Source organism: Paenibacillus rhizolycopersici (assembly GCF_014947195.2).
In the GTDB taxonomy this organism is placed as follows: domain Bacteria; phylum Bacillota; class Bacilli; order Paenibacillales; family Paenibacillaceae; genus Fontibacillus; species Fontibacillus rhizolycopersici.
The window spans coordinates 1-56176 of record NZ_JADCNN020000008.1; the positions used below are offsets into that span (position 1 = coordinate 1).

Sequence of the window (56176 nt, forward strand, 5' to 3'; positions counted from 1 at the left end):
ATGGGGGGCGGGCTTTTTTTACACAAAGTGTTGCATAACCTGCAGTATTTTGGTGCGCCAATGGGTTGATAGGGTGAAATGCTGCAATTTCTACAACATTCTAGCTCATTTGTGGTAGGTCGGAGATCAAAATGATGCATTTTCTGCAACAAATCAGTATAACGTCGGCCGACATCGCGTCAAATGTTGCACTTTCTGCAACAAATCGGCCAGTGAATGGAGAATTGGGGCGGAAATGTTGCAACTCATACAACATTTGTTCCGCCATCCGCGCCCAGAATGGTTAATTTTGCCCCTCTCGGTTCACCCTAACGGGGTAGCTAGCAGTACCCATCTACCCCCAATAACCAACATGGAGTGAACTAGATATGACAAACGACCAAACGGCGCATCAGGAAGCCGTGGAGACCGTCCGGAAATTGATCAAAGGCATCGAGATCGCCATGCTGACGACCGTCACGCAGGAAGGGCTGGTGTCGCGACCGATGAAAACCCAGGAGGTCGAATTCGACGGCGACCTCTGGTTCCTGACGAAAGAGGAGACGGATAAATACACCCAACTCAAGCAGCACCCCAAGGTCAACGTATCGTATGTCGGGGACTCCTACGTTTCGGTACGCGGAACTGCCGAGGTGCTTAACGACCGGGCGAAGATCGACCAGTTCTGGAATGCGGCCTACGCCAAATTCCTGCACACCACCAGCGATGACCCCAGTCTAGTCCTGATCAAAGTGAAGGCCGAGGCAGCGGAATACTGGGAAACGGGCAATCTCGTCAAAATGGTCAAGCGTATGTTCTCCCAGCTGACCGGTAAAGAAACGGAAGCCGAATTGAACAAGACGGTGAAGTTGTAGTACCTCGCAAAAAGGAGCAGCAGGATCTTTTATCCCGCTGCTCTTTTTTTCATCCTATTCGTTGCGAAGTGGCAGCTTCCGGAAGGCTGTTCGCTTCATCAGCCATTTCTCCAGGTAATACACGGCGATGACCATTTCCGCGATGATTCCCAAGCATTAGGCGATTACTCCAAATACTACCTGACCCGATCCGACCGATCCGATGCCGTGCCCTTCGCCTCGTACTCCGCCACGGGGTTTCCCGGAACGGTCCAAGCCTCGCGGGATCCTCCTTCGTCGCCGTCAGGCCATTGAGGTCTTTCGCCGCTCTCCCGATCCAAATCGCCGTCCGCATCCATTCGGCCCCTCTCCCGGTCACCGAAGTCACCCGCGTGTGCCGTCATGGATTCCAAACCCAATACGTTACTGATGCTCTGCACATGCCCGAAGAAGTTTGTGGCGTACATTTGATAAACCCCAAATACCAGAAGGAGTGCGACAGTCACCTTGGCGAAGTTCTTTATCTGGACCAAGGATACGCTGCGAACCTTTAATGAACCTTAAAAACAGGAAGGGTGTTCAAATAAAACAGGGCCCATCTCAGATGAGACGGGTCCTGTTCCTATGGTTCGTTATTTCACCGGAATCACGATCTTCTGTCCGATCCGGATCAGATGCGGGTTGGACAGTTTGTTGTATTTAGCCAGAGCCTGCCACGTTGTGCCGTGCTCCAGCGCGATGTCGTACAGGGTGTCGCCTTTCTTGACGATGTAGACCGTTTCCGTCCCGGCCGAAGGAGCTGGTGCGGGAACGGGCGTCGGCTTCGTCGGAGCAGGAGCAGGAGCAGGAGCCGGAGCCGGCGACGGTTCAGGTGTTGGAGCTGGCGCAGGCGTCGGTGTCGGTGCCGGGTTGGCCGACTCGGTAGTCGAGCTCAGTTGGAAGGTGGCATAACCGTCCTTCGTGTCGGCCAGGTACTTCAGGTTGCCTGACTTGGAAGCCGTCTCTTTGGCGGCCGGCGAAGTGGCGAACGTGACGTTGGCCTTGCCGAACGGAGCGAGCGACCAGTTGCCGTCCGCGGTCGGGTTGATCGTGCCGTTCTCGCGGATGTAGTCGATGATCACCTGGCGGTTCTCATCCGGCGAGGCTAGAATGATCCGTTTGCCGTCCGGGTTCGCGAATTTGCTGGACGACGCGCGGTAGTTGTTGCTGGCGACAACGAATTTTTGCGCCGGATCGATCGGTTTACCATTATAAGACAGGTTCACGATGCGGCTCGATTTCTCGTTCAACACGCCGCCCTTGGCGTCGTATTTAGCCGGCTTCGTCACGTCGATTTGATACGTCACGCCGTCGATCACGTCGAAGTTGTACGTTGGGAAGTCATAGTTAACCAGTTCTTGAGCTTCCGTCTTGGCCGGATCGATTTGGTTGAACTGCCCGGAAGACCATTCGAGCCATTCCTTCAGCTCAGCGCCGGTCACCAGCACGGCATTCACCGTGTTGGAATACAGGTACAGGTCGGCCACGTTCTTGATGGCGATGTCGCCTGCCGGAATGTCGGTGTAGTAGTTCGCGCCTTGGCGTCCGCCGGCTTTAAACGGGGCTCCAGCCGACAACACGGGCACGCCTTCATATTCTGTGCCCTGCAGATGCTTCTCTACATACCATTTTTGCGCATTGGTCACGATTTGGATCGAGGGATCGTCTTGGATCAAAGCGAACCAGCTATTGATCGGCGCGCTGGTTTTGCCGACCGGTCCACGGACATACTCCAGCGTGTGCTCGTGATCCTCTTGGATTGCATCCCAAATCGTTGGGTCCGCGTCCACCAACGACTTCTTATTCACGGTGTCGAAGATGGGCTTTACGGCCACTTTGGAGTTCTTCACCGACCAGGCATCGCCGGATTTCTCCAGCGTCAGGTCGATGATTCCGAGGTTGTTGCCCCAATACCCCGGTTCGACGGCCGGTACGTCGTTGATCGTGCCTTTGGCCAAGTCGACGCCCGTCTTATCTTCAAAAGAGGCATCCGGGAATACCTTATGCGCGTGGCCGAACAAGATCGCGTCGATGCCTTCTACCTTGCTCAGGTACAGGACCGAGTTCTCCATCAGCGGCGTTTGCGGGATGTCCTCGAAGCCGGAGTGCGGCACCGCGATGATGAGGTCGGCGCCTTCTTTTTTCATCTGAGGCACGAATTTCTTCGCCGTCTCCACGATATCCTTCGTGATCAGCTTCCCTTCGAGATGCGCTTTGTCCCAGGATAGGATTTGCGGCGGTACGAAGCCGATGATTCCGACCTTCAGCTTGTGCTTCGCGCCCGTGCTGTCGGTTACCTCTTTATCGAGGATGAGATAAGGGGTGAAGGCGTTCTTGTCGTTCGATGGATCTTGATCCTTATCGTCCAGATAGATGTTGGCATTGACGTAAGGAAAATTCGAGCCTTTGACGGCGGTCTTGAGGAAGTCGAGGCCATAGTTGAACTCGTGGTTGCCGAAGTTGCCGGCATCATAACCGAGCAAATTCATCGCTTTGTAGACTGGATGGGTCTCGCCCTCCTGCAGCTTGTCCACGGTTGCAACGTAATCGCCCAGCGGGTTGCCCTGAATCAGGTCGCCGTTATCGATGAGCAAGCTGTTCTTCGCTTCCGAGCGAGCTTGTTTGATCAGCGTAGCCGTCTTAGCCAAGCCGTACTCGTCGGTTGGCTTGTCCGCAAAGTAATCATAGTTAACAATGTTCACGTGCAGATCGGTGGTCTCCAGGATGCGAAGCTCGACGGTCGCCGCTCCGGTACTGTCCGCTGCAGATGCCGAGAACGGCAGGGCTGCCAAACTAGCTGCCAACAGGGATGAGATCAGGATGAATTTCAGACTGCGAGGTTTGTTCAATTTCATTCCTCCTTCGAATTTGGGTACTCCCTGACATGGGTCATACGAAGCTTTGTGCCGAAAAATTATTTTAAATTGACTTTAATATTTTATATGAATTGGTAGGGATTGTCATGGGGGAAATTTCTATTTCACGAGAAGGAGAAAGATAACAGATTGTGCAGGAGGTACAAGGTGGGGGATCACATCCTTTGCGGCAAGGTGCGGTGCAAGTGTGGAAGGTCATCATGGGCCAGACTGCAAGGGCGAGGCGTCGTTCGCTAGTGCATTTGATATGAAAAATCATACACAATTTCGTTTTGGATGAATGGAATCGGAAATCTATATGAAAAACCGAATAGAATGAGGCGTTTCCGCAGACTTCCGATGAATTCTATATGAAAAGTCGCGTACAATCGGCCATTTCCGGTATTTCTATCCAATTGGATATGAAAAATCGAATAGATTACCGTTGAAAGCCCGGAAATAGGAAAGGCGACCGGAGGCTAATGTCCGATCGCCTTCATTTTAGGATTCTTCAGCGGTTTGTGCTGCCGTCTCTTCCGTTTTTTTCGATCCGGCCGCTCCTTTTCGGTTGGGCATGAAGATCGTGACCGCCAGTATCAAGACGCTTAGTACAGCCATGCACAGGTAGGCGTCGTTCGTGCCAAGGATCGATGACATCTCCTTCAGTTGGGCCTTGGAAAGTGCCCGGCCCGATTCCATCAAATCGGCGGCGTGGAATTTGGTTCTCGCCGTATAGATCGTGACGACCAGCGCCGTTCCGATCGCCCCCGCCACTTGCCGGACCGTGTTCGTCACGGCGGAACCGTGCGTGTTCATGTGCTTCGGTAGGGCGTTTAATCCAGCGGTGTTGAGCGGCATCGTGAGGAAGCTCAACCCGATGCGCAAGACGATTGTTCGCACGACCAAATAAGAATAGGTCGTCGTTTCGGTTAAATGCGTCACTCCCCAGATGGCGGGAATCGTGAAGAGCAAACCGATGATGGCGATAGGCTTGACCCCGAACTTATCCAATAAGCGTCCGGAAACCGGAGACAATAACGCGTTGATCAAGGCCCCTGGCAGGAGAAGCAAACCGGTTTCCAGCACCGAAAATCCCCGGCTGGCCTGCAAGTAAATCGGCAGCAAGATCATATCTGCATACATGACCATCATAATCATTACGCTGATGATCGTCGTGACCGTATACATCTTGTCCTGGAACACTCTCAAGTTCATAAGCGGGGTGGAATCCTTCAACTGTCGCTGGCAGAACAGGAACAGAAAAATACCACCGACGAGGAGACAAGCCAGCACTTCGGCACTCCCCCAGCCTTTATTGCCCGCGTTGCTGAAGCCAAACAGAATACCGCCAAAGCCTATGGTCGAATAGACAATGCTGACAAGATCGAGCTTCGGTTTCGAGGTCTCCGAGACATTCACCAAATATTTCAGGGCCAACGGAATGACGAGGGCGACCAGCGGCACCATCCCGATGAAAATCCAGCGCCATGATAGATGCTCGATGACGAAGCCGGCTAAGGTTGGCCCGATCGCTGGAGCGACGATCATGGCGAGGCCGATGAGCCCCATGGCCGCTCCGCGTCCTTCTTTGGGGAACACCACCAATACAACCATCATCAAGAGGGGCATGATAATGCCGGCACCTGCGGCTTGGATCAGCCGTCCTGTTAAGAGAAACGGAAAGCTTGGCGCGATGGCGTTGATGAATGTTCCGACCAGTAGTAGGAGCATGGAGCAGATAAACAACTGGCGGGTCGTAAACCGTTGCATGAGGAATGCCGTGACCGGCACCAAAATCCCGTTTACAAGCATGAAGCCAGTAATCAGCCACTGAACGGTCGTCGCGGTAATCGCGAATTCCTTCATTAGATCGGGCAACGCGACGTTGAGGATCGTTTGGTTCAGGATCGATAAGAATGAGCCCAATAGCAGGACGGGCATCAGGATTTTTTTATTCACCTGTGGGGTTGAGGGATTCAAGGTCGGGCTCCTTTCAAAAGGTCATTTATTGACGTAACGTCGACTAATTGATACTCTGTCGATAAAACATAGTATCATGCGAGCCGGCAAAAGGCCATTTACACTTTACGGAGAAGTGTAGACTATGCGACAGGGGGACGGAACGATGTCGAATAAGTTGCAGATGATCATCAAAGGAGAGATGAGATGTCGACCAATCCAGAAGAGAAGGTAGATCCTCGGGTCACGCGAACGAAACGCCTGTTTAGGGAGGCGCTGATTGCGTTGCTGCAGGAGAGCGCCGATCCGCATAAAGTCACTGTCCAGAGTTTGGCGAGTCGTGCGGGATTGAACCGGGCTACGTTTTATTTGCATTACCGTGACGTGGAGGATTTGTTGGAGCAGTTAACGAGGGAAGTGCTGGACGAGCTAGCCCGAAGAATGCGTCCGCTCACCGAGAGCGGCCCGTCTAGGGAGCAATCGCCTCTGGTTTCGTTTTTGGAGCAAATTTACGAGAACGCGGCATTATTTCAGGTCCTCATGGAAAATAAGGAGTTCCGCCACCGGTTGTTCGCGATGCTCACCGACATCGTTTCGATTCGAAGGGAGCGGCGGAAGCTGGCAGATCCCGCGAAGCAGGTTCCCATCCAAATCGTTGCCGCCTCATCGCTTGGCATCGTTTCGTGGTGGATCGAAGAAGGCACCCCGTATAGTCCAAGCTACTTGGCCGACCAAATCAACCAGATGTATCGAAGAAAGTGATCGGCTGTAGAAAGCTTGCAAAGAAGACCTTGCCTGATCGCTGCGAAGCGCGGATGAGGTCTTTTTGCTAGAGGAGTTACTTCACATCATTGACACAGGAGTTTACCGAGAGAAGTCGAATGTATCCTTTAGCGGAAGAGTACGTATGGATTGAAGCCCAAAGGAGGAGAGATGGATGTCGGTAGGCATTCTAGCGCATTTGCTCGGGAAGCAGCCCTTTCGGGAACTGGCGGCGAAGGTAGCCGCATATGAGTTTCCGTATGTGCAGTTGGCTTTGTCCAAGGCCATTTCGGATGTGGATTGCTCGTTGGGAAAAATAAGCCCGGGATTGGCCTCCGAGATCGGTGGCGCTTTTGCGGATCGGGGCGTCCGGATTGCCGTACTCGGCTGCTACGCCAGCCTGATCGATTTGGATGACGAGAGTTACCGGCACAACGTGGACCGGTTTAAAGAGCATTTGCTGCATGCGCGGCATTTCGGCGCGCCGATCGTGGCGACGGAGGTGGGCAAGCCGGCGGATCGAAGCCGCCTGTCGGAGTATGAGGAGCGCCTCAACCGCGCGTTGGAGGAGCTTGTAGAAGAAGCGGAGCGCTGGGGCGTGACCATTGGTCTCGAAGCCGCCCAAGGTCATCTCATCGATTCGCCGGAGACGATGGCGCAAACCCTGGAACGCTTCCCGTCCTCCTGCGTTGGCGTCGTCATCGATCCTTGCAACTTGATGAATGCCGATACCTTTACCCGCCAGGATGAAGTCATTCAAACGGCCTTCGACCTGCTGGGCCCCCGCATCGTGAGCGCCCACGCCAAGGATTTGCAGCGCAGCCCGAACGGCTTGCTGATCGAAACCGCCGCCGGGCTTGGGGAGTTGAATTACCCGCTGTTTTGGAAGCTGCTGGAGCAACACAAACCGCGTGGATTCGTAACATTGGAAGGCGTGACAGAAGAGCAGTGCGCCGAGGCAGCAAGATTCGTACACGAAGGGAGAGCGCAAGGATGAGGCATACGAAAGAGAGTTTATTCAAGCAACTGGAGGCGTTAGGCCTGGACGGTACGGGAACGGTGCTGGTCCATTCCTCCATGAAAAGCTTAGGCGAAGTGGAGGGCGGAGCGGATACCGTGTTGGATGCTTTTTCGGCGTATATGGAGCAAGGGTTGCTCGTGTTGCCTACCCATACCTGGTCGTACATCAATCACGATCAGCCTCGGTTCGAGGTCGAAAATTCACCGGTGTGTGTGGGCATTCTACCGGAACTCTTCCGTAAAAGGCCAGGGGTCATTCGCTCGTGGCATCCTACTCATTCGGTCGCCGCGTTGGGGCGGGAGGCCGAGGCGTTTACGGCGGAGGATCATCTGTTCGATACGCCTTGTGCCCGAGGTTCTTCGTGGGGGAAGCTGTTGGACCGCAAAGCGACGATTCTGCTGGTGGGGGTTGATTTGAAACGGAATACCTTCATTCATGGCGTCGAGGAATGGGCGGATATCCCGGGTAGAATGACGGACGACCACGAGATGTTATACACGATTACGCCGGATGGCACGGAGATTCCGGTCCCTTCCCGTAGGCATTGCGGGTTGCCTTGGTCGGAACATTTTTGGAAAGTCGAAGAAGTCCTTGAGGTTCGCGGCGCGATGCGTAAGGGCAAACTGGGGGATGCGGTTGTTCGAGTTTGCGATGCGGCCGCCGTGGCGGAAGTGATCACGGAAATGTTAAGGGAGGAGCCGGATTTGTTCTCCGATAACGAGCCGCTGAAGAACCCGGAGCGCTGGATGGGAACGACATCGCATATTGAATAGCAGGAGGAGAATCAGATGAAGACGATCACCGTACAGAAGCTGGTGGACACGTTCCGTTTGGAAGTGCTGGCAGGGGAGGAGCACCTGGGTCGCGAGATCGATCGTCCCCGGGCGCATCGGCCGGGGCTGGAGTTCGTGGGATATTTCGATTTTTTTCCGATGAACCGGGTGCAGGTGCTGGGACGTAAGGAGATCAATTATTTGCTGACGTTAAGCGTGGAGGAACGCAAGCTGCATATCGGGAATATCGTCAAATATCACCCTCCGTGCTTCATTGTGACGTCCGGACAACAAGAGATTCCTTATTTGGAGCTGTACTGCGAGGAGGAGGGCATTCCGCTGCTGCGTACGGAGGAGACCGCGACGGAGTTTATCGCCAAGCTGGACGGTTACCTGGTCAAGGCATTGGCTCCGGAGATTTCGATTCACGGGGTGTGCGTGAACGTATCGGGCATCGGCATCCTGCTTCGCGGCAAGTCCGGGATCGGCAAAAGCGAAACGGCGCATACGCTGATCCGCAGGGGGCACCGTTTTGTCGCGGACGATATCGTGGTGTTGAAGAAATTGAGCCCCACCACGCTGCTCGGAACCCATAACGAGACAACCCGCGAATTCCTGGCATTACGCAGCATCGGGCTGATTAACGTGGTCCGCCAATACGGACGCCGGGCTTTTCAAGATGAGACGCGAATCGTCTTGGATATCGAGCTGGTGCCGTGGCAGGAGAATGCCCTCAACAACGAACTGGAGACGGTGCCGCAGTTCACGGAATACTTAGGCGTCCAAATCCCGCATATCGAAATCCAGCTCCAACCCGGCCGGGACGTCGCCGGCCTGATCGAGGCCGCGGCGAACAACTGGTACTTGAAGCAATTAGGTTACAGCGCGGTAGATGAGTTTATGAAACGGATCGAGGGGGAGATGGGGGTGTAGGGGCCAGGGGCTCCTATGTCTCCATCAATGAGCCCACTTTCTTCCACTTGCGGATTTTGCTGCGGAAGGATTTGAAAGGTGCTACGGTATTGATGTGGACCCATTTCCAAATCGGCCAGTTGGACGGGGTGGAAGCGGCCCACCTTCTGCCCCCCGGCGCAAATAATTCTTCATCGCTGAAGCTCTCAAGCCAGGTCGTCAGCTCATCGACAGCCGCTATAAACAACGCCTTGAGTTGGGATAAGGTTTGGTCCCGATACTGGTCATAGAAACTTTGATATAAACCACCTAATTGGTTCCACTTATATCCGGACGCGGGAGTAACGACTTCTTTGCCTTCCAGTTCGTTGCGATCCCACCCGCGAATGAGGTTGATCCAGCCCAGCTGATAGGCAATCATCTCCTGTGGCGTATGGTCCACTTCCTCCAACCGCAAGGCTTTATCCGTTTCGGGGATTCCCTCGAATTCCGCGATAAAAAGCTGAGCGGTTTTTTGGATTTCAGAGATTAGAGCTTGTTTACTGGCGTATGCTGGCATGGGTAGGTTCCTCCATGTGCGATTTTTATACCTATTATAACTCTCAGCGATATGTTAAGGCTCCCTATTTACAAACCAACGGTCGGTATTTATAATGAAAATACATAAAATTTAAAGAATTGCCTGGAGGGTTGGTTTTGAAACAGGAGGAGCGCAGACAACGGACTTTAAGACGGCTGATCGATGCAACGAAAGAATTGATTCAGGAGAAGGGATGTCACTCAATTACGATGCAGGACATCATGGGCAGATCCGGCCTGTCTAAAGGCGCGATTTTTCATTATGTCAACAGCAAGGATGAACTCTTTGTGTTCCTTCTGCAAGAAGGGCTTGAAGAAACCAACCGACGCTTCATGAATGAGATCGAGGAAGGCCGACGGAATTTTGATGATCCGATGCAGAAAATCAAGGACAGCATTGTCGAATACGAAAATCCGCAGAACGTGACCAACAAAGTGCTCGTGTACTTGTTCGGCAAAGAGGAGGATCCGGCGGTTGCGGAGGCCTTGAAGCAGTATTACGACCGGTCCGTTTTCTTATCTCAACTCTGGATTGAAACAGGTCAGCAGCACGGCGTCATTCCCAAAACGGTTGAGGCGGACAAAACGGCGGAATTGTTCACCTTAATGACACTCGGCTTCCGAATTCGCGCAAGAATTCCGAATGTGCAGGCGATAGTTAAAGCGCAGGACTTAACTTCGCTGATGACGGACATTTTGAACCCCGGCAAAAAACGGGGCGAGAAAGGATGAGTGGACGTGAGATTATGGTTAACTTTACATTTAATCGGTGTCTTACTGATGGTTGGAAATATCGTAACGGCGGCGTTTTGGAAAATACGGGCCGACATGACCCGAAATCCAATAATTATGCACGATGCAGCTAAGAATGTGATGATCGCGGACTATGTTTTTACGATCCCCGGGCTCGCCCTGATCGTCCTTTCCGGCGGTAGGATGACGGGGAGTTTGGGCTACTCTTTGGCGGGTCTGAATTGGCTGACCTTCTCCTTGGGCTTGTTTGCCGTGACCGGACTAATCTGGTTGTTCATCCTCATTCCCATGCAGCGCAAAATGATCGGTCTGAGCGCCGATGGCATCGAGAGTGGCACCGTCACAGCGGAATATCATAAGGCTTCTCGGAACTGGGCGGTATACGGTACGATTGCCACTTTGCTGCCGCTCGGGATTCTTTACCTGATGATCACCAAAGGTTTCTAATGCCACGGTAGACACAAATTTGAAAATAACGGAGGTCTGCTCATGGAACCCCTGATTACCCTTATCGTTGTTACGCTGGTGATCCTTGCCCTGGGAGCTGCGGGAGTCAAACGACTGCGCACTTGGCCCGTTGCCCTTCGGGGCGGGGTTGCAGCAATGTTTGTGTTGACCGGTACGGTGCATTTCGTTTGGATGCGGGAGGAGCTTATAAGCATGGTGCCGCCGATCTTGCCATACCCTGCTTTCATTGTTTCGCTTACAGGTGTGTTGGAATTGGCCGGAGCAATTGGCTTGCTGTGGCGTCCGACGGTCATCTGGGCGGCGGGAGGACTTTCGCTTCTCCTCCTCTGTATGTTCCCGGCAAATGTGTATTACGCCCTTTCCGGTCTTGCGACGGACGCTCACCAAGCTTTGCTTCCCCGCACGTTAATGCAAATTGTCTTTTTGTCGGCGACTCTGGCGATTATGGTTTATTACTTGTGGCGTCGAAACGTAAGACGAATTCAGGCGGGATTTGACGAATCTTCCATTTCGTAATAACTTGGGAGTAGGAAGAATGTACCAAGGGCCAAAGCATGGCCACACCAAGAGACGACAAGAGGCGGGCCCCGATCAAGGGGGTGGACCGCCTCTTTTTTGCGCCGTTTGCGCGGGGCTCAAACGCTATTACACCAAGGATAGGAGTATAGACATGAATGAAGAGCTGATCCAAATGCTGCTCGCTTTTCGGGAGGAGCGGAACTGGGGGCAATTCCATAACCCGAAGGATTTGGCGATTTCGCTAAGCCTGGAGGCGTCCGAACTGCTGGAGAATTTTCAATGGAAATCATCCGAAGACGCGGTATCGCAGAAGAGACAAGACATCGCCGACGAACTGGCGGATGTGCTGATCTATTCGGTGTATTTGGCCGATGCGCTGGACTTCAACATCGAAGACATCATTCGGGACAAAATGCAGCGGAACGGCGCCAAGTATCCGGTGGACAAGTCTTTTGGCAAGATGACGAAATATAACGAGTTATAGGAGTGCGGCAGCATGATTAACATTGAGAAAGTTGAAAGCCATCTTTTGGTCGAGCCAGGTACAGGAAGCTCCTTTTACATCGAATTTTGAATTCAACCGGGTCTTCCGATGCTCATGTAGGCTCTACCTAAGCTTTATCCAAACACGAAAATCTGACTTTTTGAATAACACAAGATTGGTATAGATAATTTATTGGATACTGTGATTTGCAGATTTCGTTTGACCTGCAACATTGTCAATCCGCATTATTAAAGTAGAGCGAATGAAATATCATAGCTGAGTACGAACGCGTGTTTTTTGACGCTCTTTAATTCTAACTTTTTGTTGTAGTTTGTTGTATAACTGAATATCTTGATCACCCTCAAATGAGAAGGTAATGACAAGAGCGTACGTTTGAGGGAGTTCTTGTTGAGCGTATTTGAATCTTTCCTTTCCTGTAACTAGGATGTAGATGTAAGAATCGCCGTTTTCATCGAGCAAGTCTTTGCCTCCAGATTTACCTTTACTCCAAATACGTTGCTGCAGAGTTGAACTGTCGACCTCTGGTACTCCGGGTGAAAAATCTGCCTTATATGCATCAGGTAAGGGCTCATCTTCGCTGTTATCGCCAGATTCCTTTTTGGCTTTATATGCAGCAAGCTTTTCTTCGTCTATTTTTCGGTAAACTTCAAACCAAACATTATTTGCTAGATAGTCTTTACGACTTAAACGAGTTACGGGATTAAAGGCTAGACTTATAGAAATTTTTTTACTGCTTTTTACACTAAGAAACTCTGAAGGAACTGGGATCTTATAAAGATGAAATGACCGTAAGTCCAGAGCATCTTCTGAAAATAAAGTAACATGATCTACAGATGAATATAGCCAAGAATCATGAGGTTTCCCATATCCCAACAATCTATGTTTTCTCTCCTGTTTTGGATTGGTTTTTCCAGTATAATGCATATCCGTAGATTTCTCTGCCCATTCGACCATTTCTGTAGACAATGAAGCGGAGTTAACAAGTACTGCCCTAATTAAATTGGCAGATGGCTTCTCTCCTGTTTGCTCTTCTAGGGATCTTTCTATCCTTGCCGCCAGATTTGTCACACGAGGAGCAGCGAAGCTTGTACCAGAATAACCTCTAAATAACTTATCTAGATTATGGTTTAGGGTAGGTTCCAAAAGAACCCTATCATTAATTACCCATCTGTTGTTTCCACGGAATATCTGATGTACTGCAAAATTCCCACCATAGTCAACCAACTCGGGCTTAATTGCTTTGTTCAAACCTTTACCAATACGAGTAAAAACAGAAGGAGAGTGCTTTGGGCCTGCAGATAGTCTTAAACCTTTATTTTTAACTAACTCCGGCTCATCAAAGCGGCTTATAGAACCAACTGTAACACACAAAGAAGCAGTAGCTGGATCAATTAATTTATGTTCATAATCAAACAACTGGTCTCTAGATTTACCATGAAGCTCCTCCCTTGTTTCAAAATCATGAAGAAGAGGATTGTTAACGTTTCCAGCACTGATAATTATTACAATATCAAGTTCTCTGGTAAGCTGATCTAGAGCTTCAGCCCAAGGCATTTGACGTCCGGAATTATAAACCATATCTATGTTACCAGCAGACAGGTTAAACACCCTACAACCATATTCTCTATGGAAATATTGGATTGCTTCGATTACAATTTTTTCTGGTCGCTTTTCAGGATTAAATGAGGGCCATCCTTGGTTATCATGCATTATTTTGGCATTACAAATTCGTACTGACGGAGAAAATTGCTTAGTGCTTATCGAAGTAAAGAAGTCCCCATAGGCAACGATACCCGCGACCCCAGAGCCGTGTCCATTATAGTCAGAGGTAGATCCTTCGGTAAGATCAAAATCTTCCTCAGCCACAATTACATTGTGTAGAAGAGGATGCCCAGAAAAAACGCCCGAATCCAATATAGTTGCTAAGGGAGCACTATCATCAAGAGTATTGTCAACATTATATTCAAATTCGGTAGCAAATATTTCAGATGGTTCTTCAAATACAGTGCCTAAAGGAAAATCTACTAAAGCAACTAGATCGTAGTTTAAGAGTGCTTCAAAGCTAAACTGGTTGACTTTAATTCGACCAAGAAGTAAGCTAGGAGTCTCAAATAAATCACCTAATAGAGAACTCCCGGTCGTGCCTAAGATATTACTAATATTTTTTTCAATAATAGAAATTTGGCTACGGTCTCCGTTAAACCAGATATCAATATCGACAATAAAAAATCCTTCAGGTAACGGTTCACCTGCAGCAAGCTTTTTCTTTAATCTTGGTCCAATTCGATCTTCACGTTGAACTGGTCTTATTTGTTCGATGCAGGAAAAAATATCACGACGTCTTGCATATGTCAGGACCCCAGTCATCTTTGAATCAAGTTCCCATAGTACTCTTTCATTATTAAATCTAATGATAGACTCCTCATCTGGAAACTGAACAAGGATTCTCGAAAAGTTCTCCCTTGTCTCGGAAACTTCTTCTATAAGTGATAAATCAAAGGCCATAATCATTTGATTTAAAAGATCTTGGGACATTGTGTTATTTGTAATACTAAGGACTATTAATTTATTTGGCTCAATCCCTATATTTAATCTTTGTTCGTGAATATATTTACTAGAATCTTGAATCTCACGAGCCAATTTGTTTCCGTGGGCTTGTCTATCACGTATAGGAGGCTTTGGAGCATTTGGGTTAGCTCTAAACTTATAAGGTCTTACTCTTTCTTCCCTTGAAATTTCAATATGATCTAATTTTTGAATTCCAAACATACCTAAGCCTCCTAGGATTAATAACTGGTTCTTCTCATTGCTACAAGCATAGCTTGTTTATTAACGGCTTGTTCAATGTCACTTTTAGTGAACATTTTTCGACCATCAAGTATACATTCTTTCATAACGGTTTGGCACATTTTGTTTATGTCGGAGTGAGAAAAATTATCCATTTGCGAAAGATATTGTTCGAAGATATGAGTAGGCCCTTTATAATGCCTCATTAATAGCTCGCAAAGTCGCAACTTCTCTTCGGAAGAGGGCATTTCAAAATTCAGTGTTTCATCAAATCTACGCCATAGGGCATAGTCTAAAGATTTTTCAAAATTTGTGGCTGTAATAATCAAAGACCTTCCTTTGAAACTGTCTAGTTGTTGCAAGAAAGTATTAACAACTCGTTTTATTTCACCATGTTCAGAGTAGTCATTGCGACTACGACCAATAGCATCAAACTCATCGAAAAAAATAACCCAATTATCATTTTTAGCGTAGTCGAATACTTTACGGATATTGCTGGCAGTTTCACCTAGAAAAGATGAAACGACTGCATCAAAACGTACATACAGCATTGGTATTCCAAGTTCTGAGGCTATAGCATGAGCAGATAGAGTTTTTCCACAACCGGGAGGGCCATAAAATAATATTTTTCGACTTGGGTAAACACCATTACTTATGAGTACATCCCAATTCCGGAAGTCACGCAAAATTGATTCCAAAACTTTTAATTTTTCTTTTGGTAAGATCAGATCATTAAAGTATTTATCTGGATATATTACCTCTACTAATGATACATCTTTATCTGGGTCTTTGGGAATAGATGGCTTAGAAATAGTATCTAAGTTTTTTCTGTAAATGGTATTTCCGTCAAACAAAATCATCCTTAATTCTTCAGCTAAAATCCCATGATTTTTTTTTCTTTCATCCTCAATTAGTTCGTTGGCTATGTTAATAAAACCGTTTCTGTCATCATGCTTAAAACTGCTAAACAGTTTTTTTAGTAAGTCCCCTCTCGCCATAAAAACCATTCCTTTCTTTTATGCTTAATAATCTATGGAAAAACGAAATATTATTTTCAAAATATAAATAAATAAGGACGACTCCGGTATAGTTGCCAGGTTGTCGCCCATCATTCACCATCTTTGTAATCGTACCCAAGTGGGTAAAGAATGTAAAGGGATATTCTACGATATAATGAAAGGTTAAATCAAGAGTTTTTTACATTGAGATAATAAAATCCCTGAAGGGATGTTCCTTGAGATAATCCTATAATTTGGAGGTTTAAGAACAAAACTTATTGGGCAATTGGTCGGTTGCTTCTTTCATAACTGGAGCAGAGTCAAAGAAACAGTCCCCTCCTAACCCTAATTCTTAACAAATTCTCAGTTATTCATCCCCATCCCCCAAATCACATCCCGCGTAATCTTCGTAATCAACGCAATCTCCTCTGCACTTCTGCCGCTTACCATTTTCATATGTTCATCAAGTAACTGTTGTTTATCGAGTACCACTTCCGGACGAAATAATTCCCCAGCAGGAATATCCAAAGCAGTAGCAATTTTCTCTAACGTTTCTAATGAGATATTCCGATCTCCTCGTTCTACGCCGCCTATGTAACTGTAGTGAAGCGATGCAGATTCGGCCAGTTGCTCTTGGGTCCAGTTCTTTTGTTTTCTGTAATCACGGATTCGTTTTCCAACGATTTCTGGTAAATTCATGGATTACCACCTCTTCTTTTAGGTTAGGTAAGGTGGTTGGGCAAATACAGATAAGTATACTAGAAATTAATATCATTAAATAGTACTTATACGTACTAATTTTATTGACTACGACTTAAAAAGACTATACAATCAGGATGAAATGGATAAATAAGGATGGATAATTTTGATAGGTTACGATTTGGACGCGGGGGAGGTATTCCCATGAAACCTGCAACCACGGTCAGACAAGAGTTGGAGAGCTATTTAAGGCGAGCGGAGCTTACGCTTCAGCAATTTTCCGAGATTTCCGGCATTAATCCGGGGACGATTAGTGCAATGTTGAGCGGGTATCGGCAAATTTCCATACATAACTTGGATCTCATCACGGAGGGGATGGGGCTGAAGCAGGGTTCCCTTTACGAGATTTACTTAGAAGAATGTTTGCGTGGTGTGCCGATGCATTGGAGGCGGTTAGGGCCGTTTATCCGGCGGTGCGCGGAGTTGGACAAGCTGGAATGCCTGGAGCGGCTGGTGCAGGCGGTAGCGGATCGGTTATCGTATATGCCGCTGTTGTATGAGACGGCGGAGCAGTTTTTTCGAGAAGGGAAAAGGGCGGCAGCCGTCCTGCTATACCAATGCGTTGCCGAATGTGAGAAGTACCAGCATTCTGAGCGATTGGCATTGAGCCGGTATCGCTTATTTACGATTCATCTCGGGGAGGATCAAGAGGAGAATTTACGCGCTGCCGTCTTGTTCGAAGACTATGTGGACCGATTGGATGAGGGGATTCAATTGGATGCGGTGAAGGACTTGGCGGATGTGTACGCTTCTTTGCATCAGTGGGATCGGGTTCAGTCCCTGGCGAAGAAGCTGGAGCAGAAAGCAGCGATTCAATACCACCATCGGGTAAATCGAAAATGGAAGAGGGCGATGGATGAAGGGGCGTCTCGGCCGGAGCTTTTTTATCTTCTGTACTCGTATTTGTTGAAGGCGAATGTGTGCGATGCCAGGCAAGAGTACGCACGAGCTTTGGAGTATGTTGCTTTGTATCGCGGTGGTGCTCTACACGGAACTGGGGTAGAAAGCGAAGATGAGCGGCGGGTCGTTGAGCAGTTTCAGGAATGGGGTCAGGCCAATGCGTATTTATACCGCTTGATGTCTGGCGAGGTTCAGGTACTGGGGGATTATGCTGAGTATGTCGCGGCGAATACACAGGAGATTGTTCCGGCGATGTACCGGATTTTGCTGGCGGCCAACCGATTTGAGTTGAATGTGGATCATTTGTTGGATCGGTTCCGGGCACATCTGACGTATAAAGAACGGTCATGCCGTTTCGGCCAATACAACGCACAAATTGTGGCGGATCAGTATGTACGGTACTTGTCGGAACTGGCGCATTACTATTTCGCACTTGGCGGTATGAGATGGGGTTCCGGCGGCTTTTTGAAGGAATGGAGCTGGCCTTGAGGTTCAACCATGAATCGATGTTGATTCGTTGTGCACGGTTGTTTGAGAAGTACCGGCATGAGGCTTCCGGGGAGGTTCAAGAGCAATACAAATATCTATTCTGTGAGGTGGAAAAGAGTTATGAGAAGAAGAGTATTGTCGTGGATCGTATTTAGTGGTTGTATGGCTGTAGTGGTGTTTGGGAACAGTCCTGTCGTGCAGACCTTGATTCATGGGTTGGGGGGCTGAGCGAAGGCGGGAACCGGCATCTTTTATTCTCTGGGAAGGGCCTAGGACAGAAATAAGGAGCCGGACGGCCATCCGACTCCCCGCACAACATTTTGGGTGGGAAACCTCCAAAGTGCTTGGATCAATAACCCGCACCCTTGGCGCTAACCTGGGCGGGTTATTTTCTTTTATGTGGAGCATCAGCTACTCCAACGTAAAATCAAGCTTCATCTGAATTTCCAATCCGCGTTTGAAATACAGCGTGTACTCCCCAGGCTCCCACTTCAAATTTTTGAGTCGCATTTCAAAGGCAGCCAAGTCAGCCGTTTCTCTTTCTTTTTGAACTTGAAGAACTTCTCTGTCCCCGCGTTTGGTTACATATAACTGAGCCTGACGAAGGCTCTCCTTCTTATCCGGGTAGATGGCCATGGCGATAAGCCCGGCGTTATTTACAAAATGATCCGAATGATCGTTGATCCTAGCGAACTCCGGATTAGGGGTGTGTCCGAGCTGAAGATCGTATTTTGTGTTTCTGACGAGCTGAGGGTACAGGTATAGGAATAGAAAAATGGCACTGACGCCTAGCACCATCGTTACCCAAATCAATCTCCGCTTCAAATGTCGTCCTCCTTTCCCTAATTCGCTACGGCTTCCTGGCTAAATACAAATCGAGGGTATCGTGTAATTCAACCTTTCCGTCGTAATGGTTGATGGCCTCAATCATCTCTTGCTCTATACGCACGCGGAGCTCCTTCGGGAAAGCCCGATGGTCCGAATACGTATTTAGGAGGTCCACATAGCTTGGCGCATCAAAAGTTCGGGTCTGATGATATAATTTGAATTTCACGTCGGCGAAACCATATTGTTCGAGGGTATGAACCATTTCTAAGCTTTTCTGTTCGGTATGCGGCGCAGGTTCTTTCGAGGAGGGCGCGTATTTCGCGTAGATGTGCTGCATGGCTTCATACAGGTCGTCTTTCCGGGCCGGGAACGGACGATTCCAGAATAACGAGAGTACCCCTCCGCTTCTCAAGAGTTGATGCACCTTGGGATATCCGATTTCTTGCGGGATCCAGTGGAACGCCGTGGCGGAGTAGATTAAATCGTATTGCTCAGGCTCCAGCCTGACGCTTTCGAAATCACTCTGAATCACGCGGAAATGGGGAAACCCCGAAAACTTCTCCGCAGAAAACTTAGCCAAATCTTCCCCAAGTTCGATGGCGGTAATCTCGCAGCCGGTGTTCAAGAAAGGAAGGGTGGCTTGGCCCGTTCCGATGCCGACTTCAAGGGCTCTCTTACCCTGGTTGAGGTCTGAATACCGAATCACATCCTGAAAAAGCTCCTCCACATACGTGGGGCGCATCTTCTCATAGTTTACGACGTCCTCATTAAACTTCAGACGCAAATCCATGAATAACTTCCCCCTTCACACCTCGTGATTCAATCCAATTTGGAAGAATGATACTCAACCCATTTCTCAATTTCGCTCTTTAAAAAAATATAACTCCGGTTGGGGAGCTCCATGCGAGGCAAAAACGAGTAGGTATCATAAACGTTCCCATTGAAATTTCCCCGCTTCTTCCGGTCCAATTCCAGAATGTCTTGCAACTCACTCCTGGTGATTCCTAGGTAATCGGCTAATTCGCTTTCCGTCAATATCGACTTATCTTCGCTGACTTTCTGTTCCTGTATAGCCGGATCGGGCTTATCTTCTCCTCGCTCGGCCAGCAGATAACATCCACCTAAAATTGCAGCAGATAGGATCAAGCTGCAAATGATATTGCTGTATTTGTGCATCCAATCGCCCCCCCTTTTTTTGTATGTTCGACTATAGAATTCTGCTTATTATAATAATTGCAGCAATGACCCCAGCTAAAATCAGCAGATTTGTGGTTTGTCGCCAAAACCCAGGAACCCCCGTGGAGTGTAGTTTATGTTCATTCGTATCATAGTTAGCTTTAGCGCCGTGCGGATCAGCCGGATGGGAAAAGGGTTTTCCATGATCGTCATTCATGAATAGATCCTCCCTTCGTCATTGAAGTGATTATACCAATGATTTACTTTCTCGACATCGTTATAAGCTATACTATATTCAAACGATATAGGAAACGAGGTGCCGGATGAACGAGGAACGGAAAGACGAGGTCGGGCGGAGGTTTCTGTTAACGCCGGAGATTTCGCGGGAAGAGCTCGGCGGGCTGGAGATTCAGGAGCTGATATTTCTGGTGCATGCCGCCAAGCGATTCAAGGCGGAAGAGGCTTTCCCGGATGTGTATTTGGACGAACGGATCAAGGCCTTTACGGGCGTACTCTACGAAAAAGTGAAGCAGGCCGAAACGCTGGTTCTCGCTTGTGATCAGGCAACCGGATATCCTTACTTGGACGGGGAAGACCGGGTGTGGATGTTCTCGCAGGAGGCGTATGCCGCGAACGCGGAGGATTATTTCCGTCAGCAGCACTTGATGCTGGAGATGAAACCGATCAGCGGGGAGGATGTGCTGAGGACGTTCGGGCAGCTTCATCTTCTGGGATTGCCGAAAATCCTTGTGGACAACGGTCAGTATCACATCGAATTGAACCGGGATGAGATCGTGCCGCCGCCGGATTGGACGGGGACACCGGAGATCAGCATTCCCGTGACCAATCCGGGGCTGCAGCGGGCGATGATCCGTTTCTTCCAGACGTTGCATGCGCCGACGGGTGACCCGGAGGCACGCGGGCGGGAGCTGAACGCGCTGGAGGCGGAAATGCTTGATGAGCTTTTGCTGGCGAAGTATTTGCTGCCCATGCAATTGAAGGAGTCCGATCCTTCGCCCGCGGATGAGCAAGGCATGAAGACGTTGAAGCAAGGGGCCATCCTTCAATTCGGCGTGTTAAGCGCGGAGGACGGTTCGGCTTGGCTGCCGGCGTTTACCGATTGGCCGGAATTCGAGAAAGTTTACGACAAAACGGTCTGGAGCAGCAACATCGCGGCTTACGACGACCTGCTGGCGGTGTCCGAAAACATGGATGGCATCGTCCTCAATAGCCGGGGCATTTCGCTGCGAATCGACGCGAACAACCGGGAGCGGATCGAGGCTTTCCGTCAGGAGCGAGGCATACAGTAGCAGAAGTCCGCGCAGCCAGCAGTTGCCTGTCTTTTTGCATAAATCGCCGGTCTTTGGCACAACCTTCCTGGATGAAGTGATTCGTTCAGAGGAGGCGATCCACCCGATGATGTGGTTATTTGTTCTGATTTGTCTCGTCGTGCTCCTAGCCGTTGGATTGAATTTGTTCCAGAAGCTGTACCCGCCGTTTGGCGGCAAGCCGTCACCCGCAGACCTGAAGCGCTATCGGCAATCTCCAAACTATAAAGGAACGAAATTCGAATATCCCCTGGAGACGAAAATGTTCAAGCCTTCGCCGGGCAGCATGATTACGGCGCTGCGCGAGTATGTGCAGCGGAGACCCCAACTGAAACCGGATCGGCCGTTGCCTCAGGTCAAGTTGGATCGGAAGACGTTCGAAGAGCTCCAGGGGGATACGGTTGTTTGGTTCGGCCATTCCGCCCTTTTCCTACAATTTGGGGGAGTACGGTTCCTGCTGGATCCGATGCTTGGAGCCTCCACCTCGCCGATGGGGGGCGGCAAAAGATTCAACCGCGAGCTGCCCTTCGGCTCTCTGGACGAGCTTCCGCCGATTGATGCCGTGATTCTGTCGCACGATCATTATGATCACTTGGATTACGGCACGATCCGGCAGTTGAAGGACCGGGTAGGTCGCTTCATCGGGCCGCTCGGCATCCGTTGCCATCTGGAACGGTGGGGCGTGGCCCCCGCACAAATCGAGGAATACGACTGGTGGGAAGAGTTGGAGCTCCAGGGCGTCCGGTTGGCGTGCACGCCGGCCCGGCATTTTTCGGGGCGGAGGCTGTTCAAACAAGGCGGCGGCGGCCTATGGTGCTCCTGGGTGATTGCCACGCCGAAGAAGAGGGTCTATTTTAGCGGGGATAGCGGATATGGACCCCATTTCAAGGAAATCGGCGGAAAATACGGCCCGTTCGACCTCACCCTCATGGAATGCGGCCAGTACGATGACCGGTGGTGGGATATCCACATGCGGCCGGAGCAAACGGCGCGAGCTCATCTCGATGTGAGAGGGAATGTGTTGCTTCCGATTCATTGGGGGGCTTTTTCGCTGGCGATGCACAGCTGGTACGATCCGGTCCGTCAGCTGTCCATGGAGGCCAAGCAGCGGGGCATTCCGCTAACCACGCCAAAGCTCGGGGAACCCGTTCGGATCTGGGTATCGGAAGAATATCCGACGGAAGCTTGGTGGAAAACACTAGAATCAGCGCGTAAAGTGGGTGGGTTTCGCGGAGCGCGTCCATCCAGTACAATGAAGTAATTACGTCCTGCAGGGAGATCCGGCCGGGACGACAACCCTAAGGAGGGAGAAGCCGATGAGCCAATCACACGAGAATCCGAATACCGGTTGGAATTTCGATAATACGTATGCCCGCTTGCCGGAGTTCTTCTTCACGAAGCAAGAGACCAAGCCGGTCCGGTCGCCGATGCTAATCGTGCTGAACGACTCGCTCGCGGCGGAGCTCGGCTTGAACCCTGAAGCGCTGCGAAGCGAAGCCAACGTTGCCGTCTTCGCCGGCAACGGGCTGCCGCCCGGGGCGGAGCCGCTGGCCCAGGCTTATGCGGGCCACCAGTTCGGGTATTTCACGATGTTGGGGGACGGCCGGGCCCTGCTGCTCGGCGAGCAGATCGCGCCTCGCGGCGATCGCTTCGACATCCAGCTCAAGGGCTCCGGCCGGACGCCGTATTCGCGCGGCGGCGACGGGCGCGCCGCGCTGGGTCCCATGCTGCGGGAGTACATCATCAGCGAGGCGATGCACGCGCTGGGCATTCCGACGACCCGCAGCTTGGCGGTGGTGACCACCGGGGAGACGGTGGTCCGGGAACAGGGCTTACGCGGGGCGATTCTCACCCGCGTTGCGGCCAGCCACGTGCGCGTCGGCACGTTCCAGTACGCCGCGCAATTCGGCGAGCCGGCGGACGTCCGCACGCTCGCCGACTACGTGATCCAGCGCCATTACCCGCAGCTGGCCGAGCTCGCCGACATCGGCGAGTCCGGGCGCTATTTGGCGCTGTTAAGGGAGGCGACTCAGCGCCAAGCCGCGCTGATCGCTAAGTGGCAGCTTGTCGGTTTCATCCACGGCGTAATGAACACCGACAACATGGCCCTGAGCGGCGAGACGATCGACTACGGGCCCTGTGCCTTTATGGACGCGTACGACCCCGCGACCGTATTCAGTTCCATCGACCGTCACGGCCGATATGCCTACGGCAATCAGCCAAACATCGCGGTATGGAACCTGTCCCGGTTCGCCGAGAGCCTGCTGCCGCTGCTGCATGAGGAGGAAGATCAGGCCGTCAAGCTCGCCGAAGAGGCGCTTCATGGCTTTAGCTGGCAATTTGAAGCGGCCTGGCTGCAAGGCATGCGGTCGAAGCTGGGCTTGTTCTCCGAACAGGAGGAGGATGCCGCCCTCGTCAAAGACCTGCTCGACCTGATGCACCAGCATCGCGCCGATTTCACCAATACGTTCCTCGCCTTGACCTTTGATCGGCTAGAGGAACCGCCGATGGCCGGTACCCCCGAGTGGTCGGGGTGGCTTACGCGCTGGCAGGCGCGGCTCGCCGAACAGGCTGAATCGCAAGAAGCGGCCCGGGAACTCATGCGCCGCAGCAATCCGGCGGTCATCCCGCGCAACCACCGGGTGGAGGAAGCGCTCGAAGCCGCTGTCGAGCGGGACGATTATGGCGTGATGCAGCGCCTGCTTGAGGCGCTGGCGCAGCCCTTTGCGCATACGCCGCAGCAGGCGGAATACGCGGAGCTGCCGAAGGCCTGCGACCGGCCGTACCGCACGTTTTGCGGAACCTGAATCCAACCCCAAAGCTGTCTCTCTCAGGTCACGGTAAGACCTGCGGAGACAGCTTTTTTTACGTTCCGCCCACGAACTGCCGCGCATCGTCTACCTCCAACAACCGAACATTGCGCTTCAATAATGCTTTATCACTGACGATCCAGGTATGGTCTTTGGAGTTGCGTTGGCGGATGGCAAGGAAATGCCGTGGGCTGCCGGCATAGATCTTGAAGCCTTTCGCCCGGCAGGACGCGCAGAATCGAACGCATTCCCCGCGACTTCGGTCGGGAAAACGAACCTGTTTGAACACCCGACGTCGAACCAGCAGGGTAGCACCCTGGACTAAAGGGACGTAACGACCGGCCATCGCAGGGTAGCGGAACAGCAGGCGCGGTTCGCCGCTCAGTTGCATGTAATGGGCTCTTTTTCCGACAATGTCGGCTTTGGTCTGGCGAAGAATGCGTACGCTGTCCGTCAGATAACGGGGTGCGTAATAATCGTCATCATCGAACTTGGCAATCAACGGGTGCTTGGCGAGCTTGACCCCTAAGTTCAGGCAAGCCCCTAAGGAGACGGAATCCGGCACGCTGACGATTCTGACGTTCGGAAACCGACGGACTGCCAGCTCGTACTCGCTGATTCGCAGGCTGGGGTGATTCAAGATCACGATCAGCTCTTTGTGCGGATGCTCCTGCCGGGCATAGTTTCGGAACAACGTGTCCATACAGTTTCGCCGTTTGGTACAGGTAATGATCGAAACTCCGGTTTTCATTACAGAACACCCTTTGGTTTTTGATGTACAAATTTCTTGTAATTCCGGACGTTCGGAATCTTTCGGTGGTGGGAGATCAACTCTTGCTCACTGATGACCCAGGTATGCCCTTGGGAGTTTTTGCGGCGGATCGCCACGAAATTGCTTTTCTCACCGGAATACACTTTGAATCCCTTCTTCTTACAGTGGAGGCAAAACACATCGTCTTCCCCCACATTCAGCTTAGGAAATGGAACCCGATCTATGACCGCCTTCCGAAATACTAACGTTGCGCCGGGCAACCGAGAAGTAATCCGGTTCTCGTCATGGGGAAAACGCAGGATCAGCGTCTTTGAGCCGTTTAAGTACATGTAATGCGCTCGTTTACCAATGACGTCTGCTTGGCTTCTGTGCATGACCTGCAGGCTGGCCGTAAGATAATAGGGGGCATAGTAGTCGTCGTCATCGAACTTGGCAATGTAAGCATATTTCACTTTTTTAGCGGCGAAGTTGATGCAGGCGCCGAGGGACCAAGATTCAGGAGCGCGAAAGACGCGAATGTTCTTCGATTTTTTCGCCATGCGCAAATAAGGCTCCAGCGGGATGTTGTCTTTGTTGATGACAATAATCAGTTCTTTCACGGGGTAGAGCTGTCGGTTGAAGTTATGAAACATATTCTTGAGATAGCTTCGGCGATTAGTGCAGGTGATCACGGAAACTCCATGTTGTGGTTTCATTTTGGGGATTCCTCGGCCGGTCTCCATATCATCGCTCCTCTGGCTCGTGGTCTTGCCAACCCATGGTTCTCCCTTCCACAATATGTCTCATAGCAACAAGGGTAACGGCTTACCCGCAAAATGGGGAAGTACCTTTTCTCCATTTGGCAACACGCCCCGCGATGCAGTATACTCTCCTTGAATCGATCCATGATCAACTCTTTACGTAAGAAAAGGCGGTATTATACATGTATATAGCTTTAGGTATCGTGTTGGTTCTCCTGATTGGCATCATGTTGTTTCTAAGGCTGTATCCGGCCTTCGGCGGGAAGGCCTCCCCCGCCAAGCGGGCGCGTTATGTGCAATCTCCTCAATGGCAGGGCAAGAAGTTCGCCTACACCGAGCCCACTTCTTCCTTCGAGCCTTCCTCGGGCAACATGGTTTCACTGTTGCGGGATTACTTGCGCGGGAACCCGCGGGTGAGACCGGACCGGATCCTGCCGGTCGTGAAGCTGGGGCGCGACGCGCTGGAGGACCGGGATCGCGACCGGGTCGTTTGGCTGGGCCATTCGGCGCTGCTGCTGCAGCTCGGGGGCAAGCGCCTCCTGCTTGATCCGATGCTGGGCCCGTCGCCAACACCGGTCCCGCCCTTCGGCGGCAAGCGATATAACCGGCAGATGCCGTTCGATCTGGAAGACTTGTCGGAGGTCGATGCGGTGATCTTGTCCCATGACCATTACGATCATTTGGATTACGGCACGATCCGGAAATTGAAAGATCGAGTGGGACGGTTCATCGTCCCCTTGGGTGTCGGCAGCCACCTGGAACGGTGGGGCGTTGCGCCGGAGCGGATCAGCGAGCATGATTGGTGGGAGGAGCTCGACTGGAACGGCTTGCGGCTGGCTTGCACTCCGGCCCGTCATTTCTCAGGCCGGGGGCTTGCGAACCGGGACAGTACCTTGTGGTGCTCCTGGGTGATCGCGTCGCCGGAGCGGAAGGTTTTCTTCAGCGGGGACAGCGGGTATGGTCCGCATTTCAAGCAAATTGGCGACAAGTATGGACCGTTTGATCTGGCCTTGATGGAATGTGGCCAATACGATCCGCGCTGGAGCGACATCCATATGCTGCCGGAACAGACGGTTCAGGCCCAAGCGGATGTACGGGGCGGGGTACTCCTACCGATCCATTGGGGGGCATTCACCTTGTCGCTGCATGATTGGAATGACCCGGTCCGCCGGGCAACCGCGGAAGCCGAACGCCGGAACGTGCCCGTCGCCACGCCGAAAATCGGCGAGCCGGTGGATATCGGAGACCCGGCCTACCCCAAGGAGGCTTGGTGGGCCTAAACGGCAGCCTGCCAGCAAACAAACAATTAGCGGCTTCGCCCGAGGAGGGTTTGCGCCTTGGGGGGGCCGTTTTTTATTTTCATAAAGGTTGTAACGAAATCACGATCTGCGAGTCTTATGTTGGGTAAGGTGGTGAATGCTTGGACGAACTTGAACAAATTTATGATGTTTATTTTCGGGACGTGTATCGGTTTGCCTTGTCGTTAAGCCGAAATGAGCAGGTGGCGGAGGAGATTACGCAAGAGACGTTCTTCAAAGCGCTTCAGCAGTTGGATCGGTTCCAGGGCACTAGCAAAATAAGCGTTTGGTTATGTCAAATTGCCAAGAACACGTATTTCACTTATCTGGACAAGCAGAGAAGGTTGGACCCGGAAGGGAGCTTGGAGCGTGCCGACGGCCGGATCAGCTTCGAGCAACGGTTCGTTGACAAGACGGAAGCCCTGCACCTGCATAAGTTGTTGCATGGCCTGGACGAACCCTATAAGGAAGTGTTTATGTTAAGAGTCTTCGGGGAATTGTCGTTTGATCAAATTGCCCAAATCTTCGGAAGAACCGAAAGCTGGGCCCGGGTGACCTTTCACCGCGCCAAGTACAAAATCAGAGGATTGTGGAAGGAGGAACAAGGATGAGTCGGATCTCGTGCGAGGTCATTCAGGATTTGCTGCCGCTCTATTACGATAAGGTGTGCAGCTCGGCTTCCCGGGCTTTGGTGGAAGAACATCTCACTGCGTGTGCTGAATGCAGGGAGCTGCTGGATCAAATGAGCGGGGACATCGCGTTGCCCCTCCCGGAAAGCGGTTCGAGAACGAGCTTGAATGCTCGGCAGCTGGAGGAGAACGGGTTAAGACGGATCCAGGCCTCCTGGAAACGTTCCAAGACATTTGCCTTCGTCAGAGGATTTCTGCTGGCTGCGGCGGCCTGCGCCATTCTCTATTTGGGGTATTTAGGTCTAACGGAGTGGAACATCACGCGGGTCCCTTCGAAAGTCATTCGGATCACGGAGGTGAGCCAACTGCACAACGGAAGAATTGCTTACCACGTTAAAATGACGGACGGTTACGCCGTTAACCAGGTCAAAGGGGTATGGGATGACGACCGGTTATACTTGGTTCCGGTTCGTCCGTTGATCAAAACGCGGAAATTCGCCGACATATCCCTTGCGAACACGTACGATACCCTCAATCTTGAACAAATCCGCGCCAACCGGAAAGCGATGGGCAAGTCACCCGATGTCCGGGCGATTTATTATGGTTCACCGGAAGAGCCGATTCTGCTCTGGGAACAAGGAATCGAGCTGCCTCCGGCAAGTGCCGCGCTTGAAGCACAGTTCCAGTTTAACTAAGGGGCCGAAAGGCAGATGGTTTTTAGTATAATTCCATCGTGCCGAGGCGTTCGTTTTTGTTAAACGCCAAATTATTCGTTCTACAGGAATTCTAGCGGGAGACCTATACAAAATAAAACGGCGGCAACCATTAGCGGGGACTGACCCCCGTTTGTGAGACAGGGATCAAAACACCTTATTGAGCTAGATAGCCAGTTGCCGATATTCAATCGGTGACTGGTTATTTAGTTTCGCTTGAATACGAATTGAGTTACTCTGGACCTTTACCATAGCTATATCGTTTGCCAACGGGCTGCTCCAGACGGTGTAGTTCACCCGCTCGATACCAACGTAACCAAGTCTCTACTTGTGATTTATTTCGAATGCCAAGTTGCCCCATTACCTCTCGCTTCGTTACACCACCTAATCTCATTTCAATTGCCTTCATTTTGATTTCGATCGGATAACTTACTCTTGTTGCCAACGTAAATAAACCTCCAAGTTGTTCTCCATATCTTACGACATGGATCCATTTTCTTGAAGGTGTTTTGATTAGTCTCACGATAAGGGGTCAGTCCAGAGGATCTGCTGCTGTTTTTTATTTGAATGAAGGGGAGGACCGCACAATTTCATCCTATAATCAGAAGATGAAACATCATCTCCTAATTATTCAGAATTATTCGAAGCAAGTCTTTAATCATTTCGCGAAGCTCCGAGGAGTCCCTGGCGACCATCTTAAAACCGCGCGATGCACTTGTTAAAAGATGAGCTAACTTCTCTGGGGATAGACTGTTTATGCTGCTGGTGGATTTCGTCTGAGATTCCAATATAGAGATCAGAACGACCTCAAGCTTCTTGTAGCTCGAATGGAGTGCCTCTTGAGCAAAAGTATATGAGCTGTCTGTAATTTCTTTAACTTCCGGTGAGTTCAACGATTGATCGAAATTGTTTATAGACCAAACCTCGAACGCATATAAAATTTTGTCTTCAGGCGTTTTCTTGGAAGAAATTCCTCCCACTATTTCTTCAATAAGAAGGTCGCCATAATGAAGAATCGTTGCGTTAAAAACTTCCTCCTTGTTCTTGAAATACAAATAGAGACCTGCACGAGATATACCGGCAGCTTCTGCTAATTCATTCATTGACACTCGCTTATAGCCATACTTGAATAACACGTCCAATGCAACGGTTAGTATATGAAGCTTCTTATTGTCGTTCATGATGCTATTATTATACACTTTACAAACTTTGTCTAGTCGCTTAATATAGACACATAGACATTAATTGAATTATGTCTAAATACTAAATTAGGAGACCGATAATGATGATCACAGCATAAATAAAAGACGTAGCGATAGGGATGCCAATTGAATGGATTATCCTTTCTAAACGGATAGCAAGCCCATGATAAACCATTTATTATACTAACCTTTAAAGGAGATTTATTATGACAACAAAGCAAACACCAATCGGCTCAGGGTATGGAGCTTCTGCCACAGCCGAAGACGTTATTAATGGTATTGATCTTTCCGGCAAAACTGCCATCGTCACCGGGGGCTATTCCGGCCTCGGTCTTGAAACTGTGCGTGTGCTTAGTTCAGCTGGCGCGAGAGTCATCGTTCCGACGCGTGACCACAATAAAGCGAAGACCGCTCTAAAGGACATCAACGGCGTTGAAACTGAACTGATGGACTTACTGGATCCTGATTCGATTAATGCCTTTGCTGATAAGTTTCTTGTGTCCGGACAACCACTGCACATCCTAGTTAACAACGCAGGCATTATGGCAGCTCCACTGTCACGCGATTCGCGAGGGTATGAATCGCAGTTTGCCACGAACCATTTAGGCCATTTCCAGCTTGTAGCACGGCTATGGCCCGCTTTGCGGCAAGCGAATGGCGCGCGGGTGGTCTCAGTTTCGTCCTGGGGGCATCACTTTTCGCCTGTCGTGTTTGACGACCCACACTTTGATCGACGTGACTACGATCGCTGGGGCGCTTATGGTCAGTCAAAGACGGCTAATATTCTCTTTGCGGTAGCGCTAGACAAACGCGGTCAGGCCGACGGCGTACGGGCCTTTTCCCTTCATCCGGGCAGCATCGTTGGGACTGGCCTTGAAAAACATCTTTCTGAGAAGGAACTTCGCGCGGCCGGCGTCATTGACGAACACGGACAGCCGGTTCTCGACCCAACGAAGAATCTCAAGACAGTAGGGCAAGGGGCTGCTACCAGTGTATGGTGCGCAACGAGCCCACAGCTTAACAATATGGGCGGTGTTTACTGTGAGAACTGCGATATCGCCCCTCTAGGGCAGGACGCTGATTCGGAATTTCACTTAGACAACAATTCGACCTTAACGGACTCCGGCGTGATGCCATATGCGGTTAATTCTGAGGCGGCCGAGCAGCTCTGGAGTCTTAGTGAACAACTGCTGGGTTTAAAGTTTACAATATAGTGAAACTGGTATATTCATACACTAAGTGAGCCATGAAGATATAATAGAATATCCAAAACTGAATGAGCTGCTGGCGTATAATCAGGCAGCTTTGTTCAGTTTTTGGGAGGTTACTGGAGTATTGGCGTGCAATACGGGCCAAGGGAACTCCATAGGAGAATCTTGTTACGAAGTGAATAGTGATTTGGCATAAGGATGCCAAAGAGACAAACTTATGGGTTAAGTAACAGGCAGTCCCCTCATCCCTTTCCATACTCCCGGAACGTCTGCTTCATGATTTTCTCCTCCAACCGAATGCGGTTAAACAAGGTGATCAGATGCAGCACGAACAACGGCGTAAACACGATCCAGGCCTGGGAAATGATCGCGAAGCTAAGCACCTCCGGGATAATGTTCAAATAATAGTTCGGGTGCTTGATGCGTTTGAACAGCGGGGTTTCCACGAGCTGGTGGCCCTTGGCAATATAGATTTTGAAGGTCCAGAAGCGACCGAGCGTACGGATGACATACCCAAGCACCGCCATGGCGAATACATATACGGCCAGGCCGATATAGGTGTGCGTGCCGACAGGTACTTCCTCGATGAAGGCATAACCTATCGTGCCGAGGTAAATCAGAAACTGCACGACGATGAGCGCACGGCTGTTGGTCTTGCCGTATTCGAGGCCCCCGTGTGCTTTGATTCGAGCTTCGTTGCGCCCTGAGATGATGGCCGAAGGGATGCGCAGCAAAGTAAGTACAATCAGAATCATACCGGTCACCTTATCTGTTCCTCCTTAGGTCGTGCGAATGAGAGACGCTTATCCACTATACTGCCTGAATGTTAGGGTTATGTTAAAAAGGCGCTTCATTCGTCGGCCGGACTTCATCCTCCTACATGAAATCAAAGAAATAACGTGTCACGTGAAAAAAGATCGGCGAGGTATACGTCAGACTGTCGACCAGGCTCAGGTAGCTCTTCTTCAAGGCCTGCGCTTTGTCGTCGTCGCCGATGAGCAAATCCCGCTTCAGGACGGAGACGGTGGTGCTGCCGATAAAGCCGCCCAGCCCGATCAGCATGCCTGCGAACAAGCCAAACTTGGAACCCAGCGGCGTCAGGATCGGGGCCAAGAGGGAAGCGGCGATGGACGTCACCGCAAACGAGCAAACAAAGCCTTCCCAGGTTACGTACGGATTCGCCGTTGGCACGACCTTGCGCTTGCCTAGATACGAGGAAGCCGCATAATGGGCGATATCGTTTAACTGGGTCAGGACAACCAGGAAGAGCACCAGTCCCGCACCATATTGCGGCGTGGCGAACGGGAAATACGCGAGATGGCTAAGACCGAACACCATCAGCATCAGTCCCCACTGGACCCGGCTGACGCTGCGCAAGAATCCGGCCGTTCCTTTGTTAATCATGCGGGGGAGCGGCAGGAATAGGAATACGTACACCGGGATAAAAACGATAAACATGCCGTACCACTCGATCAAGATCCAGTAAAACTGCGCGGGAATCGCCAAATACGCCCATAAGAACAGCCGACGCTCGGATTTGCGCGAACGGATCATGGAGAAGTATTCTTTTAGCGCGAAAAAAGACAGCAGCATCACCGCCAGCAGCGAAACGACCGGGTTAAACAAGGTCGCGAGGCAGAGGATCAGCCACATGCCCCACCAAGTGCGCAGGCGTTGCCGAAAGGCCGGGAACCCCTCGCCGGGATGCTTCCGGTCCTGTATAAAGCAGATGGAATGAATGACCGCCAAGACCACAAAGATCACGATCATCGTCCATTGCAGAGGGTTTAACATGCTAAATCCCAACTTCCTTAGGAGGTAGATTCCACCAAAGGAATCATATGTTATTATGGAGGAATAGTCTACAAATAGTCTACCGTAGATAAGGGGAATTAAAGTCGATGGCCGCGGATCGCTCGGTGTTTATTTTGCTAACGAATACGGGGACGCTCTTCACCAAAATGATCAAGGGATACACAAGAGCGCCCTATAATCATGCTTCGATCTCGTTTAACCGCGAGCTGTCGGAGCTGTATAGCTTTGGGCGGAAACACCCGAACAACCCGCTGAACGGCGGATTTGTGAAAGAGGATATCAAGACCGGTACATTCAGCAAATATCCGAACACAACCTGTGTCATCTACGAATTGAAGGTCACCCCGCGCGAGGTGGAGAAAATGGAGCGCGTGCTCCAGCTGTTTATCCGCAAGCGGCAAAAGTTCTTATACAACATCCTAGGTATCATTGGGATCGCCTTGAAGGAGCCGATCGAGTTCAGCAACTCGTATTTCTGCTCGCAATTCGTTGCGGAAATTCTGGAGCGGTCGGGGATCAAGCTATGGAACAAGCTTTCTGCGTTGGTGACGCCGGATGATTTTCGGCAGTGCGGCCGGCTGCAGCTTATTTATGAAGGAAAGCTAAGCGAATACGAGCCGTAGAATAAAGAAAGTTTCTTCCGCCCCCTTCCTCTCCCCGTAGGGTTGTGGTACCCTGATATCAACTTATTAAAGTTGTTTAAAAAGTGGAAGGAGGTGCCCCATGAACGAGCTGCCGGCTACACCTAAAGAGATGAAGCAGGTGATTCGCAGCGGTATCCGTTCCACCTTGCTGGCCATGGGCAGCGCGACGAAGGCGGAGCTAAGCGGGAAATTGGGCGTCAGCTTTCCGACGGTCAGCAAGTTTCTGGCCGAATTGAAGGAGGCTGGGGAGATTACGGCCATCGGGATGGACGATTCCAGCGGCGGCAGGCGGGCAGAGCGGTATGTGTACAATCCGGATGTCATGCTGGGGCTTGCTGTATTTCTCGAGCGAACGGAAACGAATTACGTCATCTATAATTGCTCCGGCGAAGTGAAGGAAGAGGGCCACGCCCCCAGCATGCTGGGAGATGCAGGCGACAGTCTGGCCGAGCTGATTGAGGAGCAAATGAGCCGATTTCCAAAGATTCGTTCGCTGGCAGTCGGCGTTCCGGGGGCGGTCAATCAAGGGCGGATCATTCATATCCCGGCCTACGGTGCGCTCCAAAATTTCGATTTGAAGGGCGCTCTGGAGAAGCGGTTTAGACTTCCCGCTATCGTGGAGAACGACATGAACGCCGCGGTGCTGGGGTATTACCATCATCTCGATACGAGCGATAATCCCTCACTGGTCTATCTCTATTTCGGTCAGAATGGACCGGGGTCAGGGATCTTGATCAACGGCGATGTCGTTCGAGGCAGCACGTTCTTCACAGGAGAAGTTTCTTACGTTCCTCAATATGAGGAGAAGAATTTCGGCCAGGCCTTACAGGCGCGGCCCCATCTTGGGCCTGGCCAGGCCAGAATAGGCACCGCAGGAGTGGATGCGGTCAGCCGTCTGGTCGCGACCTGTACCGCATTGATCAACCCGCATACCATAGTGTTTTGTCATGATGAAGTTAGCGTGTTCTTGCTGAACGAAATCAAGGCAAGGAGTGCGCGGTACGTTCCAACCGAGCATCTGCCTCGGCTAATGATGAGCGATTGGCGGCGGGATTATTTGAACGGACTGCAGCATCTAGGACGACAATTGATGATTTCGACAAGCGGATAGGAGAAGGAGATTGAAACATGGCGACATTCTTTTTGTTGATTATTTATTTGGCATTCATCAGCTTGGGGCTGCCCGACTCGCTGCTGGGCTCAGCCTGGCCGATTATTCGGGGCGACCTGGGTGCGCCGCTGGGTACCGCCGGCGTATTGTTCATGATCGTAGCCGCGGGCACGATCGTGTCGAGCTTGGCCAGCGGCTCAGTCCTGCGCCGGTTTGGTACGGGAAAGGTGACGCTCGCCAGCTGTATCATGACCGCTGTGGCTTTGCTAGGCTATTCGTTAGCCCCATCGGTGTTCTGGCTGGGCGTCTGTGCCATTCCGCTGGGTTTGGGCGCCGGGGCGGTTGACGCTGGCCTTAACAATTACGTAGCGGCCCACTACAAAGCGCATCACATGAGCTGGCTGCACTGCTTCTGGGGCGTCGGCGCGACGCTGGGGCCCGTGATCATGGCTGGATTCATCTCCGGCGACGGTCATTGGCGAAACGGTTATTTGACGGTAGCGATCATTCAATTTGCCCTGGTTGTCATTTTATTCTTCACGCTGCCGCTTTGGGACCGGGTTGCTCAGTCCGCCGGCGATTCCAGGAAGGAAGAGCTTGGCGAACGGGAAGCGGAGCCGTCGGATGCGGGCCGAGTCAAACCGCTGCGGATCCCTGGCGTCAAGCTGGCGCTGGTTTCCTTTCTGTTCTATTGCGGGGTGGAGGCGACAGTGGGCCTTTGGGGCAGCAGCTACCTCGTCGGCGTCAAGAATATCGGGGCCGCAACGGCCGCGAGCTGGGTATCGATGTATTACGCCGGGATCACGGTTGGTCGGTTCATCGCAGGGTTCGTCACGTTCAAAGTGAGCAATCGCGTCATGATCCGCACGGGACAAATCACAGCCTTGTTTGGCGCGGTGCTGCTAATCCTGCCTTTACCCGCGATCCTGTCGCTGATCGGTTTCCTGATCATCGGCCTGGGCTTGGCCCCGATTTACCCATGCATGCTGCACGAAACGCCGGTACGCTTCGGCAAGCAGCAATCCCAGACGATTATGGGGGTTCAGATGGCGGTCGCCTACACCGGCAGCACCTTTATGCCGCCCCTGCTCGGGTTCCTGGCTTCGCACTCAACGATCGGGGTTTTCCCGATATACATCGTGTTGTCGGCCGCCGCAATGTGGTTGTTCTCCGAACGGTTAAACGTCTTTCTGAAAGCGAGAAGCCGCGCAGCGCAAGGCAGCGTGATTTCTTCGCGATAATAATACCGGAACTTGGAATACGAAGGAGCTTTGTCAAAGGGGGAGATTCCCCTCTGAAAAGGCTCCTTTTTCATGCAAATCACCCATCATTTGAATGATCCGCTTCTCAACCGGAATACTAACCTCATCATGAATGAGGTGCGTAAAGATGAAGTTTCCGATGCGGTATAAATCGAATAACAAGGGGGTTCCGAGAACGAAATCGGCAGCCCCGAACCGGAACGATCAAGCGGGTGAAGTCGCCGCTCATCTCTCGAGCAACGAACGGATGCTGAAACAACTCTTCTCCAATAGCTCCGATATCCTCTTTCGTACGGTCACCCTTCCGGGTCAACCCGGCCTTCTATTGGTGTATGTCGATGGGCTTGTCAACACGAATATGCTAGATCAAGTCGTGCTGCAGCCGATGATGTTCGAGGGTTTGCCTGGCGGTGCGGAGAACGGCGGGGCTGGATCGCTAAGTGACTTGCTGACCAAACGGCTTGTTGCGGTTGCCCAGGTCAAGCCGGCCCAGCAGATCGGTGTCATCGTGGAAAGCATTCTGAAAGGCGACCTCGCCATGTTGATCGATGGGGAGAACCAGGCGTTGCTGGTTGGGTTACAGGGCTTTGAGAAGCGTGCCATCGAAGAGCCGAGCGCCGAGTTGTCCGTTCGCGGACCGAGGGACGGATTCACGGAAGTTCTGCGAACGAATACCAGTCTGATCCGCAGACGGATTCGCAGCGAGAAGCTGAAAATGGAGTCGCTCACCCTCGGCCAGTACTCGAAGACCGATATCGTCATTGCTTATCTAGAGGGAGTTGCATCGGAGTCGGTATTGAAGGAAGTCCGCCAGCGGCTTCACCGCATCGAGATTGACGGGGTGTTGGAATCGGGGTATATCGAAGAATTCATTGAAGACGTACCCTGGTCTCCTTTTCCCCAAATCCAAAATACCGAGCGGCCCGATATCGTCTGTTCCAGCTTACTGGAGGGGAAGATTGCCATTTTCGTCGACAACACGCCGTTTGTCCTGATTGCCCCCATGACCTTTTGGTCCGGACTGCAGGCCGTGGAGGACTATTATGAGCGTTCCATTTATACGTCGTTTATTCGGCTCATTCGGTTCGGCCTGTTGAACATTTCCTTGCTGCTTCCGTCGTTGTTCGTCTCATTGACTACCTTTCATCAACAACTGGTTCCGACGAGTTTATTGATTAGTGTCGCTGCCGCCAGGGAGGGGGTTCCGCTGCCGACAGTTATTGAGACGTTATTGATGGAGTTCATGTTTGAGGGCCTGCGGGAAGCGGGCATACGCCTACCGAAGCCGATCGGTTCGGCGGTCAGCATCGTAGGTGCGCTCGTGATTGGACAAGCGGCCGTTCAAGCCGGCATCGTATCCGCTTCCGTCGTGATTATCGTCGCCACGACGGGCATCGCGTCCTTTGCGATTCCGCGATACAATCTCGGGACGGCAGTCCGGTTGCTGCGTTTTCCCATGTTAATTTTAGCCGGCGTCCTGGGTTTGTACGGGGTTATCGCGGGCCTCTTTCTCATCGTTATCCATCTCCTGGGCCTTCGATCGTTTGGAATTCCGTATATGACACCGATCTCACCGCAATTCCCTGAGAACATGAAGGATGTATGGATACGCGCGCCAAGGTGGAGCATGCATCAACGGCCCTTGCTCTCCACTGGGGGAAATAAACAACGCGTGCCGAAAGGCCAACGGCCGAGTCCGAAACGGGGGAGGACAGAGCCATGAACCGAATGCGGAAAGCCGGAGTCTTCGCTTTAGCCATGCTGACGCTGTTGTTGACGGCGGGGTGTTGGGATAGCTCGGAGGTGAATGATCTCGCCTTGGAGTTGGCCTGGGGAATCGATTCGGCTAAGGACAAGGGAGTCATGATCAGCGCTCAGGTGATCGCCCCTTTTCGGATTGGCAGCGCGCAGAAAAGCAGCGGCGGGGGAGGCGGTGGCCAGGATAAGCCATATTTCGTTGTGACCGGCACCGGGAAAGACACATTGGATGCGGTACAGCAAATGCAAACCAAGCTGTCCCGTCAAGTGTACCGCGCGCACCGACGCGTGATCGTGATTGGCGAGGCGCAGGCCAGAAAGGGGCTCAAAGAGGTGCTTGATACGTATAGCCGCGACCCGAATCTCAAGCTGCGCAGCGATATTTTTATCGTAAGGGGAGGGACAGCCGAGGAGTTTCTGAATGTGGCCTACCCGCTGGAGGACATCCCAGGTATGGGAGCTTTAAAGGAATACAGCCAAATTGGTACGCTAAAGGAAATGGGTCTGATCAACCTGATGATCTCTTCGATTAGTGACGGAAATTGTCCGGCATTGCCGGCCATAGCGATAGGTTTTGATACGCCGGGGCAAGAGAGTGCGCAACAGGGGGGGAGCTCGGGCGAGAAGGGCTTTCATATTGCGGGAACGGGGATTTTCGACAATGATCTGAAGTTGCTGGGATTTATTGACGTGAACGAAGGCAAAGTGTTGCGATGGATAAAAGGAGAGCTCGGAAAGCTTATCGTTACGTCCCAGATCGCAGGGGATAACGGCAAGATCAGTATGGATCTGAACAAGTTGAACAGCAAAGTTCAACCGATATTCGAAGGCGACAACATCAAAATCCAGGTCACCTTGATCGGTCAAGGGATGATTCGGGAGAACAATACGGGCTTTGACCTCACGCAGCCGCATAATCTTAACCTTGTTCAGGAAGCGTTGGAGAAACAAGTCGAAACGAACGCTTATCAAACGATCACCAAGGTGCAGGATAAGTTTGGAACCGACGTTTTTGAATTTGGCGAAGTCATCCATCGCAAGTACCCGTCCCGTTGGAGATCCTTAAAGGACAACTGGAACCAGGAATTTCGGAAAGCCGAAATTTCTGTTAAAGCAAAGTTGACGATCCGGAAAATTGGCGTAACAGGACCCTCGCTGCACTTGAAGGAGCGAGAGATTAAGAAATGAAGGGGCTATCGGTCATTTCCTCTGCACCCTGCTACGAATCCACGACAAGATGAGCAGAATAGCCGGTAGGATTAAAAACATCGGTACCCAGAAATAAGGAACCAAAACTTTATAATGCTGGAGATAAATATGCTCGGTAATATTCTTGGACATCGTCATCCCCAGGATTAAGGCGACGAGGGTTGCCGGAATAATCATGATGCGGTAGCTCTTCATCTTCGTTAGCTTTTGGATGCCTTGGAGTGCGGTGAGCAGGTTGATCACGCTTTTTAACAGGGCTGTTGCAAAAAAGTATAGAACTCCGAACATCTGCAGGTTTTCAACGAAATTGCCTACGCTGATCACGCCAAGCAAGGTATAGAGCGGATAGACAAAACGGGAAAACAAATCGTTATATACCAAAATAGCCAAGACATCAAAGCTGGCAATCATCAACCCGGCCAGCATGGTGGCGAGTAGGGTGACCTTCGTGATTTTTCCTTGGTCTTTGACATCCGGCCAGAACATGGCGAGGGCAATGCTCTCACCGAATCCTTGGGTGATCCCGTTCGGATAAGCGACATTCCATACGGGGCCCCAGCCCTCATCCAACATCGGTTGAATATGATGAGGATGCAGGACTCCCGAGCCGAAGAGCAGTAAGGTTTCCGTTATGAACATGAGGATGACAATGGGAAAAATCAATTCCCCCATCCTTGCGGTGACCTCGATTCCGCCGTAACAGCAATAGGCGGTAATAAAGGCAAAAACGCTCGTAATCACGAGCAGCGGTGTTCCGGGTAAAATCGCAGTCGAAACCATGTCCCTCGTGTCCGCAATGATTCGCCCCGTGAGGTACAAATACATGAGCGGATATAAGAAGGCAATCGGCGTACCCAGCCAGCGCCCCAGTTGGGCCGGGAACCATTCTACCAAGGTAAGTCCCGGGTTCAGATGTCTTAAAGCTGTGTACACCCCAATCACGACTAGGCCGAGTCCTAATGAGATAAGATCACCTATCCAGGCATCCCGGCCTGCCGCGCTGCCGAATCCGAAAATGATGGTCGTCCCCAGTTGGTAGATAAAGGTCATTGCAAGCAATTGATAACCGGAAATTTTATACACCATATCCCTGCTCCCTCTAAGTAGCCGAACATCAGAAAAAAATAGATGCTACTCATTGTAACCATTGGAAATATGGCATAAACCCGGGGGAAGTGATCTAGTATTTCTCCGCTATAAATACGCCATGCGACAGATGGTTCCGGTAACGCTGGAGAAAGGCTTCGTTCTCCTTAAAAAACGTCCGGACGGCGGGATCCTGCAGCGCCTCCAGGTCGAGGAAGCGGTGCGGGTCCCACGCATTCTGCCAGTCGAAGGACGAATTTTTACCGCCTTGGCCTTGGGTCGTATTAGGACCAGGATTCTCGCTATCGTCAGCTCCAGTACCCGGCACCCAAGGTCGGACGCTACGGAAACCGGCATCCTGCATCATTCGCATCCATGCGGCGGCGTCAGGTAAATGCGGATTACCGTAGAGCTCGCGCATCTCCCGCTCCAGCGCCGGATGGGGTTGCGTTCGGTACAACTCGCGGTCCCATGCCTCCCCGCCCTTGCGCAGAACGCGATGATATTCCCGGAAGGCCTTCACCGGGTCGGCGGCAAACACGGTCACCGACTCGGCGATCACCGCATCGTAGGTGTCCGATCGCAGCGGGATCGCGGTAATATCCCCTTGAATCCATTCGATTTGCAATTGTTGTTGCTGCGCCCGACGCTCGGCTTTTTCCAGCATGATGACGCTTTGATCCATGGCCGTGACCTGCGCCCCCAACTGAGCCAGCAGGCAGGCCGTCCTGCCCGTTCCGCATCCGACCTCCAAGACGCGCATTCCTGGTACAATGCCGACAGACTGAATAAAGTCGACGGTACCCTGGTACCCCCCCGGATGCGCCGAACCTTCCCCAACGGCGGCGATGATTTCGTGATAGTTCATCCCTTTGTTGCCCCTCCTTTATGAAGCTCCGCCACTCCTCTCACAGCAGAATATGCCGCCGCGTCTCCGGCGCGATTAAGATGGGCGTGCACCCCGGAAGGAAGGCTCTAGCGATTGACTTTATTTCAAGGATCGGGACATTCGCCCTGTGCAAATCTCCCGGCGGCGAATAGGATAAATGAGCATTCGAGAGGGGAGGCACGAGTCCATGCAGCAGATTTATCCGCTTGGCGTCGACGCCTGTAAACCACACGTCGGCAAAACCGTTTGTGCGATCCTTCGAGACGGCCGCTATTATATCGGCACGATCACAGACGTGAACGAGAACGGGATCCAACTGAACGGGGGTTTCACTTCGGAAGCCAATGTTCTCTCCACCCAACCTGCCAAGGCCAAGAAGCAACTGCAGCAGTTGAAATCCAAAACCAAAGGCGCCAATAAGGCCGTCATCAAAGCCAACGAGCAAGCTCAAACGAAGGCGTTGGGTTACGGGCCGGGCTATCCGGGTTATCCAGGCTATGGAGGCTATCCGGGTTATGGTTACGGCGCCTATGCATTTGATTGGGCGGCGCTTGCTTTACTGTTCCTGATCCCGTTTCTGTTTATTTAAAGAAGCTTGTGTGGTCATGCGTCCATCAGAGTCAATTTCGTTCTGGCGAAATTCGGCTCTTTTTTTATGCGATAAAGGGTAGAAAACGCTTCAAAAATGGGCTTTCCGTTGTATAATGAACATAGTTGTAGACAAGTAGACAAGATTATGCGGAAAAGAGGTTGAACCATGTTCAGAGCCACGGAGGACCAGGAATTCTACGAGTTGCTGAGCCCTACGCTCCTGCCCAAGGCGTCGGGATTCCTATGGAACGAAACGATGATGATTCACATGAACTGCCGCGGATATGCGGTAGCCCAGTTTATGCAACCGGAACCGGCGAAGTATTCGCATGCGCCGAATCTGGAAGCGAAGACGTTCATGCAGCCGGAACAACCCTACTATGCGCACCACCCGGGTCGTTTCGTGTTTGTGAAGGACGAGGAGAACGAAAGCGTGTTTTCGGCACCCTACGAACCCGTGCGGGTAAAGACCGACAGCTACTCTTTTGCGCTCGGCCAGAGCCGGATCGTCTGGAAGGTGGAGCATCAAGGTGTGTTGGTTGAAATGAGCCTCAGCTTACCGAAGGAAGATCCTCTGGAGCTCTGGCGTGTCAAGGTGACGAACGTGTCGCAGCAAGCACGGAAGCTGAGCGTCTATCCTTACTTTACCGTGGGTTATATGTCTTGGATGAACCAATCCGGCGAATACCTTGAGGACCTGCGGGCGATCGTCTGCTCTTCGGTGACGCCTTATCAGAAATATCAGGATTACGATAAAATCAAAAATTTCCGCGACAAAACCTTCCTGATCGCAGAGCACTCGCCGGTTGCCTGGGAGGTAAACCAGGAGGCGTTCGAAGGCGAAGGGGGGATTACCCGTCCTTCTGCTTTGGAGCAACCCGAGCTGGCGAAGGGAGACGCGCGGTACGAAACACCGGTCGCGGTCATGCAATACCGGATGGAGCTGGAAGCTGGCGAATCTCGGGAATACCGCTTCCTGTTCGGACCGGCCCGGGATGAGCGGGAAATTGCGCAGATCCGGGAGGCGTATTTCGGGTCGGGAGAAGATGGGTTCTCGGCGGCAGAACGCGAATACGATCGATATATCCGGGAAGGCCGAGGTTGCATGACGATATCAACGCCGGACAAGGATCTCGATCTGTTCGTCAATCGCTGGCTGCCGCGGCAGATTTATTACCACGGGCAAACGAACCGTTTGACCACCGATCCGCAAACCCGCAATTATTTGCAGGATCACATGGGCATGAGTTACCTCAAGCCGCAGGTGGCGCGGGCTTCGTTCCTGACGGCGCTCAGCCAGCAAAAGGCGAACGGCGCTATGCCGGACGGCATTGTCCTGCACCCGGACGCCGAGTTGAAATACATTAACCAGGTTCCGCATACGGATCATTGCGTCTGGCTACCGATTTGCCTGAGCACGTATTTGGACGAAACGGGAGACTACTCCATTCTGGAGGAGAAGGTGGCTTATGCCGACAACGGGGAGACCGAGCCCGTTTATGTTCATATTGACAAGGCCATGCGCTGGCTGATGAACGACCGCGACGATCGGGGGTTGAACTACATCAATCAGGGTGATTGGTGCGACCCGATGAACATGGTTGGTTACAAAGGCAAAGGCGTGTCCGGTTGGTTGACCATCGCCACGGCCTACGCGTTCCAGGTGTGGGCTGATATTTGCAACAACAGCGAGCGGGCGGAGGCCGCGCGGGAATACCGGGCGTCTGCCGAGGAGACGAATGAGGCGGTCAATCGCTACCTGTGGGACGGCGAGTGGTATGCGCGGGGCATCACGGACGATAACGTCGTGTTTGGGGTCAGCAAGGACCAAGAGGGTCGGATCTTTATCAACCCGCAGGGTTGGTCGATGTTGAGCGGCGCGGCCGATGACGAGAAACGCGAGAAACTGATGCAGGCGGTGCGCGAGCAGTTGGAGACGCCGTATGGCGTGGAGAAGCTCGCCCCTTCCTACACGGCGATGCGCGAAGACGTCGGCCGTGTGACGCAGAAGCACCCGGGCTCGGCGGAGAACGGCGCGGTATACAACCATGCAGCCGCTTTCTACATTTACGCGCTGTACGCCGTGGGCGAGCAGGAGGACGCGTTCCGGCTGCTGCGCAAAATGCTGCCCGGCCCAGATGTAGAGGACATCGTGCAACGGGGACAATTGCCCGTGTTCATCCCGAACTACTACCGGGGCGCTTATCGCCAGTTCCCGCGTACGGCGGGGCGTTCCAGCCATCTGTTCAACACGGGGACGGTGCCATGGGTTTATCGTTGCCTGATCGACGGGCTCTTTGGCGTGCAGGGTACGAAGGACGGCATCCGCGTGAATCCGCAGTTGCCGAGTCATTGGAACGAGGCGACGGTCACGCGCGAGTTCCGGGGCGCTACGCTGCATGTCGAGATCCAGCGCGATGCATCCGCGTCGCAGACGGAAGTGTACGCGGAAGGCGAGCTGCTGCCGGATGGCGTGCTGCGGAACGTGAAGCAGGGTAAGACTTACCGAGTGCAGGTGAAGCTCCCGGCCGGGGCCTAATCGCGTTCCGAAAAAACAACAAGCGCAAGTGCCAGGGAAGGGGTCCCTAGCGCTTGCGCTTTTTTTCATGCTTCAGTTTCAGTTGTAAACGGGAACGCAGGTAACCCCTCGCGGTTAACCAAACTCGCTTTGGCCGGGTTGTTGCTCCAGGCGTACCGTACATGGATCGGCGGTTTGACCTGCTCATGCCGCACGACCACGGTATCTCCGTCGATAACGGCCTGCGCCGGTACGAACGCCCCGTCGGGTCCGCAGACGCTGAATCCCTGCAGCGCGTTCCCATCCCGCGGGGTCAATCCGCCGCCGACCTCGGTAAAATGCAGCCGCAGCGCATCTCCCTGACGCTCCATCCGCACGAATATCGGCCCGCTGGCTACCAGCTCCGTTTCCCCGTAGGCGAGCCTGCGAGCGCAGAGGGCCAACCGCTGGCCAAGTGACTTTTTGTCCTGCGGGTGCAGGTCGTTGTATTCGCCGAGGTCGATCGCCGTAGCCAACGCGGTGCAAGGAACGGCCAAGCCTTTACGCTGCTCCTCACGCAGTTCCGCCCAGTCCGTGTATGGATCGCCTTCGGGTCCAAAGTTGGCCAGTTGGACGGCGATCACCGGGAACTCGCCGATTCCCCAGGCTTCGCGCCAGTCCCGCACCATGTCCCGGAACAGTTCAGCGTAACCTGCAGGCCGGCCCGTGTTGGACTCGCCTTGATACCACAGCACCCCGGCGATGTGGAACCGCCGCAGCGGCGCGATCATGCCGTTGAAATTGCCGGCCGCATGTAGTGGAAGAACGTCTGCGGTTCCAACGCCTCCGTTACCGCACCCACGCGGTACTTCCACGATCCGCGCAGGTCCAACTCCTGACCGCCGGCCTTGAGCTTGTAGGGCATATCATGGACGAACGACCCCGTGTTATGCGTTGTGATGACTCTTACAGCAAGGGTGTTTTTCCCCGGTTTTAACACGCCCTGCGGCACGTTATACCGTCTCGGCGGGTACATGTAACCCGTGTTCCCGACGAGCACCCCGTTTACGTACGTATCGTCTGCGTCTACGATGGTGCCGAGTGCAAGCTGCGCTTCACCTTCCATCATCGCCACCGGCACATCGATCTCTTTGCGGAACCAGACCGCCCCGCGAACGGACTCCAAGTCGCTGCCTGCCCAAGAACCTGGTACCTCGAACTCGCTCCACCGGGTAGCGTCCCAATCTGCTAGATGCCATCCCTCGCGCAAACCAGCGTCCGCCTCGTTCAGCTTTGCGTACCACTGCCCGTTTCGATCCTCGTCCCGTTGCTTAGTCGCCCGTACATAGGCGTCATCCTTGCATTGCTCCAGCGTCGCCTCGTAACCGCCGATCTTCCTTAGGGTCGGCTCCGATATCCATGCTTCGATCGGCGTGCCGCCTACCGCCGTTTGAATGAGACCGATCGGCACGCCGTAGCGTTCGTAGATCTCTTTGGCAAAGAAGAAGCCTGCGGCGCTAAACCCAAGCAGTCCCTCCGGATTGGCCGTTACCCATGCGCCGCCGTCCAGATCCTCCTGCGGACCGTGAAAGTCGTAGCTCTGCGGCACTGCAAACTGGCGGATCATGGGCAAATCCAGGCCCCGGATTTCTTCCGCGAGCCGATCCAGTGTCCGTCGCACCGGCAGCTCCATATTGGATTGGCCCGCTAGTACCCACACGTCCCCGACCAACACATCGCGAAGGACGCGCTTCTCCTCGCCGGCGGTGATCACGAGCTCATCGGGTCCGCCGGGAGCAAGTTCTTCGAGCTGCACCTCCCAGTTGCCGCCGGGATCCGCATCGGTGCAGGTGGTCATCCCGCGGAAGCCGATTTGCACTTTCTGCCCACCGCTGCTACATTGTCCTCGGAGAATAACCCTTGCATCTCGCTGCAATACCATGCCGTCGCTATAAATACCGGATAGTTTCATGGGCGCTCATCCCCTTATCGTCAAGTCTCTCTTCCTTATCATACCTAGGGAGCGCCCGTCCGGACTAGCTGCTTATGAAAGCCTTTTCCTCCGAAATGTTAGGTTGGCGTCCTCCCGCATCTCTCTGGCAAGTCCTGAAACGAACCTGCTGCGATTTCATGCAAACCGTAAAGCTTCGTCACAAGTTCACAACATTCGTCTGTTATGATGCTGGGGACAATCATTTAAAAAGGAGTTCTAAGATGAAAAAAATAGGACCTAAAGGCCTGAAATGGCTGAAAATCATCCATCTGCTGCTGGTCGTCATGTTTTTTGGCGGAATCCTTAGTTCGACGGCGCTTAATCTGCAAATCGATTTGCAGAATTACAATGAATCGTATTTAGCCTACAAGGGCTTGATTCTCATCAGCGATCATGTCGTCCGGTACGGCGCGATCGGTACCCTGCTCGTAGGGTTCGTCTATGGGTTTTTCACGAATTGGGGATTTTTTAAGCACCGCTGGGTTGGCGTTAAGTTCGTGCTATATCTCGTGCAAACGATTATCGGCATCTTTGTAGTCGATAAGCTGATGGTGGCCAATATGAGGATGCTGGAGACGCAAGGGGCACTGGCGTTAAGCGATCCGGGCTTTCTGCAAAATCATGAAATCAGGCAGGTCTTCGTTTGGTTTCAGGTCGCGGTTACGATATTCATCATCATCATTTCGGTCTGGAAACCATGGAAGAAGAAAAAGGCCTAATCCAAGAAGGGGGTGCCCCAAAGTTTACTTTTGGGACACCCCATTATTTTGAGCGGTTCACGCACTCAACAAAAAGCATTTGCGCTGCGCCGCGGTCACTTCATTCATTTGATTGGGCTTAGCCCACATCCACCCGGTCAATATTACGGAAGCTGAGGTAAGTGATGAGAATCCCCAACACCGACAGAGACAGCGGAATCGCAATGATGGAACTGAGACTGAAGCCGAGATTGCCGGAGCATACGATCAGGACGATGACAATCGACGATACAATCGTGGCGGGAACGGACTTGTTTCTCAGGCCGATGACCAGCGGCAATAAGCACATACCGGCAGCCCCGAAGGCTTGCATCAGCACGTTGAGGCCATGGTTAAGGAGCATATCCGTTTGCAGCGGATCAGACAAATAACCTGTGATTGAATTGATCCCGATAAAGATAGCGTCAACCAGAAGATTCGCTATCATCACATTGGCAAAGGTCCAAACAAACACCATCGCCAGCTTAGCGAAAATCAACTTTTTGCGGTTAACGGGATAGGCAAACAACAGAGCAATCGTCTTGTCTTTGAATTCACTGATCATGAGCTTCGATAAGAGCACGGAGGCGTAAACGATGAAGGTGGCCCGAACGAGCAGATCAATCATGGACAGCAATTCGGCTTGACTCCGAAACGAAGGATCTTCGACATTCATGGGGTCAGCAAAATAAATGACCGCCACGGATCCGGCAATGCACAGGTAGGCGATGAGCGCCCCCCAAAGGTAGCTGGTTAGGCGGCCCTTTTTGAGTTCCAGTTTAATAAGTTGAAGCATGGCTTTCCCCTCCTTTGAGCATCTCGAAGAAATACTCCTCTAGGCTGTGATGCTTACGGTTGATCGATTGAATCGGCACATCGTTGGCAATAAGCCCTTTGGTCAACGCCTCTTGGGACAGCTTCGGATCATAGATGCGGATGAGGTTGTCTCCGATTTGCTTGAAATTCTCAACGCCCAACGTATCCACGAGAACAAAGGCGGCCAGATTCACGTTTGAGGTCACGATTTCCACGTATTCGGTCGTGGAAGCATGCACGGATTCCATAGAGACTTCGCGAAGCAATCTCCCCCCGTCGATGACGCCGATGGTGTCCGCCACTTGTTCGATTTCCCCAAGCAAATGGCTGGAAATGAGTAACGCGATTCCCCAATCGTCACGCAGCCGACGAAATAATTGGCGCATCAGCTGAATGCCTTCAGGATCTAGACCATTGATCGGTTCATCCAGGAGCAGCAGCTCCGGCCGGGTAGAGATGGCCCGCGCGATCCCGAGCCGCTGCTTCATTCCGAGAGAGAACTGTTTGACCGGCTTATCCTGGGTGCCGATCAACTGCACCATCTCCAGTGCCTCGCGAATGGCGTCTTTCTTGTAGTAACCCATATACTCGGCATGCAGCTCCAAATTTTGCTCTGCCGTCAGCTTCTCGTAGAACACCGGCGTTTCAATCAAATGGCCGATGCGCTTCAGATGCTCTGTTGCCCCAGGTAGGAGCTTCTCCCCGAAAAGCTCAATTTCGCCGCCGGTGGGTCTGACTAACCCCAGTAACATCTTCATGACGGTTGATTTGCCGGCCCCGTTTGGTCCGAGAAATCCGTAGATCTCGCCCCGGCGCAGGGTCATATTTACGCCGGAAACCACTTCCGTCGTTCCGTAGCTTTTGATAAGTTGGTGCGTTCTTACGATTTCATTCATGGTCTCACTCCCCTTGTTTCTTTACCCTTACCTTTAGCGTAATCGGGGAAACTCTCTTTTCTATGTCATAGATCTTACTTATTTCTTACTTCGGAACAATCGTTCCTCCCTCAAGCCCGCTTCGATCGAGGGAGGGTGACGGTAAAGCAGGTACGTACACCCGGCGTGCTCTCCAGCTCGAGGGTACCCTTCAATCGCTCGGCAAGCCGCTTGGCGATGGTCAGGCCGAGCCCGCTGCCTTGCATCTTCCGGTTGCGCGAGTCTTCCATGGTATACATCCGCTCGAACACCCGAGCTTGTTCGGTTCTTGAGATGCCACGCCCTCGATCGATCACCTGGAGGGTGACGTGGTTCTCCGAAGTTCGAAGTGATAACCCTAAATAGCGTCCTTCCGCTCCGTATCGCATCGCGTTAGACAGCAAGTTGTCCAGTATACGGGATAATGCTTCTTCATTGGCATACACCCATACGGGGCTCTCAGGCAAATCGATATCGACCTGAAATCCTTGCTCAGAGAGAAGGTCGAAATAAGCTAGGATTCGCTGACGACTGATCTCTCCTGCATCGATCACCGACAGGGGGAGATCCAAATCGCCCGATTCCAGCCTGGCTAAATCGAAGAAAGTGTTGATGAGCTCATGGACCTGAGCCGTTTTCTTATGGATCTCCCCAAGCATCCTCCGGCGTTCTTCCTCCGGCAGGTCCGTCTGCTGAGAGAGCATTTCGGCATAACCCATGATGACGGTCAGCGGCGTCTTTAAATCATGCGAGACGTTGGATAACATCATGCGCATCGCCCGCTCCATGCCGGCATAATCCGTGGCCGATTGACCTGTTCGGTCAAGCAGGCCATTGATCGTTTGCAACAATTCCCGCAGTTCGGGAAGGGGAGTTAGGGTAAGAATACGTTCCTGCGTTATGGGATGCCGGGGATCGATGAAGGGCATGAGCTTGCGGTTGATGTAAGTAATCTCCTTTCGAAGCGCAAGGTTTGTCCTATGTTGATTGAGGTATAATATCGCCAGCACGGCGATGGGGATGAACAGCAACCACCCGTAATCCGTCATTCACCCTTCCCCCAGTCGGTACCCAATTCCCCAAAGCGTTCGAATATACCGGGGATTTGACGGATCGTCTTCGATCTTCTCTCGCAGCCTTCTCATATGTACGTTAATGACGTTATCATCATTGAAATATTCCTCGTTCCAAACTAGTTGATAGAGCATGGCCTTGGTGTATACCCGTGTCGGATGCTGAAGGAACAGCTTCAGAATATGAAACTCTTTTGACGTCAGCAAGATCTCCTTGCCTCGCTTGGTGACCGTAAAATTGCCGGGGTCGACCGTCAAGTCGCCGACGGACAATAACTTAAGGTCCGATGCCTGCCCGGCGTCATCCGGGTTCGAATATAACGTTGCCCGTCGGATGGAGGCTTGCACGCGGGCAGCCAACTCGATGAGCGAGAAAGGTTTAGCGATATAATCATCGGCACCTAGCCGCAGGCCCAGTGCCTTCTCGACTTCGTTGTCCTTCGCGGACAAGATCAGAATGGGGATGCTGCTCTCTTTTCGAATATGCTCTAGGATGTCGAGACCGCTCCGTTTAGGCAACATGAGATCCAGTAAAACCAGATCATAGCTCGCGGATGCGAATTGACGGAGCGCTTCCTCGCCATCCTGAGCCAAGGTGATCTTATAGCCCTCTTTGGACAGGTAATCCTTGACCATCGCGCTGATGGCTGGATCGTCTTCAATCATTAGTAGATGGCCTTCCATGATTTCGCCTCTCCTCTTGGAATTTACCCCCTATTCTAAGCTAGGAGATGTTATTCAACAAGCAAAGTTCGTGTGCACGGGATACGAGTATGCGATTTAAGAAAAACTTTATTTTTTACCCCCAATCTTCTTAAACAATGTGACCTATGCTAAAGAGGAAGAAAAGCTAGGAGGTACCCAAGTGAAAAAATGGATGATATGCCTCATGGTCCTGGTACTGCTGGGATTTGGGGTTACGAAATTTAAAGCGAGTATGGCCCGGACGCCGCAAGATACGACGTCGCCGTTACAGGTCGATAAATCCTATAACGTTCCGGAATCTTCCTCGGTGGTAGAGGGATTATCGATCGACGTCACCAAAGAGATGGTTTATCAAGGCGATTTGCTGCTGGTGAACAAAGACCATCCCGTCCCGAAAGAGCTGCATCCCGAATCGGAGGCGGTCAGTCTGATTCGGAATGCCGAGCTGATCAACGGGTTCGGGGTGTTGGATAATAAAGTGTTATTGTCGCCGCGGATGGCAGACCGGTTTGCAACGATGGTTCAGGCTGCCGGGGAGGAAGGGATCAATCATTTCCTGATCAGCAGCGGGTACCGGGATGAGCAGAAGCAGGACGAGCTATACCGCCAAATGGGCTCAAAACTGGCTCTGCCCGCCGGATACAGCGAGCATAACCTCGGCCTGTCGCTGGACATCGGATCTTCTCAAGCAGAGATGAACCTTGCTCCCGAAGGTCAGTGGTTGAAGGAGAATGCGTGGAAGTATGGATTTATTTTGCGGTATCCGGACGACAAAACGGCGATTACGGGCATTCAATTTGAACCTTGGCATTTCCGGTATGTCGGCCTGCCGCATAGCGCGATCATTCACGAAAATGGGCTCGTGCTGGAGCAATACATGGATTATTTGAGAGAGCAAAAGGCGGTGAGTCTAACCGTGCAAGGCCATAACTATCAGGTGTTCTATTATCCGGTTACAAAGGATCAGACGATCCGGGTGCCAGCACAGGGAAAATACGAAATATCCGGCAACAACATGGATGGGATTATTGTAACCGTACGGGATTAGACAGGCGGCAAAAAAGACATCATGAAAGCGAGGGGAAAGAATGCAAACGGAAAGTTGGCTGAAATACGCAAGCGTTCGGGTGCTGTTTGCCTTATATCTAAGTCTCTTGGTGAAAATCATCCTGTTCAAGTTTCACGATATCGAACTGGGTTTCCTCTGGGAACAATTGCAGGTTAGCTTGCACTACCCGAGAATGGTCTTCCGGAGATTGCAGGAGGGCAATCTCGTTCCATTGAAGGAAATCACCCGAAGCCTGGAGGTCATGACGCCGCATGACTTGGTTAACGTCTTCGGCAATGTGATGATCTTCATCCCGTTTGGGATTCTGCTGGGGATCATGTTCCGGGAAAAAGGCATTAACGGCGTGGAGACGATCCTTTACGCATTCGTGGTCAGTCTGAGCCTGGAATGTGCCCAACTGTTGCTGGCGATCGGCCGGTTTGACGTGGACGATCTGCTCTTAAATACAGGAGGAGCATTGCTCGGTTATTTCATGTACATTGTGTTTTCCGCGGCGCGAGATTCGCATGCCGTGGTGCGGACAGGAGAAGGTTGAATATTAGAGTGATAGCGTAGGGGGGGCTGCCGGAATCGGCAGCCTTTAGTTCGTTTAGGCGGAGGACATCCTCACAAACTTTTTGTAAGCTGCTTGACAAAAGGAACCTAGACGGATATCATTATCTCTAGTTCGAATAATCCGAATTTAAGACATTGGAGAAGTTCGGGAATGATACTTGGTGGTGTGACATATGAGTTTTTGGGGTAAATTATTAGGTAGAACATCTCAACCAATCGAGGAGGAAAAAATGATGTCTAAGTTGAATATTGGAATTATCTTGGGAAGCACGCGCGAAGGTCGCGTAAGCCCGCAAGTAGGCGAATGGGTGAAGAAACATGCGGACGCTCGGGGCGACGCAAACTATGAAATTATCGACATCGCTGATTTCAAACTGCCGCTGCTCGGGGAAGCAGACGCAAGCGAGCAAGCCGCTGCTTGGAATAACAAGCTGAACGGCCTGGACGGCTTCGTCTTCATCGTACAAGAATACAACCACAGCATTACCGGCGCTTTGAAGAACGCGCTTGACTATGCGCGTGAAGCTTGGAACAACAAAGCAGCCGGGATCGTCAGCTACGGCTCCGTGGGCGGCGCTCGTGCCGCTGAGCATCTGCGCGGGATCCTGGGTGAGTTGATGGTTGCCGACGTGCGTGTGCACGTAGCGCTGTCCCTGTTCACCGACTTCGAAAACTATAGTGTCTTCAAGCCGGCTGATCTGCATCAAACGAACTTGAACGACATGCTGGACCAAGTGTTGGCTTGGAGCGGCGCTCTAAAAACGCTGCGTTAAGATCCGTCCCGATCTTCTATATCCCCCCTGTGCCTCTATTTAATGGCGCAGGGGTTTTTGCATGAAGGCCGGAGGGGTGCCATTGATGTGAGGTTTGTCATATCGACAAGGCTGCCGCTTTTGCTAATTGTAGCTTAGGAGGTGGATGACGCATGAAAGTCAATTATCCCTTGAAGGGGAATGCAGATCTCAAGGAAATCAAGGAATCCCTTAAACCGTTTGGCGGACGCTGCGCCAAAATCGTAGAAGGTACGTTGGAATATCAAGTCAAGGATGAGAACGAAAAAGCCGCGTATGAAGCAATGAAAGAAAAGGGTTATATCAGCTAACCCAGTGATAGAAACAAGAAGGCGTCCCCGCCACGAAGTTATGGCATGGGGGACGCCTTCTTTTATTGGAAGAGGTGCACGTAGAACGTGGTGGACTGGCCTAAGGTGCTTTTGGCATAAATCCGGCCTTTATGCTGCTCAACAATCGACTTCGCGATCGCCAGCCCCAGGCCGTAGCCGCCTTGTTTGCGTGCCCGCGAGGCGTCCGTCCGGTAGAAGCGGTCGAAGATCCGCGGCAGATGCTCGGGTGGAATCCCTTCCCCGGTGTTGGTGACTGCCAGGATCACCTCGTTATGCGTCTTCTTGAGCAAAAGGGTGATTTCCCCGTTAGGATTGGCATACTTCACCGCGTTATCCAGCAGGATCATGACGACCTGTTTGATTTGTTCCGGGTTACCGTAGGCGGTGAGTTCAGGTTCGATGTCGTAGTTCAGGACCAATTCTTTCTCGAAAATAACCGCCTCCATCGTCAGCAGCACGCTTTCCACTGCCTCGCTCAGATCAAATCGGGAGAACAGGACGGTCGTTTTGGCATCGTCCATTTCGGTCAAATACAGCAAGTCGCGGGTTAACTTGGACATTCGCTCGGTTTCCGACTTGATATAGTGCAGCCACTTGGCCTGCCGGGAGATCGTCTCCTCCGGATTGGTCAGCAGCACGTCCGCGTTGGTGTTGATGATGGCCAGCGGTGTCTTCAATTCGTGCGAAGCGTCGGCGATAAATTGCTTTTGTTTATCAAAGGCTTCCTTGACCGGCGCGATCGCCCGATTGGCAAAATATCGGCTGGCAAAATACAAGGCGATCAGCATCCCCACCCCCACGGCGGAGAAGGTATAGATCAGATTGGTCAGGATCTCCTTCCGGGCCGTCACGTCCAGGAAGACCAGCATATACCCGTTGCCGACGGGCCGTATGTTAAAGATCCAGCGGCTGCCGTCCAAGCTGAATTGCCCGGTTTGGCGTTGCTCGGCCGCCGCTTCCTTCAGCGCCTGTTGGTAGAACGCCTCATTCATCTCGAACTTGGACATATAGGAGACGAGCCCAAAATCCGGGTCGGCCAGCAGCATAAACGACACGGAGCGGTCCATCGGGGCTTCTCCGGATCGATTCAGCGGCCCGCTGCCGCGAGGTGAACTACCATCCATGTCCCCGCTCATGCCGCCCCCCATGCCTCGATCATTGAGACCTGCACCCATCCGCATCTCGTTATGGCCGGGTGATTTTTCATAAGATTCCATGACTTGGCGCAAATCCATGTCGATATCGGTCTGTACGTTGCGATAAGTGATGATATAAATGGCTGCGAATGCCACCAGCATCATAATGGAAATCGTCAGCAGGTTGACGATCAGAAACCGGTTCCTGAGTTTCGTGAACATTAGGGGGTCACCTCTAGAACGTACCCGACGCCCCGGATCGTGCCGATCCGGACGGCGGAATGGAGGAACGTAAATTTTTTACGCAAAAAAGAAATATACACTTCGACGTTGTTATGCTCCACCTCGGAATCAAATCCCCATAGCTTTTCGATGATCTGTTCCTTGGAGGTTACGGCCTGCTTGCGGTTGATTAACAGCTCCAGCAGCTCGCATTCCTTCAGGTTCAGCTTGATTTCCTTCCCTTGGGAGGAGAGCTTTAGGTTCGTCGTATTGAGTTCGATGTCGCCGAATTTCAGGGCATCCTCCGGGATGACCTCGCCTTTCCGCCGGAGCGCGGCCCGGATGCGGGCCATCAGCTCTTCCGTCGAAAACGGTTTGGCGATGTAATCGTCGGCCCCATAATCGAGTCCGGATACCTTATCCTCAATCTCCCCTTTAGCGGTCAGCAGGATTACGGGGGTGGAGATGCCCTCGGCGCGGAGCGTCTTCAGCACAGTGAATCCGTCCATTTTCGGCATCATCACGTCCAGCAGCAACAAATCATAGATGCCGCTCTGTGCGTTATCCAACCCCGCCTCGCCGTTGTGAACCACATCCACAGAATAGTGATGTTTTTTTAAGATCTGAGATAGGGCTTCGGCCAAATGAACCTCATCTTCAGCAATTAATATTCTCATCTGGGGTGCCTCCCTCTACAGGTTATTCACAAATCGGTGGCTTCTCTAATGTAGCCATTATATCAGGATAACCTTTAATCAACCTTAAGCGGGAGCTCGAAGTGGCGGGTAAGCCAAATTAGTGATCAGGTAACTGGATCTAAACAGACCACGCCGGCGCTAACGCTGATCAGGAACGCTATTGGGGCAAATTCGGCGTTCTAGAAACTCTAACGCTTCTGAGCAACGCTATTTCGGAGAAAACCCCCGATTTGAGCCCCGAAAACAGCAAATAAGCTCTGTGATCCGCGTTAGAATTGGAAACCGGCGATTTTGGCTGATATAAGCCGTGTGGCAAGCGTTAGAGGTTAAGTAGGTTGAAGTTGCTGTTGTTGTACCTGAGGCGAAATAAGGTTAGCTGGTGCAGGCATGTCCTAAGGGGCTCGAAGTGGCAGGAAAGCAAGTAACTAAATGTGTTGTGGTCGATCGTGGAGGAGCTTGGGGCGCAAATGGTAGAGATTCTGCGAATCTCTGGAGAGAACTAGTTGTAGTCACGTGTAACGGACCGAAATGAACTTATTCGTTCATTTTTTGGTTATTTCCCGCTCTAGCGGACTCCAAGGGCCTTAAATAGTCGATTTGACGTCAATACAGCTACTTTAGTACGAAATAAGGTCACCTGGGTCCGTTAGATTCGAGCAAGTGTCTATACCCAACAAATAGCGTCTCTGAGGTCCGTTAGCGCGGAGTAACCTTTGCTGAGCGAGATTATTACTTGGCACTTGAAGGCTACGTGAGCGGCGGAGGGCCCGGCTGAATGCAAGATTCGACGCCGGATAGTCGCCCCCGAATACGCTTCGTAATAGCCGACAAAGATTGAGCAAGTTCCGCTCGCCCAGGAAGCGATAACCTTATATGGAATAATCGGGATAACATGACCCATACTAAACTCGTTGAAGCTTCAGAGGAGGAGTTTAGGATGGACAATGTCATGCTGGCCCGATCCTTATTCGGATCGTCGATGGCCTTTCACATTATTTTTGCGACCATGGGCGTGGGGCTACCCTTTATGATTGTGATCGCGGAAATTGCTTATCAGGTTAAAAAAGACAAAGACTACGCTGTGATGGCAAAGCGATGGACCAAATGCCAGGCCATTCTGCTAGGTGTCGGGATTCCGTCCGGTACCCTCGTCGGCGTGATGCTATCGCTCTTGTGGCCGGGGTTTATGGAGATCGTCGGTCAGGTGATTGCATTGCCTTTTCAGGTTGAAATATGGGCCTTCTTCTTGGAGGCCTTATTCATGTCGATCTACGTTTACGCGGCGGATCGGCTCCCCGGGGCGCTGCGCATCGTCAGCGTCGCCTTCGTGGCGCTGGGGGCAAGCGCATCGGCCGTGCTGATCACCGATGCCCACGCCTGGATGAACACCCCGCAGGGGTTTCGAATCGAGAACGGTCAGATTTTCGACGTGAACCCATGGAAGGCTGCGCTTAACCCCAGTCTGCCCACCACGGCTTCGCATGTGCTGATATCGGCCTATATGACGGGAGCGTTCGCCGTCGTTACGGTGGCCGCAGCTAAAATACTGAATCGTAAACGTTCGGAGCGGGAACGGCAGTATCACCGGAAAGGCCTCATGCTGTCGCTGATCATTGGCGGAGCCATGTCTCTGATTACCGCGCTAAGTGGCCACA

The 56176-nt window shown here is 52.0% G+C and carries 56 protein-coding genes and 1 pseudogene (1 of these 57 cut by a window edge); 30 read left to right on the plus strand and 27 right to left on the minus strand.

Annotated elements, in window-relative coordinates; translation table 11 throughout:
* Positions 1-368: 368 nt before the first annotated feature.
* Positions 369-854, plus strand: coding sequence for a pyridoxamine 5'-phosphate oxidase family protein (locus IM700_RS10510; protein ID WP_193416888.1), 486 nt, complete (start codon positions 369-371; stop codon positions 852-854).
* Positions 855-1030: 176 nt separating this feature from the next.
* On the opposite strand, the gene IM700_RS10515 is transcribed toward IM700_RS10510, so the two are convergent.
* The 3 genes from IM700_RS10515 to IM700_RS10525 form a co-directional block, all read right to left on the minus strand.
* A complete protein-coding gene (locus IM700_RS10515; RefSeq protein WP_193416889.1) occupies positions 1031-1300 on the minus strand; it encodes a hypothetical protein in 270 nt (89 codons plus the stop codon).
* Between the two features lie 165 nt (positions 1301-1465).
* Entirely contained in the window at positions 1466-3727 is a 2262-nt protein-coding gene (locus tag IM700_RS10520) for a bifunctional 2',3'-cyclic-nucleotide 2'-phosphodiesterase/3'-nucleotidase (RefSeq protein ID WP_193416890.1), read from the minus strand.
* A 501-nt stretch (positions 3728-4228) separates the two neighbouring features.
* Complete coding sequence (locus IM700_RS10525; protein WP_193416891.1) at positions 4229-5707, minus strand: DHA2 family efflux MFS transporter permease subunit; 1479 nt, start codon at positions 5705-5707, stop codon at positions 4229-4231.
* A gap of 186 nt (positions 5708-5893) precedes the next feature.
* Here IM700_RS10525 and IM700_RS10530 point away from each other — a divergent pair, with 186 nt between their 5' ends.
* The 4 genes from IM700_RS10530 to hprK all read left to right on the plus strand — a co-directional run bounded on the left by IM700_RS10530 (position 5894) and on the right by hprK (position 9175).
* Positions 5894-6448, plus strand: coding sequence for a TetR/AcrR family transcriptional regulator (locus tag IM700_RS10530; protein WP_193416892.1), 555 nt, complete (start codon positions 5894-5896; stop codon positions 6446-6448).
* A 175-nt stretch (positions 6449-6623) separates the two neighbouring features.
* Entirely contained in the window at positions 6624-7445 is an 822-nt protein-coding gene (locus IM700_RS10535) for a sugar phosphate isomerase/epimerase family protein (RefSeq protein WP_193416893.1), read from the plus strand.
* Positions 7442-8242, plus strand: coding sequence for an AAC(3) family N-acetyltransferase (locus tag IM700_RS10540; RefSeq protein ID WP_193416894.1), 801 nt, complete (start codon positions 7442-7444; stop codon positions 8240-8242). The genes IM700_RS10535 and IM700_RS10540 overlap by 4 nt, the downstream gene beginning before the upstream one ends.
* A 15-nt stretch (positions 8243-8257) precedes the next feature.
* Positions 8258-9175, plus strand: a complete 918-nt coding sequence (hprK, locus tag IM700_RS10545; RefSeq protein WP_193416895.1) for an HPr(Ser) kinase/phosphatase — start codon at positions 8258-8260, stop codon at positions 9173-9175.
* A gap of 13 nt (positions 9176-9188) precedes the next feature.
* On the opposite strand, the gene IM700_RS10550 is transcribed toward hprK, so the two are convergent.
* Entirely contained in the window at positions 9189-9713 is a 525-nt protein-coding gene (locus IM700_RS10550) for a ClbS/DfsB family four-helix bundle protein (RefSeq protein ID WP_193416896.1), read from the minus strand.
* Between the two features lie 137 nt (positions 9714-9850).
* Between IM700_RS10550 and IM700_RS10555 the strand changes: the two genes are divergently transcribed.
* From IM700_RS10555 to IM700_RS10570, 4 genes are all read left to right on the plus strand, one after another.
* The gene (locus tag IM700_RS10555; protein WP_193416897.1) at positions 9851-10465 is read left to right on the plus strand and encodes a TetR/AcrR family transcriptional regulator; all 615 of its coding nucleotides are present in this window, start codon (positions 9851-9853) and stop codon (positions 10463-10465) included.
* 6 nt (positions 10466-10471) lie between these two features.
* Positions 10472-10933 carry a DUF2269 family protein gene (locus IM700_RS10560; protein WP_193416898.1) on the plus strand — a complete coding sequence of 154 codons (462 nt, stop codon included), beginning with the start codon at positions 10472-10474 and terminating at the stop codon, positions 10931-10933.
* Positions 10934-10975: 42 nt separating this feature from the next.
* Positions 10976-11470, plus strand: a complete 495-nt coding sequence (locus tag IM700_RS10565; protein WP_193416899.1) for a DoxX family protein — start codon at positions 10976-10978, stop codon at positions 11468-11470.
* Positions 11471-11624: 154 nt separating this feature from the next.
* A complete protein-coding gene (locus IM700_RS10570) occupies positions 11625-11957 on the plus strand; it encodes a nucleotide pyrophosphohydrolase (RefSeq protein WP_193416900.1) in 333 nt (110 codons plus the stop codon).
* 270 nt (positions 11958-12227) lie between these two features.
* Here IM700_RS10570 and IM700_RS10575 read toward each other — a convergent pair whose 3' ends face one another.
* The 3 genes from IM700_RS10575 to IM700_RS10585 all read right to left on the minus strand — a co-directional run bounded on the left by IM700_RS10575 (position 12228) and on the right by IM700_RS10585 (position 16462).
* The gene (locus tag IM700_RS10575) at positions 12228-14747 is read right to left on the minus strand and encodes a S8 family peptidase (protein WP_193416901.1); all 2520 of its coding nucleotides are present in this window, start codon (positions 14745-14747) and stop codon (positions 12228-12230) included.
* 17 nt (positions 14748-14764) lie between these two features.
* Positions 14765-15763 carry an AAA family ATPase gene (locus IM700_RS10580; protein ID WP_193416902.1) on the minus strand — a complete coding sequence of 333 codons (999 nt, stop codon included), beginning with the start codon at positions 15761-15763 and terminating at the stop codon, positions 14765-14767.
* Positions 15764-16126: 363 nt separating this feature from the next.
* On the minus strand, positions 16127-16462 hold the full coding sequence (locus IM700_RS10585; RefSeq protein ID WP_193416903.1) for a helix-turn-helix domain-containing protein: 336 nt from the start codon (positions 16460-16462) through the stop codon (positions 16127-16129).
* Between the two features lie 204 nt (positions 16463-16666).
* Here IM700_RS10585 and IM700_RS10590 point away from each other — a divergent pair, with 204 nt between their 5' ends.
* A complete protein-coding gene (locus tag IM700_RS10590) occupies positions 16667-17911 on the plus strand; it encodes a helix-turn-helix domain-containing protein (protein WP_239483791.1) in 1245 nt (414 codons plus the stop codon).
* 411 nt (positions 17912-18322) lie between these two features.
* On the opposite strand, the gene IM700_RS10595 is transcribed toward IM700_RS10590, so the two are convergent.
* From IM700_RS10595 to IM700_RS10610, 4 genes are read right to left on the minus strand one after another with little or no spacing between them, the layout of a single operon-like run.
* Positions 18323-18736 (minus strand): hypothetical protein, encoded by a 414-nt coding sequence (locus IM700_RS10595; RefSeq protein WP_193416904.1) that lies wholly within the window; start codon positions 18734-18736, stop codon positions 18323-18325.
* A 25-nt stretch (positions 18737-18761) separates the two neighbouring features.
* Positions 18762-19529, minus strand: a complete 768-nt coding sequence (locus IM700_RS10600; RefSeq protein ID WP_193416905.1) for a class I SAM-dependent methyltransferase — start codon at positions 19527-19529, stop codon at positions 18762-18764.
* Between the two features lie 29 nt (positions 19530-19558).
* Positions 19559-19915, minus strand: a complete 357-nt coding sequence (locus tag IM700_RS10605; RefSeq protein ID WP_193416906.1) for a hypothetical protein — start codon at positions 19913-19915, stop codon at positions 19559-19561.
* 31 nt (positions 19916-19946) lie between these two features.
* Positions 19947-20132: a hypothetical protein gene (locus IM700_RS10610; RefSeq protein ID WP_193416907.1), complete on the minus strand. Its 186-nt coding sequence runs from the start codon at positions 20130-20132 to the stop codon at positions 19947-19949.
* 106 nt (positions 20133-20238) lie between these two features.
* Between IM700_RS10610 and IM700_RS10615 the strand changes: the two genes are divergently transcribed.
* The 3 genes from IM700_RS10615 to IM700_RS10625 all read left to right on the plus strand — a co-directional run bounded on the left by IM700_RS10615 (position 20239) and on the right by IM700_RS10625 (position 24050).
* Positions 20239-21225, plus strand: a complete 987-nt coding sequence (locus IM700_RS10615; RefSeq protein WP_193416908.1) for an SseB family protein — start codon at positions 20239-20241, stop codon at positions 21223-21225.
* A gap of 106 nt (positions 21226-21331) precedes the next feature.
* Entirely contained in the window at positions 21332-22504 is a 1173-nt protein-coding gene (locus IM700_RS10620; protein WP_336244892.1) for an MBL fold metallo-hydrolase, read from the plus strand.
* 55 nt (positions 22505-22559) lie between these two features.
* Positions 22560-24050: a protein adenylyltransferase SelO gene (locus IM700_RS10625; protein ID WP_193416909.1), complete on the plus strand. Its 1491-nt coding sequence runs from the start codon at positions 22560-22562 to the stop codon at positions 24048-24050.
* A 58-nt stretch (positions 24051-24108) separates the two neighbouring features.
* Here the strand turns inward: IM700_RS10625 and IM700_RS10630 are convergent, their stop codons facing one another.
* A complete protein-coding gene (locus IM700_RS10630) occupies positions 24109-24804 on the minus strand; it encodes a glycosyltransferase family 2 protein (RefSeq protein ID WP_193416910.1) in 696 nt (231 codons plus the stop codon).
* The gene (locus IM700_RS10635) at positions 24804-25520 is read right to left on the minus strand and encodes a glycosyltransferase family 2 protein (RefSeq protein WP_239483792.1); all 717 of its coding nucleotides are present in this window, start codon (positions 25518-25520) and stop codon (positions 24804-24806) included. Before IM700_RS10635 ends, IM700_RS10630 begins: the two co-directional genes overlap by 1 nt.
* A gap of 227 nt (positions 25521-25747) precedes the next feature.
* On the opposite strand from IM700_RS10635, the gene IM700_RS10640 reads away from it, so the two are divergent.
* The 3 genes from IM700_RS10640 to IM700_RS10650 all read left to right on the plus strand — a co-directional run bounded on the left by IM700_RS10640 (position 25748) and on the right by IM700_RS10650 (position 28187).
* Positions 25748-26845 (plus strand): MBL fold metallo-hydrolase, encoded by a 1098-nt coding sequence (locus tag IM700_RS10640; RefSeq protein WP_193416912.1) that lies wholly within the window; start codon positions 25748-25750, stop codon positions 26843-26845.
* 140 nt (positions 26846-26985) lie between these two features.
* Positions 26986-27474, plus strand: coding sequence for an RNA polymerase sigma factor (locus IM700_RS10645; protein ID WP_193416913.1), 489 nt, complete (start codon positions 26986-26988; stop codon positions 27472-27474).
* Positions 27471-28187: a zf-HC2 domain-containing protein gene (locus IM700_RS10650; protein ID WP_193416914.1), complete on the plus strand. Its 717-nt coding sequence runs from the start codon at positions 27471-27473 to the stop codon at positions 28185-28187. Before IM700_RS10645 ends, IM700_RS10650 begins: the two co-directional genes overlap by 4 nt.
* 253 nt (positions 28188-28440) lie before the next feature.
* Here IM700_RS10650 and IM700_RS10655 read toward each other — a convergent pair.
* Together IM700_RS10655 and IM700_RS10660 are read right to left on the minus strand one after the other, a co-directional pair.
* Positions 28441-28650: pseudogene (locus IM700_RS10655) on the minus strand (helix-turn-helix domain-containing protein); the annotation flags it as partial.
* A 178-nt stretch (positions 28651-28828) separates the two neighbouring features.
* Entirely contained in the window at positions 28829-29386 is a 558-nt protein-coding gene (locus tag IM700_RS10660; RefSeq protein ID WP_193416916.1) for a TetR/AcrR family transcriptional regulator, read from the minus strand.
* Between the two features lie 227 nt (positions 29387-29613).
* Here IM700_RS10660 and IM700_RS10665 point away from each other — a divergent pair, with 227 nt between their 5' ends.
* Positions 29614-30621: an oxidoreductase gene (locus tag IM700_RS10665; RefSeq protein ID WP_193416917.1), complete on the plus strand. Its 1008-nt coding sequence runs from the start codon at positions 29614-29616 to the stop codon at positions 30619-30621.
* A gap of 239 nt (positions 30622-30860) precedes the next feature.
* On the opposite strand, the gene IM700_RS10670 is transcribed toward IM700_RS10665, so the two are convergent.
* Both IM700_RS10670 and IM700_RS10675 read right to left on the minus strand, forming a co-directional pair.
* On the minus strand, positions 30861-31373 hold the full coding sequence (locus tag IM700_RS10670) for an isoprenylcysteine carboxylmethyltransferase family protein (protein WP_239483806.1): 513 nt from the start codon (positions 31371-31373) through the stop codon (positions 30861-30863).
* Between the two features lie 121 nt (positions 31374-31494).
* Positions 31495-32412, minus strand: coding sequence for a phosphatidate cytidylyltransferase (locus IM700_RS10675; protein WP_155604712.1), 918 nt, complete (start codon positions 32410-32412; stop codon positions 31495-31497).
* 107 nt (positions 32413-32519) lie between these two features.
* Here IM700_RS10675 and IM700_RS10680 point away from each other — a divergent pair, with 107 nt between their 5' ends.
* The 5 genes from IM700_RS10680 to IM700_RS10700 all read left to right on the plus strand — a co-directional run bounded on the left by IM700_RS10680 (position 32520) and on the right by IM700_RS10700 (position 38396).
* On the plus strand, positions 32520-33056 hold the full coding sequence (locus tag IM700_RS10680; protein ID WP_193416919.1) for a hypothetical protein: 537 nt from the start codon (positions 32520-32522) through the stop codon (positions 33054-33056).
* Positions 33057-33156: 100 nt separating this feature from the next.
* A complete protein-coding gene (locus tag IM700_RS10685) occupies positions 33157-34188 on the plus strand; it encodes an ROK family transcriptional regulator (RefSeq protein WP_193416920.1) in 1032 nt (343 codons plus the stop codon).
* A 17-nt stretch (positions 34189-34205) separates the two neighbouring features.
* A complete protein-coding gene (locus IM700_RS10690; protein ID WP_193416921.1) occupies positions 34206-35429 on the plus strand; it encodes an MFS transporter in 1224 nt (407 codons plus the stop codon).
* Between the two features lie 160 nt (positions 35430-35589).
* Positions 35590-37173, plus strand: a complete 1584-nt coding sequence (locus IM700_RS10695; protein ID WP_418888779.1) for a spore germination protein — start codon at positions 35590-35592, stop codon at positions 37171-37173.
* A complete protein-coding gene (locus IM700_RS10700; protein ID WP_239483794.1) occupies positions 37170-38396 on the plus strand; it encodes a Ger(x)C family spore germination protein in 1227 nt (408 codons plus the stop codon). Before IM700_RS10695 ends, IM700_RS10700 begins: the two co-directional genes overlap by 4 nt.
* 12 nt (positions 38397-38408) lie before the next feature.
* Here the strand turns inward: IM700_RS10700 and IM700_RS10705 are convergent, their stop codons facing one another.
* Positions 38409-39503: a GerAB/ArcD/ProY family transporter gene (locus IM700_RS10705; RefSeq protein WP_193416923.1), complete on the minus strand. Its 1095-nt coding sequence runs from the start codon at positions 39501-39503 to the stop codon at positions 38409-38411.
* 94 nt (positions 39504-39597) lie between these two features.
* Positions 39598-40371: a class I SAM-dependent methyltransferase gene (locus IM700_RS10710; protein WP_193416924.1), complete on the minus strand. Its 774-nt coding sequence runs from the start codon at positions 40369-40371 to the stop codon at positions 39598-39600.
* 208 nt (positions 40372-40579) lie between these two features.
* Here IM700_RS10710 and IM700_RS10715 point away from each other — a divergent pair, with 208 nt between their 5' ends.
* A complete protein-coding gene (locus IM700_RS10715; protein ID WP_193416925.1) occupies positions 40580-40981 on the plus strand; it encodes a hypothetical protein in 402 nt (133 codons plus the stop codon).
* Positions 40982-41149: 168 nt separating this feature from the next.
* A complete protein-coding gene (locus IM700_RS10720) occupies positions 41150-43522 on the plus strand; it encodes a GH36-type glycosyl hydrolase domain-containing protein (protein WP_193416926.1) in 2373 nt (790 codons plus the stop codon).
* Positions 43523-43587: 65 nt separating this feature from the next.
* Here the strand turns inward: IM700_RS10720 and IM700_RS23170 are convergent, their stop codons facing one another.
* Together IM700_RS23170 and IM700_RS23175 are read right to left on the minus strand one after the other, a co-directional pair.
* A complete protein-coding gene (locus IM700_RS23170; protein WP_336244893.1) occupies positions 43588-44355 on the minus strand; it encodes a sialate O-acetylesterase in 768 nt (255 codons plus the stop codon).
* The gene (locus IM700_RS23175) at positions 44268-45452 is read right to left on the minus strand and encodes a sialate O-acetylesterase (RefSeq protein WP_239483795.1); all 1185 of its coding nucleotides are present in this window, start codon (positions 45450-45452) and stop codon (positions 44268-44270) included. The genes IM700_RS23170 and IM700_RS23175 overlap by 88 nt, the downstream gene beginning before the upstream one ends.
* 242 nt (positions 45453-45694) lie before the next feature.
* On the opposite strand from IM700_RS23175, the gene IM700_RS10730 reads away from it, so the two are divergent.
* On the plus strand, positions 45695-46192 hold the full coding sequence (locus IM700_RS10730) for a DUF2269 family protein (protein WP_193416927.1): 498 nt from the start codon (positions 45695-45697) through the stop codon (positions 46190-46192).
* Positions 46193-46310: 118 nt separating this feature from the next.
* On the opposite strand, the gene IM700_RS10735 is transcribed toward IM700_RS10730, so the two are convergent.
* From IM700_RS10735 to IM700_RS10750, 4 genes are all read right to left on the minus strand, one after another.
* Positions 46311-47006 carry an ABC transporter permease gene (locus IM700_RS10735; RefSeq protein WP_193416928.1) on the minus strand — a complete coding sequence of 232 codons (696 nt, stop codon included), beginning with the start codon at positions 47004-47006 and terminating at the stop codon, positions 46311-46313.
* Positions 46990-47922, minus strand: a complete 933-nt coding sequence (locus IM700_RS10740) for an ABC transporter ATP-binding protein (protein WP_155604723.1) — start codon at positions 47920-47922, stop codon at positions 46990-46992. The genes IM700_RS10735 and IM700_RS10740 overlap by 17 nt, the downstream gene beginning before the upstream one ends.
* Before the next feature lie 110 nt (positions 47923-48032).
* Positions 48033-48989: a sensor histidine kinase gene (locus IM700_RS10745; RefSeq protein WP_193416929.1), complete on the minus strand. Its 957-nt coding sequence runs from the start codon at positions 48987-48989 to the stop codon at positions 48033-48035.
* Positions 48990-49697 (minus strand): response regulator transcription factor, encoded by a 708-nt coding sequence (locus tag IM700_RS10750; protein WP_155604725.1) that lies wholly within the window; start codon positions 49695-49697, stop codon positions 48990-48992.
* 181 nt (positions 49698-49878) lie between these two features.
* On the opposite strand from IM700_RS10750, the gene IM700_RS10755 reads away from it, so the two are divergent.
* From IM700_RS10755 to IM700_RS10770, 4 genes are all read left to right on the plus strand, one after another.
* Positions 49879-50766: a M15 family metallopeptidase gene (locus tag IM700_RS10755; protein ID WP_193416930.1), complete on the plus strand. Its 888-nt coding sequence runs from the start codon at positions 49879-49881 to the stop codon at positions 50764-50766.
* 40 nt (positions 50767-50806) lie between these two features.
* Entirely contained in the window at positions 50807-51322 is a 516-nt protein-coding gene (locus tag IM700_RS10760) for a VanZ family protein (protein WP_155604726.1), read from the plus strand.
* Positions 51323-51575: 253 nt separating this feature from the next.
* A complete protein-coding gene (locus IM700_RS10765) occupies positions 51576-52115 on the plus strand; it encodes an NADPH-dependent FMN reductase (RefSeq protein WP_059041456.1) in 540 nt (179 codons plus the stop codon).
* A gap of 152 nt (positions 52116-52267) precedes the next feature.
* Positions 52268-52444 (plus strand): hypothetical protein, encoded by a 177-nt coding sequence (locus tag IM700_RS10770; protein WP_167521157.1) that lies wholly within the window; start codon positions 52268-52270, stop codon positions 52442-52444.
* 62 nt (positions 52445-52506) lie between these two features.
* On the opposite strand, the gene IM700_RS10775 is transcribed toward IM700_RS10770, so the two are convergent.
* Positions 52507-53823: a sensor histidine kinase gene (locus IM700_RS10775; protein WP_193416931.1), complete on the minus strand. Its 1317-nt coding sequence runs from the start codon at positions 53821-53823 to the stop codon at positions 52507-52509.
* A complete protein-coding gene (locus IM700_RS10780) occupies positions 53823-54500 on the minus strand; it encodes a response regulator transcription factor (protein WP_193416932.1) in 678 nt (225 codons plus the stop codon). The genes IM700_RS10775 and IM700_RS10780 overlap by 1 nt, the downstream gene beginning before the upstream one ends.
* A gap of 958 nt (positions 54501-55458) precedes the next feature.
* On the opposite strand from IM700_RS10780, the gene IM700_RS10785 reads away from it, so the two are divergent.
* A protein-coding gene (locus tag IM700_RS10785) for a cytochrome ubiquinol oxidase subunit I (RefSeq protein WP_193416933.1) crosses the window boundary here: on the plus strand, positions 55459-56176 show its 5' portion. 614 nt of this gene lie beyond the right edge of the window; 718 of the gene's 1332 nt are visible here — the first part of the coding sequence; its start codon is at positions 55459-55461; its stop codon lies beyond the right edge, outside the window.

What these genes read in the sequence shown, in the direction of transcription:
- IM700_RS10510 (WP_193416888.1), top strand. Translation starts at nt 369, where the DNA reads ATGACAAACGACCAAACGGCGCATCAGGAAGCCGTGGAGACCGTCCGG.
- IM700_RS10515 (WP_193416889.1), bottom strand. Translation starts at nt 1,300, where the DNA reads ATGTACGCCACAAACTTCTTCGGGCATGTGCAGAGCATCAGTAACGTA.
- IM700_RS10520 (WP_193416890.1), bottom strand. Translation starts at nt 3,727, where the DNA reads ATGAAATTGAACAAACCTCGCAGTCTGAAATTCATCCTGATCTCATCC.
- IM700_RS10530 (WP_193416892.1), top strand. Translation starts at nt 5,894, where the DNA reads ATGTCGACCAATCCAGAAGAGAAGGTAGATCCTCGGGTCACGCGAACG.
- IM700_RS10535 (WP_193416893.1), top strand. Translation starts at nt 6,624, where the DNA reads ATGTCGGTAGGCATTCTAGCGCATTTGCTCGGGAAGCAGCCCTTTCGG.
- IM700_RS10540 (WP_193416894.1), top strand. Translation starts at nt 7,442, where the DNA reads ATGAGGCATACGAAAGAGAGTTTATTCAAGCAACTGGAGGCGTTAGGC.
- hprK (WP_193416895.1), top strand. Translation starts at nt 8,258, where the DNA reads ATGAAGACGATCACCGTACAGAAGCTGGTGGACACGTTCCGTTTGGAA.
- IM700_RS10550 (WP_193416896.1), bottom strand. Translation starts at nt 9,713, where the DNA reads ATGCCAGCATACGCCAGTAAACAAGCTCTAATCTCTGAAATCCAAAAA.
- IM700_RS10565 (WP_193416899.1), top strand. Translation starts at nt 10,976, where the DNA reads ATGGAACCCCTGATTACCCTTATCGTTGTTACGCTGGTGATCCTTGCC.
- IM700_RS10570 (WP_193416900.1), top strand. Translation starts at nt 11,625, where the DNA reads ATGAATGAAGAGCTGATCCAAATGCTGCTCGCTTTTCGGGAGGAGCGG.
- IM700_RS10575 (WP_193416901.1), bottom strand. Translation starts at nt 14,747, where the DNA reads ATGTTTGGAATTCAAAAATTAGATCATATTGAAATTTCAAGGGAAGAA.
- IM700_RS10580 (WP_193416902.1), bottom strand. Translation starts at nt 15,763, where the DNA reads ATGGCGAGAGGGGACTTACTAAAAAAACTGTTTAGCAGTTTTAAGCAT.
- IM700_RS10585 (WP_193416903.1), bottom strand. Translation starts at nt 16,462, where the DNA reads ATGAATTTACCAGAAATCGTTGGAAAACGAATCCGTGATTACAGAAAA.
- IM700_RS10590 (WP_239483791.1), top strand. Translation starts at nt 16,667, where the DNA reads ATGAAACCTGCAACCACGGTCAGACAAGAGTTGGAGAGCTATTTAAGG.
- IM700_RS10600 (WP_193416905.1), bottom strand. Translation starts at nt 19,529, where the DNA reads ATGGATTTGCGTCTGAAGTTTAATGAGGACGTCGTAAACTATGAGAAG.
- IM700_RS10605 (WP_193416906.1), bottom strand. Translation starts at nt 19,915, where the DNA reads ATGCACAAATACAGCAATATCATTTGCAGCTTGATCCTATCTGCTGCA.
- IM700_RS10610 (WP_193416907.1), bottom strand. Translation starts at nt 20,132, where the DNA reads ATGAATGACGATCATGGAAAACCCTTTTCCCATCCGGCTGATCCGCAC.
- IM700_RS10615 (WP_193416908.1), top strand. Translation starts at nt 20,239, where the DNA reads ATGAACGAGGAACGGAAAGACGAGGTCGGGCGGAGGTTTCTGTTAACG.
- IM700_RS10620 (WP_336244892.1), top strand. Translation starts at nt 21,332, where the DNA reads ATGATGTGGTTATTTGTTCTGATTTGTCTCGTCGTGCTCCTAGCCGTT.
- IM700_RS10625 (WP_193416909.1), top strand. Translation starts at nt 22,560, where the DNA reads ATGAGCCAATCACACGAGAATCCGAATACCGGTTGGAATTTCGATAAT.
- IM700_RS10630 (WP_193416910.1), bottom strand. Translation starts at nt 24,804, where the DNA reads ATGAAAACCGGAGTTTCGATCATTACCTGTACCAAACGGCGAAACTGT.
- IM700_RS10635 (WP_239483792.1), bottom strand. Translation starts at nt 25,520, where the DNA reads ATGAAACCACAACATGGAGTTTCCGTGATCACCTGCACTAATCGCCGA.
- IM700_RS10640 (WP_193416912.1), top strand. Translation starts at nt 25,748, where the DNA reads ATGTATATAGCTTTAGGTATCGTGTTGGTTCTCCTGATTGGCATCATG.
- IM700_RS10650 (WP_193416914.1), top strand. Translation starts at nt 27,471, where the DNA reads ATGAGTCGGATCTCGTGCGAGGTCATTCAGGATTTGCTGCCGCTCTAT.
- IM700_RS10660 (WP_193416916.1), bottom strand. Translation starts at nt 29,386, where the DNA reads ATGAACGACAATAAGAAGCTTCATATACTAACCGTTGCATTGGACGTG.
- IM700_RS10665 (WP_193416917.1), top strand. Translation starts at nt 29,614, where the DNA reads ATGACAACAAAGCAAACACCAATCGGCTCAGGGTATGGAGCTTCTGCC.
- IM700_RS10670 (WP_239483806.1), bottom strand. Translation starts at nt 31,373, where the DNA reads ATGATTCTGATTGTACTTACTTTGCTGCGCATCCCTTCGGCCATCATC.
- IM700_RS10675 (WP_155604712.1), bottom strand. Translation starts at nt 32,412, where the DNA reads ATGTTAAACCCTCTGCAATGGACGATGATCGTGATCTTTGTGGTCTTG.
- IM700_RS10680 (WP_193416919.1), top strand. Translation starts at nt 32,520, where the DNA reads ATGGCCGCGGATCGCTCGGTGTTTATTTTGCTAACGAATACGGGGACG.
- IM700_RS10685 (WP_193416920.1), top strand. Translation starts at nt 33,157, where the DNA reads ATGAACGAGCTGCCGGCTACACCTAAAGAGATGAAGCAGGTGATTCGC.
- IM700_RS10690 (WP_193416921.1), top strand. Translation starts at nt 34,206, where the DNA reads ATGGCGACATTCTTTTTGTTGATTATTTATTTGGCATTCATCAGCTTG.
- IM700_RS10695 (WP_418888779.1), top strand. Translation starts at nt 35,590, where the DNA reads ATGCGGTATAAATCGAATAACAAGGGGGTTCCGAGAACGAAATCGGCA.
- IM700_RS10700 (WP_239483794.1), top strand. Translation starts at nt 37,170, where the DNA reads ATGAACCGAATGCGGAAAGCCGGAGTCTTCGCTTTAGCCATGCTGACG.
- IM700_RS10705 (WP_193416923.1), bottom strand. Translation starts at nt 39,503, where the DNA reads ATGGTGTATAAAATTTCCGGTTATCAATTGCTTGCAATGACCTTTATC.
- IM700_RS10710 (WP_193416924.1), bottom strand. Translation starts at nt 40,371, where the DNA reads ATGAACTATCACGAAATCATCGCCGCCGTTGGGGAAGGTTCGGCGCAT.
- IM700_RS10715 (WP_193416925.1), top strand. Translation starts at nt 40,580, where the DNA reads ATGCAGCAGATTTATCCGCTTGGCGTCGACGCCTGTAAACCACACGTC.
- IM700_RS10720 (WP_193416926.1), top strand. Translation starts at nt 41,150, where the DNA reads ATGTTCAGAGCCACGGAGGACCAGGAATTCTACGAGTTGCTGAGCCCT.
- IM700_RS23175 (WP_239483795.1), bottom strand. Translation starts at nt 45,452, where the DNA reads ATGAAACTATCCGGTATTTATAGCGACGGCATGGTATTGCAGCGAGAT.
- IM700_RS10730 (WP_193416927.1), top strand. Translation starts at nt 45,695, where the DNA reads ATGAAAAAAATAGGACCTAAAGGCCTGAAATGGCTGAAAATCATCCAT.
- IM700_RS10735 (WP_193416928.1), bottom strand. Translation starts at nt 47,006, where the DNA reads ATGCTTCAACTTATTAAACTGGAACTCAAAAAGGGCCGCCTAACCAGC.
- IM700_RS10740 (WP_155604723.1), bottom strand. Translation starts at nt 47,922, where the DNA reads ATGAATGAAATCGTAAGAACGCACCAACTTATCAAAAGCTACGGAACG.
- IM700_RS10745 (WP_193416929.1), bottom strand. Translation starts at nt 48,989, where the DNA reads ATGACGGATTACGGGTGGTTGCTGTTCATCCCCATCGCCGTGCTGGCG.
- IM700_RS10750 (WP_155604725.1), bottom strand. Translation starts at nt 49,697, where the DNA reads ATGGAAGGCCATCTACTAATGATTGAAGACGATCCAGCCATCAGCGCG.
- IM700_RS10760 (WP_155604726.1), top strand. Translation starts at nt 50,807, where the DNA reads ATGCAAACGGAAAGTTGGCTGAAATACGCAAGCGTTCGGGTGCTGTTT.
- IM700_RS10765 (WP_059041456.1), top strand. Translation starts at nt 51,576, where the DNA reads ATGTCTAAGTTGAATATTGGAATTATCTTGGGAAGCACGCGCGAAGGT.
- IM700_RS10770 (WP_167521157.1), top strand. Translation starts at nt 52,268, where the DNA reads ATGAAAGTCAATTATCCCTTGAAGGGGAATGCAGATCTCAAGGAAATC.
- IM700_RS10775 (WP_193416931.1), bottom strand. Translation starts at nt 53,823, where the DNA reads ATGTTCACGAAACTCAGGAACCGGTTTCTGATCGTCAACCTGCTGACG.
- IM700_RS10780 (WP_193416932.1), bottom strand. Translation starts at nt 54,500, where the DNA reads ATGAGAATATTAATTGCTGAAGATGAGGTTCATTTGGCCGAAGCCCTA.